The organism is Kitasatospora sp. NPDC017646, assembly GCF_044329365.1.
In the GTDB taxonomy this organism is placed as follows: domain Bacteria; phylum Actinomycetota; class Actinomycetes; order Streptomycetales; family Streptomycetaceae; genus Kitasatospora.
In genome coordinates this window covers 108970-162542 of the sequence record NZ_JBIRJC010000012.1, presented here as the reverse complement: position 1 = coordinate 162542, position 53573 = coordinate 108970, and the positions used below count along the sequence as shown (strand labels likewise).

Sequence of the window (53573 nt, the reverse complement as noted above, 5' to 3'; positions counted from 1 at the left end):
ACGTGGTGCTGGCCAAGCTCGCCGCCCTGCTCGGCATCCTGGTGTTCGTGAGCCTGGTCTACGAGGTGCTGCCGGTCGCCCGGACCGGCCAGACCTTCGGCAAGCGACTGGCCCGGATCCGGGTGGTGGACGCCACCCCCGCCGGCGGCCGGACCCGGTTGAGCCTCGGCCGCTCGCTGCTGCGGTGGATCGTCAGGCAGCTCGGCGTGGTGCTGCTGCTCGGCCTGGTCTGGCCGGTGTTCGACCGCCCTGCGCGGCGCGGCTGGCAGGACCGGGCGGCCCGGACCCGGGTGGTCCGCAGCTGAGCGCAAAACGGACAGAATGTCCCAAGCGCCGAGAATGTGTGATGTTCTACTCGGGGGATGAGCACCCACGACCCCTCAGGCCCCCAGCCGGAGGGGGGCGGTCAGCCCTCCTTCGACAAGCAGCCCCCCACCCCGGGCGGCGGCACGCCGGAAGGCGAACCGCCGCGCCCCACCCCGTCCGACGAGCCCTTCGGCACCCCGTCCGAGGGCCCGCCCGGCACCCCGCCCGAGGGCCCGCCCGGCACCCCGTCCGAGGGCCCCGGTGCCTACCGGGGCGACTACGGAGGACCGACCCACGGTCAGGACCCGTACGGCCGACCGCCCTACGGCGGACAGCCGCGCGACCAGCCCCCGCCCGGCTACGGCACCGGCCCCAGCATGTACGGCACCCCCGGCGGCGGCCCCGTCCCCGGCATGCCGCCGATCGGCACCTGGCCCAAGCGGATCCTCGCCCGCCTCATCGACTACATCCTCGTGCAGGCCGTCGCCGTCATCGCCGTGGGCCCCTTCGTCGCCCTCGGCACGCGCCAGGGCACCACCGAAGCGTTCTGGCTCGGCTGCGTCATCTACTTCGTCTACGAGGCCCTGATGCTCGGCCGGGACGGCCAGACCCTCGGCAAGAAGGCGATGAAGATCCGCGTCGCCATGCTGATCGACGGCAACGTGCCGACCCAGGCTGCCGCCTGGACCCGGGCCGCCGTCTTCATCTTCCCGGCCGTGATCTGCTGCGCCGGCCTGTGGTGGATCATCGACGGCCTGTTCGGCGTCTTCGACAAGCCCTACCGGCAGTGCATCCACGACAAGGCCGCGAAGACCGTGGTGGTCACCACCGAGACCTGAGCACGGCAGCGGGACGACGGCGCCCGGCGGCGGATCAGCGCTGCCGGGCGTACTCGTGCCCGGCCGCGGCCGGGGAGGCCCCGGAGCCGTCGGTGACCGCGGCCGAACGGGCCGAGACGGACACCGAGAGCACCGTCACCACGGTGCCGAGCGCCAGCGCGAAGGCCACCAGCACCGCGACTTCCAGGACGCCCGAGGCGCCGGATACGGCCAGCAGCGCCACCGTGGTGGCGACGACGGTGAACGAGCCGAGGCAGAACCGGGCAGCGGACGGACGCGGCATGGCGGGGGGTCCTTCGCACGTCGGGGGAAACGGGCGGAAATGGTGCCGGTTCCAGGAGTCCTGCCCGGCAAGGGAGTTCGGTACGACCAGGCTAGCCCGCGAGGTCCGGGGCACGGAGGGCGCACGGGCTCACCCCGGGGTCGCCCGCACACCTCGGTACGGTGGAGGCCGTCCGACACCACGCAGACCGGGGGAACCGACCGTGCCCATCCCCGCCGACTGGCCCACCACCGAGGCCCAGGCGCTCGCCGAACAGGAACGGCTGCGGCCGCTCGTCCGCGCCGTCGACGACGACGCGCCCTGCCGGCTGGTCGCCGGAGTCGACGTCGCCTACGACGACGACCACGACCTCGTCGTCGCCGCGGCCGTCCTGCTCGACCGGGACACCCTGGACGTCGTCGAGGAGGCCACCGCCGTCGGCCGGATCGCCTTCCCGTACGTCCCCGGACTGCTCGCCTTCCGCGAACTGCCCGCCGTCCTCGACGCGCTGGCCGCCCTCACCCGCACCCCCGACACCGTCGTCTGCGACGGCTACGGCCTCGCCCACCCGCGCCGCCTCGGCCTCGCCAGCCACCTCGGCGTCCTCACCGGACTGCGCACCCTCGGCGTCGCCAAGACCCCCTTCACCTTCGACCACCACGACCCGGCCCCCGACCGCGGCTCCTGGACCCCGCTCACCGACCCCGCCACCGGCGAGGAGGTCGGCCGTGCCGTCCGCACCCGGCCCGGCGTCAAACCCGTCTATGTCTCGGTCGGCCACCGCATCGGCCTCGACACCGCCGTCCGCACGACCCTCGACCTCGCCCGCCGCTACCGGCTGCCCGAGACCACCCGGCACGCCGACTCCCTCTGCCGCCGCGCCCTCGCCGAAGCCCAGCACACCCGGACGCCCGCGAACTGACCGTGGTCCGGGCGGGATTCGGGCCCGGTGTGTTAGACATGAGACACCGGGGCCCGGCCCCGAACGCCAGGAACGGACGCACGGGGGGCGCCGCAATGGGAACAGGGACCGGCTCGACCGGCGGAGCCAACCAGGGCTACCGGGTCGAGATCGAGCAACTGCGCACCTTCGCCGGCCAAGTACGGTTGCTGCTCAAGGAGTTCGAGAAGGACGCCGACGGCAACACCACCCACGGGCGCAGCGGCATCGGCAAGAACGCCTTCGGCACCTTCGCCGAGGCCACCGAGATCCACAGCCGCTACAGCACCATGCGGGACGCGCTGCGGGACGTGCTCAACCAGCTCCAGCAGGCAATCGACCAGGCCCAGAAGAAGGCCGAGCTCACCGCGACCAACTACGAGGAACACGACCAAAACGTGGCCACGAAACTCATGCTTTCCGGCGACGGATGGTCCGTGGCCGAGCCTTCGGCGGCCAGCGAGGTTGCGTGCCAGGCGAACCAGGTCCCGTCCCAGCACGGCAACGCCACCATCTGACCCACCACCCGACCGGAGGTGAACCACCCGTGGTCTACACCGACTTCACCAAGTACAGCCATGCCGATCTCCGCAAGATGGCACAGGCCCTCGACCCCGGCGCGGTGATGGCCGCCGGCGACCCCTGGCGCAAGGCGGCGACCACCCTCAAGGAGATCCGCAAGACTCTCACCAAGGTCAGCACCGAGGCCGCCACTTCATGGGAAGGCACCACCAGCGACACCTTCCACACTTCCATGCTCACCCTCGCCTCCAACATCAACGAGGTCGCCGCCTACGCCAACGACGCGGCCAACACCCTGCACAACATGTCCGAGGCGATGGCCACGGCCAAGCGCGACATGCCCGAGGAACCCGGCAACTGGGACAAGTTCAAGGACACCGTCGGCGACCTCTTCAGCACCGAGGACGACCACATCCAGATTGCGGACCAAAAGAAAGCCGAAGCGGCCGCTGTGATGCAGACACTCGCGATGCACTACCGCATCGCGACGCCTGCATTGAAAGCACCCTCACTAATGCGCACCGGTGGGAGGGAGGAATCCCATGACGTGGGGACACAGGACCCCTCGAATGCTGCGGCGGCGATGACAGCCGCCGTGATGATGGCGAGTCCGTCGGTCGGAGTCGGGGGGACGGCGGCGCGAGCGACTACCACCCGTGTATCGCCCCGGCCGAACTCCCAGTCTTCGATGCTGGCCAGCTCCGGGAGCAAGAACGTCGCAGTCCCGACTGACTCCGGGATTAAGGGGGGCACGGCGCAGGCGCCACCGAAGCCGTTGATCGCAGCGAGCCGTGATTCTGATGGGAGTATCTCGGGCACGCCGGTGTCCCGTCCGAGTGGAAGCGCGAACGGGACCCAGACTTCTGGTCTGAGTGGTGTGCCGTCCACCGTTCCCTCGAGCGGACCGATCGTTGCTGGCGGTGGGCAGACGACGGACAATCCGACGGCCCCGACCGTGCAAAGTGCCCCGGTCGGGGCCGGGTTCGGACAGAGCAAGGCCGGCTCGACACCGCCGGATGGCCCCGGCTCACGTGGAGGCCGAAATACGGGCGTTGGTGGCGGCGAGGGCTATCAGGGGATCGGAGCTGGTGGTCGTGGGGCGGCCCGTACCAAAGAGGTGGGGGGCTCTCTGGCAAAGCCCGGGGGCGCGGTCAGGGAGACGCCGCCTCCCAGTGCTGGAGCACGTGGCAAGCAGGCCTTCACCGAGGGTGGCTCGGGGCTGGGCGTTCGTAGCCGGCTGAACGCCGAGCCCGGGGCCCGAAGCACTGGTGCCATGGCACCTGGTATTCCGACGAGCGAGGCGCAGCGTCGCAAGAGGGACCGGGGGAAGGACGGTAAGCGGCCGGACTACCTCGTCGAAGACGAGGAGACCTGGGCGTCGGACAAGCCGGCCAATCCGAACGTGGTGGAATGAGGCCGGTCCTTAAACGGACGGGTGATCTGATCGCATCCCGCAGGTCGGTGATCTGCGGGATGCCTCGCTGAGTGGGGTGACCGAGTTTGACGAGCCGCCTGTTGGCGCGTGGCACAGCGATCCTTGGCGTTGGCGCATTGGTGTGGGCGGTCGCGGCACCGGCCGCATCGGCTGACCAGATCAGGGACCAGCAGTGGGCTCTGAAGACTTTCGAAGCTGAGACGAAGGTCTGGCCAGTCAGTCAGGGCGAGGGTGTCGTCGTTGCGGTGATCGACAGCGGCGTCAATTCGGATCACCAGGACCTGACCGGGCAGGTCCTTCCAGGGGCCGACTTCTCCGGAACCAAATCGGACGGTCGTACCGACGCCGACGGGCATGGCACCGCCATGGCGAGCCTGATCGCGGCGCATGGACATGGTGCGCAGGCCGGAGTCATGGGCCTGGCACCCAAGGCAAAGATCCTTCCGGTGAAGGTGCGAAGCAGCGACGGCGGTCCCCTGCCGGAGCAGAACGATCTGGCAGCAGCGATCCGGTTCGCGACCGACAACGGTGCGAAGGTCATCAACATGTCGATTGGCGGGCTCCTGCGGTTCGACTCGCAGACCCGCAAGGCTATCCAGTACGCGGTGTCGAAGGATGTCGTGATGGTCGGCAGCGCCGGCAATAGTGGATCGGACCTGAGCGTCAACTACCCAGCTGCTTTCCCCGGAGTGGTGGCTGTCGGAGCGGTGGACTCCAAGGGGGGCGTATGGGGCAGCTCGAAATCGGGTCCCGAGCTTACGCTTCTTGCACCGGGAGTGGACATCTACCATGCGGGCGCCAAGTCTCCGACGAGCTATGCGGCAGGGGACGGCACCTCTGATTCAGCGGCCTACGTTTCTGCTACGGCAGCGCTCATTCGGTCCAAGTACCCGGATCTGTCCGCTGGACAGGTGATCAACAGGATGATCAAGTCCGCGACCCCGCCGCCGAACGGGATGGCCGTGCCCAACGACCGATACGGCTACGGGACAGTCGCTCCGGCGAAGGCGTTGGAGGCGAATCCCGCTGTGGACAACGGCCCGAAGGAGAACCCGCTCGCGAACCGGCCGGAGTCGCTGGGTGCAGCGCCGAGCGACGACGAGACCGACGCGACGGACCAGCCCTCCGTGGCCCCCGAAGCCGCCTCCGGCAGTGGTGGCGGCAGCGACGACACCGGTCTGGGGCTCGCCGCCGCAGCCGCCGGTGCGGTGGTGCTCGGGGCGTCCGTGGCCGCGGTGGTGGTGGCGCGCCGCCGTAAGCGGGCTGCCGCCGTGCCGCCGTACCCGCCGCAGCCGCCCTACGGTGGGCCCGGTCAGTGAGTGCTGAGCCAGTCGTCGCGTAGGGCGGCCATGTGGAGGACGTCCCAGTAGCGGTCGTCCCAGTGGTGGGCCTGGCGGGCGCGGCCTTCGAGGATGAAGCCGGCCTTGGCGTAGGCACGGGCGGCGCGTTCGTTGTACTCGAAGACTTCGAGGTGGACGCGGTTCAGACCGACGGTCGCGAAGGCGTGGCGGAGGACCAGCAGGGTGGTTTCGGTACCGATGCCGCGGCCGGTGCTGTCGGGGGTGAGGGCGATCCGGTAGGCGGCGGAGCCGTTGTCCGGGTCGACGCCGGTGAGGGCGGTGTCGCCGAGGAAGCGGCCGGTGGCGAGGTCTTCGACGGCGAGGTCGAGCCGGTCGGGCTGGTCGCGGCGGGTGGCGCACCACTGGGCGATGCGGTCGCGGGTGAAGGCGGTGCGGGTGCCGGTGAGGCGGTTGGTCTCCCGGTCGGTGCAGAGCTCCCACATCTGGTCGGTGTGCCGGGCGTCCAGGGGGACGAGGCGGACGGTGGGGCCGTGCAGGGTGGGTTTCACCGCGAGGGCTGAGAGGTCCGTGGCCATGGTGCCCAGGATGCCCGCGGGGGGCCGGTTCGTGCAGGGATTTATTCGGTGACGGCGATCTGCTCTCGGTGGTGGGCCGGGGTGGTGAGTTCGTCGACGATGGCGAGGGCGAGGTCGGCCTGGGCGATCCGGGGGCCGAGGACGTGGGGGCCGCCGACCCGGTAGCGGCCGGTGCCCGGGGCGGTGCGGTCGAGGTCCATCGGCGGGGTGATGACGACCCAGTCGAGGGTGGCGGGGGAGTCGCGGAGCAGGTCGAGGGCGGCGGAGTGGCCGAGCGAGAAGGTGCGGTGGGCCTCGGGGAACTCGGGGTCGTCGTGGACGGCGACGCCGGGGGCGGTCTGCAGGGTGGTGGCGACTCCGACGCTGAGCAGGCGCGGGACGCCGGCGCGGCCGAGCCCGCTGACCAGTGCCGTGGTGGCGGCGCGGTAGAACTCGCCGGAGGGGTGTCGGGGGTGTAGACGGAGGAGACGGCGGCGGGGTGGCCGGGGGCGGTGGAGGCGACGGCGGCGGGGTCGGTGACGTCGCAGCGCACCAGGGTGACGCCGTCGGCGGCGAGGTCGGCGTGGCGCTCGGGGGTGCGGACGGCGGCGGTGACGGTGAGTCCGCGTCGGCGGGCTTCGGTGACGACGGCGCGGCCGACCTGTCCGCCCGCGCCGTAGACGATGACGTCCGCGCGGTGCTGTTGCCGGGGCGTGGTGCTGGTCATGGGGGTCTCCCCTGTTCCGGTGGCGGGTTCGTCGCCCGCCGTTGCCGTGACGGTAGGCCGGGGGGTGCCGGTTACTTCAACGGAACCGGCTTCGACGGAACCGGCCGCCCGGGTACGGTCGGAGGATGACGCAGACCGTGCCGGTGCCGCTACCGGCGGACTTCTTCCCGGCCGACTGCCCGGTGCAGTCCGTGCCGGTGCTGGGCAGCCGGAAGTGGGCGTGGCGGATCATGCGCTGTCTGGAGGGCGGTCCGCGCCGGTTCTCCGAGCTGCGGGTGCCGCTGGTGGGCATCACCGCCAAGGTGCTGACGGAGTCGCTGCGTTCGATGGAGCAGGACGGCGCGGTGGTGCGCACGGAGTACGCCGAGAACCCGCCGCGGGTGGAGTACGCGTTGACGCCGCTGGGCCGGACGCTGCTCGGGCCGATGGACGCGGTGTGCGAGTGGAGCCGCGAGAATCTGGGGAGCCTGCTGGCGGCCCGGCTGGAGTACGAGCGCGCGGAGCGCTGAGCGTCCCGAAACCGGGCCCCCGGCGGCCGGCCGGCAGAGAGGCCGGAAGGCCGCTGGCACTGGCAGCATTTCGGTGGCCGCTGGCGCCCTTGCCGCTGGTGGGCGGGGATGTGGGGAGGCGATGCTGGGCCCATGAGCACTCCTGAGAACCTCGCGAGCCCCGCCGACGCCAGCCCCGCCGACTCGATCGTCCCCGACACCAAGGACTGGACCTGGGTGCTGGAACGTTCCTGCCCCGATTGCGGGTTGGACACCCCGGCGGTGGCCGCCACCGACGTCGCCGGGATGCTCCGGGACAACGCACGGAGCTGGCTGGCGGTGCTGGCGGGTGACGAGGACGGGCTGCGTCGGCGGCCGAGCCCGGAGGTCTGGTCGCACCTGGAGTACGCCTGTCACGTCCGGGACGTCTTCCGGCTGTTCCGGGCCCGACTGGACTTGATGCTCGATCAGGACGCCCCGGCGTTCCCGAACTGGGATCAGGACGAGACGGCGGCCACCGAGCGTTACCGGGAGCAGCGGCCGCAGGTGGTGGCCGGGGAGCTGGCGGAGGCCGGGGAGGCGCTGGCGGCGGCGTTCGAGGCGGTGGCGGGCGAGCAGTGGCGACGGACCGGGGTCCGTGGCGACGGGGCGCGGTTCACGGTCGAGTCCTTCGCCCGCTACCTGATCCACGACCCGGTGCACCACCTGTTCGACGTGACGGGCACGCAGGTCCGACCCGACTGAAACGACTGAACCGACTGAACCGACTGAACCGACTGAGGCGGCCGGGGCGCCCGGGGAGGGTCACCAGCCGGAGGCCTCGTGCAGCATGGTGCGCCGGAGCCGTCCGGCGACGCTGGCGGTGTCGGTGCCGATGACGTCGGCGATCTCGGGGGCGGCGAGGCCGACGACGTAGTGCAGGATCGCCAGGTCGTCGTCGGCGGGGTGGCGGTCCGGAACGGGGGCCTCCTGCCGGGTGTGCTCGGCGACGGTCCCGCGCAGGATCTGCCAGGCGAGCGCGGTCGGGTTCGGGCTGGTGAGCAATTCCCGCCACTGGACGGCGATTTCGGCGAACGCCTGTTGGACGGCGGTGGCCGCGTCGGCGTGCTCGGTCAGCCACACCCGGGCGTAGCTGAGGTACCGGGGGCGGTGGAGTTCGCAGAAGGCCGCGAACTCCAGCGGGACGTCCTCCGGTTCGTCGGGCCCCGGGGGAGGCTCGGCGGCGCTCGTATGACGGTTGCTCATCTCGTCTTCTCGGAAAGGGAGATGGACTTCTGACGGTCGATCATCTGTGCTCACTCTACGGTAGGCCCTCGGTGCGCTGGGTGACCAATCCGATGGAATGCCCGGAACCCGCCGACGCTCGGCCGGTTCCGTCGGCGATCGGTGCGGCGCGGCGGCGGTACCGCCGGCCCGGGGGCCGGTCGGGGGAGTGCTGCGCAGTGGTGCGGGAGGCGTGGGTGCGAGTGTGTCACAGCTGGTCAGAGGGTGTGGGACGGCAGTGATCGCACGGCAGTTGAGGAGCCACCGTAGGGCCTGTCGGAGCCGGCGTCCACGCCCAGGGCGCGAAGTCGCGTCCGCACAACCGCCCGCGCAACCGCACTCACGGTGGGGGTTGCGCCGGGGCGGGTGGGGGTGGGTGCGTCGAGTGCGCCCCGGCGGCTTGCGGCGACCGGGGCGCGGGTCGGGGCGGCGCGGTGCCGCCCGGTCAGGGGTTCGGGACGGCCTCCGCGGGGGAGACCAGGTCGTCGGCGGTGTGACCGCGTTCGACCTGCGCGGGGAAGGACTCGACGGCCCGGCGGCGGGCCAGTTGGGCGGCTGCCGCCGCCGCGGCAGTGGCTCCCGCGGCGGCCTCCTCGCGCTCGCACCGGTGGGTGACGGGAGTCCCGGCGGAGTGCCCGGCTGCCGCGTGGGTACCGGTGGCGTGCCCGCCGCCCGGGTGCGCCCCCCCAGTGTGCGTCGCGCCCGCGTGCGCCCCCGTCGCACGCCGTCGGCGGCCGAGCGCGATCCGCTCGGCGTGGTCCTCGGCCGCCTGTCTAGCGGCCAGGTAGGCCTGCACGGCGGCCATCCCGTAGACCGGCTGGATGAGCTGGTGCCCCTTGAAGAAGGGTCTGGCCGGGGCGAACCCGGCGGCGACGACCAGGTCGCGGATCTCTGCTATCTCGGCCTCGCTCCGGGCGGTGAAGCGGACCTCCCAGCCCTTCTTGTACGTATGGCCCTTCTCACCGCTGCGGCGGGCCGGGTCCGGGCGGCGGACGTATCCGGGCAGACGGCCGAGGCGGAGCTGGGCCGCGCGGAGGCCGGCGGTCTCGTCACGTGACATGACGTAAGCCTAGGCAATCCCGGCGGTGCGATTGACGCCCGGAGGGTCCCTCGCCGTATGCCCTTGATCACTCTGGGTCAGACGGCCAGGTCGGTGATCGTTTTCGATCAAATCCGATAGCCATATGAACGTCATTTACTCCAAATGAGTGAGGGTATGGGGACTTTAGTGCAGGCTGATCCCGGTTTCGCGACGGTTGGGTAACAGTGCGTCAGGCTTTGTCTCGCGCGCCGCGCCGGTTGGGGATGGTGTGCGCATGAGCGAACGCTGTGAGCGAATCATCGAGGTGCGCGCATGGGCGAATGCCCCGGCCGAGCGTAGCGAGGCGGGCGCATGAGCTACCGGATCCCCACGCCGCCGCCCTCCCTGGAGGAGCTGGTGAAGCGTCAGCAGAACGTCGTCACCGCGAGCCAGCTGCGCGCCCGGGGCGTGCCGGCCCGGGTCATCACCGAGCACTGCCGCCGGGGCGGCCCCTGGCAGCGACTGCTGCCGAGGGTCTACCTGTTGCAGTCCGGCGAGCCCACACCGGAGCAGCGGATGTGGGCCGCGCTGCTGTACGCGGCGCAGAACGGCCGGGAGGAGGGCCGCCGCGAGGGTGCGGTGATCACCGGTGCGGCCGCGCTGGCTCTGTACGGCTTCGCCACCGTGCCCCGGCTGCCCGCGGTGACCGGGGTGGACGTCCTGGTGCCGCGCCAGCGTCGGCTCAAGGACGCCGGCGACGTGCGGATCCTGCGCACCGAAAGGGAGTTGGTGGCCCGCTCGGTGCACGGCCTGGCCTGTGCACCGGTCGCCCGGGCGGTCGCGGACGCGCTGTGCGAGTGGACGGCCGACGGGGACGCGGCGACGCCGGTGCGAGAGGTGCTGCGGGAGGCCGTCACCCGCCCGGAGATCCACTGCACGGTAAGGGAGTTGGCCGCCGAACTGGTCGAGTCGAGCCTGACCGGGGAGCCCCGGGTGCGCGCCGCGCTGGACGAACTCCTCGCCGCCGAGCGGGACTTCGTGCTGGAGCAGGTGGACCGGCTGGTGGACGAGTGGCTGCTGCCGGCCCCGCTGGCCGGTCCGGAGCTGCGGATGCGCGGCGGCACCTACATCGGCATCCCGGACCTCTACTGGCCGGAGCGCGGCGTCGCGGTGGAGGTGGACTCGGACCTGCGCTGCGTCAGCGAGGGCGAGGCCGCCTGGGTGCGCGGCGGACAGCACCGGATGGAGTACCTGGGCATCCGCGTGGTGTACGTCTCCGGAGCCCGGCTGGCCGCCGACCCGGAGGCGGTCGGCGGGGAACTGTGCGAGGCCTACCGGGCCGGCGGGACGGACGTGGTGGAGCTGCTGGTGGTCTGAACGCCGTCCGAAGCCGGAAGTCGAAGCCAGGAGCTCCGACCCGGAAGTCCGAAGCCAGGAGCTCCGACCCGGAAGTCCGAAGCCGGAACTCCGAGCCCCGAACAGGCCTCAGGACGGACGGACCACCGGCTCCCCGACCAGCTCGACCCCGGCCGCCCGCAGCTCCTCCAGCGCGGCGGCGGTGGTCTCCGGCGACACCCCGGCGGTGAGGTCGAGCAGCACCCGGGTGGTGAAGCCGGCCCGCGCGGCGTCCAGGGCGGTGGCCCGGACGCAGTGGTCGGTGGCGATGCCGACCACGTCGATCTCGTCGACCTGCCGCTCGCGCAGCCACTCCACCGGGCCCCGCCGGTTCTCGTCCAGTCCCTCGAAGCCGCTGTAGGCCGCCGAGTAGGCGCCCTTGTCGAAGACCGCCTCGACCGCCCCGGAGATCACCGCGGGCGCGAAGTTGGGGTGGAAGCCCACGCCCTCGGTGCCGGCCACGCAGTGCACCGGCCAGCTGGAGACGTAGTCCGGCTCGGCGGAGAAGTGCTCGCCCGGGTCGATGTGGTGGTCGCGGGTGGCGAGGATGTGCTGGTAGCCGGGGGAGGACTCGGCGATCAGGTCGGTGATGGCGGCGGCCACCTCGGCGCCACCGGCGACGGCCAGGCTGCCGCCCTCGCAGAAGTCGTTCTGCACGTCGACGACGATCAGTGCCCGGTGCATGGCTCGCATCCTCGGATGTGGGGGCGGTGCGCCCCGGTGGCGGGTCCTCGCGCACGCCGGATGGCTCGGGAGGAACTCCAGGGGAACTCTACGGCTGACTCTAGGGAGTGGCGCGCGGTGGCGGAAGGCTTGGGGTCCGTCTTCGGACCGCCGATCGCGGGGCGCCCTCCGGCCGGACGACAAGACTCCGGAGCCGGGCCCCGCGACCCGCCGCCGGGCCGCGCGGACGCCCGTGGCGGCGGATCAGGAGCCGATCAGTCGATCAGCTCGGTGGGGATGACCGGGTCGCCCTTGGAGAGCTGGGTGGCCGACAGTGGCAGTGCCGCGCGGGCCCGGATGTGCCGTTCGCGGGCGGCGGTCAGCGGCTCGCGGCCGACGGTCTCGCCGGCCAGCACCAGCGGCACCTGCATCAGGTGCGGCCGCAGCTCGTCCGGGACCGGCCCGGTGCCGATCACCTCCGCCTCGGCGACGCCCTCGGCGTCGGGCCGGCGGGCGGCCCACTTGCGGCCGCCGATGCTGGTCTTGCCGCCGGCCGCGCGCTTGGCGACCGGTACCAGCGGGCCGTCCGGGGTCTCGGCGCGGGCGACCAGCTTGTAGACCATCGCGCAGGTCGGGTGGCCGCTGCCGGTGACCAGGCTGGTGCCGACGCCGTAGCCGTCCACCGGGGCGGCGGCGAGGGCGGCGATGGCGTACTCGTCGAGGTCCGAGGTGACGATGATCCGGGTCTTCCCGGCGCCGAGCTCGTCCAGCTGACGGCGGACCCGGTGGGCCGCCAGGATGAGGTCGCCGGAGTCGATCCGGACCGCGCCCAGCTCGGGCCCGGCCACCTCGACGGCGGTGCGGACGGCCTCGCGCAGGTCGAAGGTGTCGATCAGCAGGGTGGTGCCCCGGCCCATCGAGTCGATCTGCGCCCGGAAGGCGTCCCGCTCGCTGTCGTGCACCAGGGTGAAGGCGTGTGCGGAGGTGCCGGTGGTCGGGATGCCGTGCAGGAAGCCGGCCTCCAGGTCGGAGGTGGCGGCGAAGCCGGCCACGTAGGAGGCCCGGGCAGCGGCGACGGCGGCCTGCTCGTGGGCCCGGCGGGCGCCGAGTTCGATCACCGGACGGCCGCCGGCCGCGGCGGTCATCCGGGAGGCGGCGGCCGCGATGGCCGAGTCGAAGTTCAGTATGGAGAGGATCACCGTCTCCAGGATCACCGTCTCGGCGAAGCTGCCCTCGACGGTGAGCACCGGCGAGCCGGGGAAATAGACCTCGCCCTCGGGGTAGCCGTGGATGTCACCGTGGAAGCGGTAGTCGGCGAGGAACCGCAGGGTGTCGTCGTCGACCACGCCCTGGTCGGACAGCCAGTCCAGCTGGGCGGTGTCGAAACGGAAGTTCTCGACGGCGTCCAGCACCCGGCCGGTGCCGGCCATGACGCCGTAGCGGCGGCCGCTGGGCAGACGGCGGGTGAACACCTCGAAGACGGAGCGGCGGTGCGCGGCCCCGCTGCGCAGGGCGGCCTGCAGCATGGTGAGCTCGTAGCGGTCGGTGAGGAGCGCGGTCGACCCGGCCGCGCGCACTGAAGTGGCGTCCATGCGGATGATGCTACTACCACTTAGCGTCAGAGTGACGATTTCTCGTGCCGGGGGCCGGGCCGGAATCGCCCGGCCGTCCCCCGGATGGCAGCATGGGCCATGAGGAGTCACGGACGAGTGTGCAACGAGGAGGCCCGGCGGTGAGTGTCGCGCCCGTGGAGATCGAGCGCCCGGAGGTCGAAGGACAACCGGTGACCGAGCCGGACACGCCCTGGGTGACCATCGTGCACAACGATCCGGTCAACCTCATGAGCTACGTCCAGTACGTCTTCCAGGCCTATTTCGGGTACCCGAAGGACAAGGCCCGGAAGCTGATGATGGACGTGCACACCAAGGGCCGGGCAGTGGTCTCCAGCGGCTCCCGCGAGGAGATGGAGCGGGACGTCCAGGCGATGCACGGCTACGGCCTGTGGGCGACGCTGCAGCACGACTGACCGCCCATCCGGCGCACAGGGACTGACCGCCCGCCGGTTCGGCGGCGCGGCCGAAGACGACGAAGACGGGCTGACCGATACAGATGGCTGGGTTGTTCGAGAGCGCCGGCGGTGGTGGTGCGGCGATCGCGCTGGACGAGGTGGAGGCCTCCATCCTGCGGTCGCTGGAAGTGCAGATGCTGGAGCTGATCGGCCCCGGCCCGGGCGGCGGGGACGGTGACGACCCGCTGGCGGCACTGTTCGCCGAGGGTCCGTCCGAGGCGCCCGCCGACCCGGCGCTGGCCCGGCTCTTCCCGGACGCCTACGGCGATCCGGCCGCGCCGGAGGACGAGGAGACCCGGGCCGCCAACGGCGAGTTCCGCCGCTACACGGAACTCGACCTGCGGGCCCGCAAGCGGGACGACGCGCTCCAGGTGGTCCGGGCGCTGGACGGCCTCGGCGGCGCCGGGGTCCTCAAGCTGGCCGCCGCCGACTGCCTGCACTGGCTGGGCGCGCTGAACGACCTGCGGCTGACCCTCGGGGTGCGGCTGGAGGTCTCCGAGGAGGACGAGCAGGGCCTCTACGAACTGCCGGACGGCGACGAGCGCAAGCCGCTGGTGATGGCCTACCTGTGGCTGGGCGCGCTCCAGGAGTCGCTGCTGGAGGCGATCACCGACTGACGTCGGGGCGGTCCACCCCCCACTCTCCCGGGTGATCCTGCCCGTTTTCGGGCAAGCCCCGGTCGTTGCGTCCAGCATGTGGACGCTCGACTGGGGCATTTGTACATAAATCGGGCAAAATATAACAGGACATGCTCAAATATCGCTCAGATGAACACCGCTATCCGGATCGTGCGTGGTACGACTTCTCCCCACAAACGAGACCCACCCAGGACGGTGACCATGGCCGAGCAGATATACGACCAGGTGGTCGACGCGAAACCGGACGAGGAGGGCTACGAGCGGGGGCTGGGCAGCCGCCAGATCCAGATGATCGCCATCGGCGGCGCGATCGGCACCGGTCTCTTCCTCGGCGCCGGCACCGCCATCTCCAAGTCCGGGCCGAGCCTGATCCTCTCCTACGCCGTGGCCGGCCTGGTGATCTTCGTGATCATGCGCGCCCTCGGCGAACTGCTCACCTACCGCCCGGTCTCCGGCAGCTTCGCCGAGTACGCCCGCGAGTTCCTCGGCCCCTTCGCCGGCTACGTCACCGGCTGGACGTACTGGCTGTTCTGGGTCGTCACGGGCATGGCCGAGACCACCGCCGCCGCCGTGTACGTCAAGTTCTGGGCGCCCGGCATCCCGCAGTGGGCCAGCGCACTGACCTTCCTGCTCGTCCTCTACGCGGCCAACCTGATCTCGGTGAAGCTGTTCGGCGAGATCGAGTTCTGGTTCTCCATGGTCAAGGTCACCGCCATCATCGGCATGATCCTGATCGGCATCGGCGTGCTGACCCTCGGCTTCAGCAAGGCCGGTGACACCGCGTCGATCACCAACCTGTGGCAGGACGGCGGCTTCTTCCCCAAGGGCATCGGCGCCACCGTGATGACCCTCCAGATCGTCATGTTCGCCTACCTGGGCGTCGAACTCGTCGGCGTCACCGCGGGCGAGAGCGAGAACCCCGAGAAGACCCTGCCGCGCGCCATCAACACCCTGCCCTGGCGCATCGCGCTGTTCTACATCGGCGCCCTGGTGGTCATCCTCTCGCTCGTCCCGTGGACCGAGTTCCAGCCCGGCGTCAGCCCGTTCGTCGCCGCCTTCGGCAAGATCGGCATACCGGCCGCGGCCGGCATCATCAACTTCGTGGTGCTCACCGCCGCGCTCTCCTCCTGCAACTCCGGGATGTACTCCACCGGTCGCATGCTGCGCGACCTCGCCCTGCGCGGCCAGGCCCCAGGGCAGCTCACCAAGCTCAACAGGCGCCGCACCCCGGCCTTCGCGATCACCCTCTCCTGCCTGCTGATGGGCGCCGGCGTGGTGCTCAACTACCTCGTCCCGGCACGGGCGTTCGAGTACATCACCTCGGTCGCCACGGTCTGCGGGCTGTGGACCTGGGCGATGATCCTGATCTCCCAGGTCCGCTACCGCAAGGCCTGGAGGGCCGGCCACCTGCCGCCGCCCACCTTCAAGGCCCCCGGCGGCGCCTGGGTCAGCTGGGCCGCCCTCGCCTTCCTGGCGCTGGTCGTGGTGCTGATCGGGCTGGACAAGGACAACCGGATTTCGCTGTACGTCTTCCCGGGCTGGGCCCTGCTGCTGGTGATCGGCTACCAGGTGATCAAGCGCCGCAACCCCCAGGCCGTCCACGGTCTCGCCCACGACCACCTGCACGTCCGCAACGGAAACGTGGACGCCCGTTGACCGCGCTTCGGACGCCCCGGCGGACAGCCGCCGGGGCGTGTCTATCCTGACCCCATGCTGACCATCACCCGAGAGATCCGCGACCGGATCGTGGCCCACGCCCGCGCCGACCACCCGGACGAGGCCTGCGGCGTGGTCGCCGGACCGGCCGGCAGCGGCCGGCCCGAGCGGTTCATCCCGATGCTCAACGCGGCCCGCTCGCCCACCTTCTACGAGTTCGACTCGGGCGACCTGCTCAAGCTCTACCGCGAGATGGACGACCTGGACGAGGAGCCGGTGATCGTCTACCACTCGCACACCGCCACCGAGGCCTACCCCTCCCGCACGGACGTGAGCTACGCCTCCGAGCCGTTCGCCCACTACGTGCTGGTCTCCACCGCAGATGGCAACGGCGAGGACGACCCCTACCAGTTCCGTTCGTTCCGCATCGTGGACGGCGAGATCACAGAGGAAGACGTCCAGGTCGTCGAGGCCCACCCGGCCTGACGGGCACCCCATGGACCGGGCCCGCCGACCCGCCGCGAGCGGTCGGCGGGCCCTCGCCGTCTCACCATCGGAAACGACAACATCCGGATCACGAGACAGGCATGTCGGAGCGGGCCCGGGAATCTATACGATGAGCCCATGCGTTCCGTCGATGTGAGCAACCAGGCCCCGGGCACCCGCCTCGTGGCGCGCCTGCACATCGACCTGTGCCGGCACGCCGGCGCGATCTGTCCCGGCACGCCCGCGCGCTCGCGCTGAGAGCCGCCCCGCCCACCGGGCCCCGCCGCCTCCCCGGCGGCGTCGAGCCCCGGGCACCCTCCGCCCCGCCGCGCCCGCTGCGGCCCACCCATCTCCACGACTCGCACAGGAGCGCACCCATGGCCATCGAGGTCCGCATCCCGACCATCCTCCGCACCTACACCGACGGCGCCAAGGCCGTCGAGGGCAACGGCAGCAACCTCGGGGAACTCTTCGCCGACCTCGACGCCCGCCACCCGGGCATCGCCGCCCGCCTGGTCGAGGGCGGCGAGCTGCGCCGCTTCGTCAACGTCTACCTGAACGACGAGGACGTCCGGTTCCTGGAGGGCATCTCCACCGCCCTCGCCGACGGCGACAGCGTCACCATCCTGCCCGCCGTGGCCGGCGGCGCCCGCTGATCTCCCGGTGCCCCCGCCCGGGTGGCGGGGGCACCGCCCCTCCTCACCCTCACCGCCGTGGCCGGAGGCCTCCCTTGCGATACGACAGTCCGCTCGAAGCCGTCGGCAACACCCCGCTGGTCCGCCTGCCGCGGCTGTCCGCCGCCGTCCCCGGCAACGACGGGGGCCTGGTGAACCTCTGGGCCAAGCTGGAGGACCGCAACCCCACCGGCTCCATCAAGGACCGCCCCGCGCTGCACATGATCGAGCGCGCCGAGGCCGACGGCCGGCTCACCCCCGGCTGCACCATCCTGGAGCCCACCAGCGGCAACACCGGCATCTCGCTCGCCATGGCCGCCAAGCTCAAGGGCTACCGGATGGTCTGCGTGATGCCCGAGAACACCAGCGAGGAACGGCGCGAACTCCTCCGGATGTGGGGCGCCGAGATCATCTCCTCCCCGGCCGCCGGCGGCTCCAACACCGCCGTCCGGATCGCCAAGGAGATCTCCGCCGAACACCCCGACTGGGTGATGCTCTACCAGTACGGCAACCCCGACAACGCGGGCGCCCACTACACCACCACCGGCCCCGAGATCCTCGCCGACCTGCCGACCGTCACCCACTTCGTGGCCGGCCTCGGTACCACCGGCACCCTGATGGGCGTCGGCCGCTACCTGCGCGAGAAGGTCCCCGGCGTGAAGATCGTCGCCGCCGAACCGCGCTACGACGACCTGGTGTACGGGCTGCGCAACCTCGACGAGGGCTTCGTGCCCGAGCTGTACGACGCCGAGGTGCTCACCACCCGCTTCTCGGTCGGCTCCGCGGACGCCGTCCGCCGCACCCGCGAACTCCTCCAGCAGGAAGGCATCTTCGCGGGCGTCTCGACCGGCGCGATCCTGCACGCCGCACTCGGCGTCGGCCGCAGGGCCGCGGCCGCCGGGGAGCGCGCGGACGTCGTCTTCGTGGTCGCCGACGGCGGCTGGAAGTACCTGTCCACCGGCATCTACACCGCCGAGTCCACCGAGGCGGCGGTCGAGGCCCTCCAGGGCCAGCTCTGGGCCTGACCCGGCTGCGGGGCCGGCTGCGGGCCTAGCTCCGCTGCAGCGACCTCTGGGCCCGGGCCCAGACCTGCCGGTCCACCGTGCCGGCCCGGCGGCGGAAGGCCGACAGCGGCACCTCGCGCAGCTCGTCGGTCTCCAGCCAGCTGGTCCGGCCCTGCCGGTCGCCGACCGAACCGGGCGGCAGCGGCAGCACTCCCGGGCGCTCGGCGTGGTGCTTGCTGGTGATCTTCGCGACGGTGGCGGCCCGCCCGTGCACCCGCAGCACCAGGCAGGGGCGGTCCTTGGAGCCCGGGCCGTCCTCGAACGGCACCTCCGCCCACCAGATCTCCTGCGGCTCCGGGCCGGCCTCGGTGCCCGGGCGCCGCCCCGGGCCGGTCGGGCCGGCCGGACGCGCGGCCGGCCGGGTGCGCCTCACCAGCGCTGCCGCGACGGCCGCCAGGACGGCGGTGCCCGCCACGGCCAGGACCACCCAGATACCAGTCATGCGGCGAACCGTACCGGGCCGGCGGTGAACGCCACCACCGCGGCGGCCGTGACAATCGGGCCTTTGTCCGCGGATTGCTCCCGGTTCGTCACGGAACCGCCACGACACCCGTTCTGTCGGCCGTGCCCCGGTGCGGCACGGACAGGCTGCCTCACGAACGTCCGCCCCCGTCCCCCCGGAGGTGCCCTCGTGAGGAACCGTGAACTCTGGTCGTACGCCGAGATCGCCCGGTACATCAACGTCCGGCCCGATACCGTCCGCACCTACCGGCGGCACGGGCTGCTGCCCGACCCGGACGTGACCGACGGCAGCGGACACCCCCGCTGGTACCCCGGGACCGTCCGCGCCTGGGCCCGCAACCGCCCCCGGCACCGCTGAACCCGCCGTGCCGCCCCCGCCCCGCGGTCTGGGTGATTCCAGCCACAGCCCGGCACGGGGACGGGGGCAAAGTGCCGCTCCGCCCTTACCCTCGACACACCAACGCAGTGCTACCGGCCGGTCCACCGGCCCGGCCTGCCGTTTTCCATGCTGTTTTCCATGCCGTTTTCCAGCAGCAGCCGGGACGTGTCGGGGCGGAGGGGCTCGGATGAAACTGACCGTGGTGGGGTGCTCGGGGAGCTTCCCGTCCGCCGACTCGCCGTGCTCCAGCTACCTGGTCGAGGCCGACGGCTACCGGGTCGTGCTGGACCTCGGCAACGGCGCCCTCGGCGCGCTGCAGAAGTACACCAGCCTCTACGAGGTCGACGCCGTCCTGCTCAGCCACCTGCACGCGGACCACTGCGTCGACCTGTGCGCCTACTGGGTCGCCCGCAACTACCGCGCCGAGGGCTGCCCCGACCTGCTGCCGGTGTACGGCCCGGCCGGCACCGCCGAGCGGCTCGCCCGCGCGTACGACATGCCGGAGAACCCCGGAATGAAGGAGGTGTTCGAGTTCCGCACGATCACCCCGGGCAGCTTCGGACTCGGTCCGTTCCGGGTCTCCGTCGCACAGGTCAACCACCCCGTCGACGCGTTCGCCTTCCGGCTGGAGCACGGCGGCCGCTCGCTGGTCTACTCCGGCGACACCGGCGAGAGCCCCGAGTTGGTGGAACTCGCCCGCGACACCGACCTGTTCCTCTGCGAGGCCGCGTACCTGGACGGCCGCGACACGTACCAGGCCGTCCACCTCAACGGCCGGGAGGCCGGCGAGCACGCCACCGCCGCCGGGGCCCGCCGGCTCGTCCTCACCCACATCCCGCCGTGGACGGACGCGGAGCGCAACCGCCGTGACGCGGCCGCCACCTACGCCGGCCCGGTCGAACTGGCCCGGGCCGGCGCGGTGTACGAGGTCTGACCGGGCTCGGCAAGGTGGCGGAGGGCATGATCTTCAGCTCGTCCGGCTCGCGCCCGTGGCCGGCCAACCGGCCCTTGACGTCGGCGTGGAAGGCCCGGCCGGCCTCGAAGTCGGAGTGCCGCCTGAAGGCGACGTCGGCGGTGGCGGCGGCGAACTCCCGTCCCTCGGCGGAGTCTCCGGCCTGGACGACCACCGGGTGGCCCTGCGGCGGCCGGGGCAGCGAGAGCCGGCCCCCGACCTCGAACTGCGGGCCGCGGTGCCGTACGGATTCCTCCCCCACAACTCCCGTGCCAGCTGGACGGATTCGGCGGGCCCGGGTGTAGCGGTCGGCGCGGTTCGTCAACCGCCGTCCGCGGGTGCCGGACACGCCGAAGGCCCCGCCCTGCCGCCGGGGGGAGCGGCGGTGGGCGGGGCCTTCGGAGCGGCCGGGAGGAGCGTCAGGCCTTGGTGACGTCCTCGATCTCGTCGTCGTCCTCGCGACCGGGGGTCTTGAGGTTGAACTTGGTGATCGCGAAGCGGAACACGGAGTAGTAGATCGCGGCGAAGACCAGGCCGATCGGAATGATCAACCACGGGCTGGTGGCCTTGCTCCAGGCCAGCGCGTAGTCGATCAGGCCACCGGAGAAGGTGAAACCGTCGTGCACGCCGAGCGCCCAGGTGACGGCCATCGAGACGGCGGTCAGCACCGCGTGGATGACGTACAGCAGCGGGGCGATGAAGACGAAGGAGAACTCGATCGGCTCGGTGACGCCGGTGACGAAGGAGGTCAGGGCCAGCGACACCATCATGCCGGTGACGGCCTTGCGGCGGTGGGCCTTGGCGGAGTGGGCGATCGCCAGCGCGGCGGCGGGCAGCGCGAACATCATGATCGGGTAGAAGCCCGACATGAACTGCCCGGCGGTCGGGTCACCGGCGAAGAAGCGGTGCAGGTCACCGTGGACGACGACACCGTCGGGGCCGGTGAAGTCACCGGTCTGGAACCAGGCGAAGGAGTTCACGAACTGGTGCATGCCGACCGGCAGCAGAGCACGGTTGACCAGGCCGAAGGCGCCCGCACCGAACGCGCCGGCGCCGATCAGGGTGTCGTTCAGGCTCTTGATGGCGTCGCCGACCGGGCCCCAGGTCAGGGCGAAGAGCACACCGACGGCGGTGCCGACGAAGGCCATGATGATCGGGACCAGGCGCCGGCCGTTGAAGAAGCCGAGCCAGTCCACCAGCTTGGTGCGGTGGTACTTCTGCCACAGCACGGCGGCCAGCAGGCCGATCACGATGCCGCCGAGCACGCCCGGGTCCTGGTAGACCGGCTCGACCCACTTGCCGTCGGCGATGTGACCCTCGGTGACCGGGAAGGCGGTGAGCACCTTCTGGTACACCAGGAAGCCGACCAGTGCGGCGAGCGCGGTGGAGCCGTCCGCCTTCTTGGCGAAGCCGATCGCGATGCCCACCGCGAACAGCATCGGCAGGGCGCCGAAGACCCCGTTGCCGGCGGCGGCGAAGACCGAGGCGACCTTGTCCCAGCCGAGGCCGTCCTTGCCGAACACGTCGTCCTGGCCGAGGCGCATCAGGAGACCGGCGGCGGGGAGCACCGCGATCGGCAGCTGGAGGCTGCGGCCGATCTTCTGCAGACCCTGGAGGACGTTCTGACCGAACTTCTTGGCGGGGCTTGGCGAGGCCGGAGCCGTGGCGGGCGCCGGTGCCTGCGCAGACTGACTCATGGGGGTGGGTTCCTAACGGCATGGCGGTCGGTCGGGGGAAGGCACAGGAGGCCGAACCGCGAACTGGTCTACACCACACGTGGTGTAGACCAGTTTTGTAGCACGGGTGGAGAAGTCAAGGAACCCCGGATAGCGCTGCCACCGGGAAGCGCTATGAAATCGAAACCTAGTCGCGGAACGGCGATCATGATTTCAGTCGCGATTGTGATTTTGGCTATTTACGCAACAAAAAGCGCGCAGCCCGTGCGGCGCCCGGGTCGGGGCGCGGTCGCGGGGTCCGGTCCCGGACGACCGGCCGCTTCCCGGTGTCCGCGGCGGCTGCTGAGAGTGACCGGAGGGTCGCGGACGAGCCGGTGGGACGTCAGCCGCCCGCGGTCGGCACCTGTCCGGACCGCCCCGGGCCGGGCGGATCGCAGCCGAATTATCTTTTTCGATCGGCATCGTGCCGGGAATTCCACCCTTTCCCGAAATGCTGGAGGCCCCGGACCGGCGGGTCCGAGGGCCATTGCGGGCGACGCCCGCGGTGATGTTCAGACCCTGGTGACGTCCTCCACTTCCGCCTCGTCCTCGCGCCCCGGGGTTTTCAGGTCGAATTTGACGATGATGAAGCGGAAGAGCGCGTAGTACACCACGGCGAAGCAGAGTCCGATGACGATGATCAGCCACGGTTTGGTGGCCAGTCCCCAGTTGATGACGTAGTCGATCAGGCCGGCCGAGAAACTGAAGCCGTCGTGCACCCCCAGTCCCCAGGTGACCGCCATCGAGGCGCCGGTGAGCAGCGCGTGCACGGCGAACAGGGCCGGGGCGATGTAGGCGAAGGAGTACTCGATCGGCTCGGTGACGCCGGTGACGAAGGAGGTCAGGCCGACCGAGAGCATCAGACCGTAGATCTCCTTGCGGCGGTGGGGTTTGGCCGAGTGGGCGATCGCGAGTGCCGCGGCGGGCAGCGCGAACATCATGATCGGGAAGAATCCGGACTGGAACTGGCCGGCCGTCGGGTCACCCGCCAGGAAACGCGGGATGTCGCCGTGCACGATGGTGCCGTCGGCCTTCGTGAACTCGCCGAACTGGAACCAGACGAAGGTGTTCAGCAGCTGGTGCATACCGATCAGCAGCAGTGCGCGGTTGAAGACGCCGAAGATGCCCGCTCCGCCCGCGCCGAGATCGGCGAGGGTCTGCGAGAAGTCGTTCAGGCCGCGGCCGATCGGCGGCCACACCCACAGCGCGACGACGGCGGTCAGCATGCCGACCAGGGCGGTGATCATCGGGACCAGGCGGCGGCCGTTGAAGAAGCCGAGCCAGTCGACCAGTCTGGTGCGGTGGTACCGCACCCACAGCCAGGCCGACATCAGGCCGATCAGGATGCCGCCGAGCACCCCGGGGTTCTGGTAGGTCGCGGCGGCCGCCTTCGCCGAGGTGTAGTCCACGCACTGGTCGCTCACCAGCACCGTCGGCGGCTTGCAGCTCTCCGGGAAGGCGTGCAGGACCCGGTAGTAGACGAGGAAGCCGACCACGGCCGCCAGCGCCGTCGAGCCGTCCGCCTTCCTGGCCATGCCGATCGCCACCCCGACGCAGAACAGCATCGGCAGGCCGAGCGCGGAGTCGAGCAGGGCGCCGCCGGCCGCCGCGAACACCCTGGCGACGTCCGTCCAGCCCAGACCGTCCCTGCCGAAGACGTCCGGCTGGCCGAGCCGGTTGAGGATGCCCGCCGCGGGGAGCACCGCGACCGGCAGCTGCAACGAGCGGCCCATCTTCTGGAGCCCGCCGTAGAAGCTGTGCCACCTCGTGGTCCGCGGGGCCGTGGCGCCTGCCGAACTCATCATCCGCCCTCCGAGCGCAGTTGCCGTCGGGACACCCTGTGCGGGACCCTCGGGCGGGGCCCGGGAACAGCCGGGGTCCTTCCCGCGTTCGTCGGAGTACACATATATTGGTGTAGACCACTTTGGGACGCAGGCCGGACACCGGGACGCGAGCCCCGCTGATCGTCATCCTCGGGCGGCGGTCCGGAGCCTGCGCGCCGGAATGGGCCAAAAGTGGACTAACGTGGCAGACCGGACCGGCTCGGGTCATGCTGGTCGCGCGCCGCCCGGCAGCGTGACCGCAGCTGAACCCGCGTCAGCCACCGGCAACGGACCTCACCACCCGACGGTCGAGGACCCAGCACAGCGCAGGACGGCACCCGGCAAAGCCGCCGAAGGGCCGAAACAGAGGGAGAGAACCAGATGGCCAGCAAGGCTGAGAAGATCGTCGCCGGTCTGGGCGGCATCGACAACATCGAAGAGGTCGAAGGCTGCATCACCCGCCTGCGCACCGAGGTCAAGGACGCCTCCCTGGTCGACGAGGTCGCCCTCAAGGCCGCCGGCGCCCACGGCGTCGTCAAGATGGGCACCGCGATCCAGGTCGTCATCGGCACCGACGCCGACCCCATCGCCGCCGACATCGAAGACATGATGTGAGCTGAGCCACCCAGGCCCCACCACCACGGCCCGCCGACCCGCTCACGAGCACGGCGGGCCGAGGCGTGTCCAGGGCCATGAGGCCAAGCGGCTACGCTCAGTGGCTATGTCACGCATCGACGGCCGCACCCCCGACCAGCTCCGCCCCATCACCATCGAGCGGGGCTGGAGCAAGCACGCCGAAGGCTCCGTCCTCATCTCCTACGGCGACACCAAGGTGCTGTGCACCGCCAGCGTCACCGAAGGCGTCCCGCGCTGGCGCAAGGGCAGCGGCGAAGGCTGGGTCACCGCCGAATACTCCATGCTCCCCCGCGCCACCAACACCCGCGGCGACCGCGAAGCCGTCAAGGGCCGCATCGGCGGCCGCACCCACGAGATCAGCCGACTCATCGGCCGCTCCCTGCGCGCCGTCGTCGACCACCGCGCCCTCGCCGAGAACACCATCGTCCTCGACTGCGACGTCCTCCAGGCCGACGGCGGCACCCGCACCGCCGCCATCACCGGCGCCTACGTCGCCCTCGTCGACGCCGTCTCCTGGGCCCGCGACCGCAAACTGCTCCGCGCCAAGGGCCAGCCCATCACCGGCGGCGTCAGCGCCGTCAGCGTCGGCATCATCGACGGCACCCCCATGCTCGACCTCCAGTACGAGGAAGACGTGCGCGCCGAAACCGACATGAACATCGTCTGCACCTCCGACGGCCGCTTCGTCGAGGTCCAGGGCACCGCCGAAGGCGCCCCCTTCGACCGCGGCCTCCTCGACCAGCTGCTCGACCTCGGCACCCTCGGCTGCGCCGAACTCGACGAGATCCAGCGCAAGGCACTCGAAGGCTGAACCGCCCCGGGGCGTGAAGCGCACTCGCGCACGCGTACGGCCTCCTGTACAGGCGCCACCCCCAGACCGTACGGTTCCCGCAGCAGTCCCGCTGCGGGAACCGCGCCGCCCGCGGCACGCGTCCCCGCCAAGGAACCCGCGCCACCAGGAGGACCGGATGCAGTCCAGCATCGCCCGCCCCGCCGCCCTCGCCGTGGCCGGACTGATCGCCATCCTCCCGCTCAGCATGGTCAGCTGCTCCGCAGCCCAGAAAGCCATCGACTGCGGCAACACCGCCGTCAAGGTCACCGGCGACATCGCCGACCTCACCAAGGCCTACGACAACTCCAGCAACGACTCGGCCGCCGCCGGCAAGGCGCTCCGGAAACTCAAGGGCGACCTCGACCAGATCGGCAAGAACTCCAGGAACACCGACGTCGCCAAGGCCGTGACCGACCTCCAGAAGCAGGCCGACAAGGTCCAGCAGGCCGTCGACAACAAGCAGGCCCCCGACCTCAAGCCCCTCGGCGACGCCGCGGGCAACCTCACCTCGGTCTGCACCGGCTGATCGGCTCCGTCCTCTCGGTAGGGTGGGCGATATGTCCACCCGTCTGATCCTCGCCACCCGCAACCAGCACAAGGTCGCCGAGCTGCGCGCCATCCTCATCGACGCCGGCCTCGACGTCGAACTCGTCGGCGCCGATGCCTATCCCGAGATCCCGGACGTCCCCGAGACCGGCGTCACCTTCGCCGAGAACGCCCTCCTCAAGGCCCACGCCCTCGCCCGGGCCACCGGCCTGCCCGCCGTCGCCGACGACTCCGGCCTCTGCGTGGACGTCCTGGGCGGCGCACCCGGCGTCTTCTCCGCCCGCTGGTCCGGCAAGCACGGCGACGACCTCGCCAACCTGGAGCTGCTGCTCGCCCAGCTCTCCGACATCGCCGAGCCCCACCGCGGCGCCCACTTCTTCTGCGCCGCTGCCTTCGCCCTGCCGGACGGCACCGAACGCGTCGTCGAGGGCCGCCTCCTCGGCACCCTGCGCACCGCCCCGGTGGGCGACGGCGGCTTCGGCTACGACCCGATCCTCCAGCCCATCGGCGAGACGCGCACCTGCGCGGAACTGACGGCGGACGAGAAGAACGCCATCAGCCACCGCGGCCAGGCCTTCCGGGCCCTGGCTCCGGTGGTCAAGGACCTCATCGGCTGACGGGCCGGAGGAACGATGAAGGCCCGCTTCCCTTCGAATCGAAGGGAAGCGGGCCATTTCGATCGGTACGCCCGGTGGGACTCGAACCCACGACACTGCGGACCTAAACCGCATCTCTCTCGCCAGCTGGAGTACGGGCGCACGTCAGAGCAAGCGTACCGGCAGACGAAGCCTGCTGCGGTCGCTTTCTAGAAATCGGACCAGCTGCGCGGCGACGTCCGCCCGGGTCCCGGTGCGGTTCCTGCTCCGGCCGCAGTGGGTCGCAGTGATGGAGTGGCAGTTGGGGCAGGGCAACCCGGGGTTTGGGAAGTGTTTGCCAACGTCGGCGGTGACAACAAGCTCTCGGTCGGTACGGACGGCCCGACCGACGAGGCCACCGGGATCTCCTTCCCGCGGGTGCCGGGCGCGGAGCTGGATCCGGCGCTGCCGTACAAGGGCCACTTCAATCTGCTGACGAAGTTCAAGAAGCAGTACCCGAACGTCAAGGCCCTGATCTCGGTGGGCGGTTGGACCGAGACCGGCGGCTGCTTCGGGGACGACGGCAAGCGCGTCGACTCCGGCGGCTTCTACTCGGTCAGGCCTCGACCTTGAGGTCGCGCAGCAGCTTGGCGACGTGCCCGGTGGCCTTGACGTTGTACAGCGCGCGCTCGACCTTGCCCTGCTCGTCGACGACGATCGTGGAGCGGATCACGCCCTGGTAGGTGCGGCCGTAGTTCTGCTTCTCGCCGTAGGCGGCGTACGCCTCCAGCACCTCGTGCTCCGGGTCGGAGAGCAGGGTGACCTTGAGGTCCTCCTTCTCGCGGAACTTGCCGAGCTTCTCCGGCTGGTCGGGGGAGATGCCGATGACGTCGTAGCCGGCGCCCGCGAAGACCTCCAGGTTGTCGGTGAAGTCGCAGGCCTGCTTGGTGCAGCCGGGGGTGAGGGCGGCCGGGTAGAAGTAGACGATGACCTTGCGGCCCCGGTGGTCGGCGAGGGAGACCTGGTTGCCGTCGGCGTCGGACAGGCTGAAGGCGGGTGCGGTGTCGCCGGGCTGGAGGCGCTCAGTCACGGTCGTACTCTCCTGGAGGCTGGGACGGGCGGTCGTACCACGGCCAACTTACCCCCGTTGGTGGGTGGGGCCGCGCGTGCGTGCCCGGCAGCTGACAGACTGGGCTGGTCGCACAGGACGACAGGACGACATCGGCAAGTGAATGGGGTGGCCCGAGTGGGCGGTGCGAGCACGCAGGACAAGCCGGAGCGGACGGCTGCGCAGATCGAGGCGGACATCGAGCGCACCCGCGACCGGCTCGCGGCGAACCTGGACGAGCTGGCCGTGCGGGTCCACCCGAGCACCATCTCCGCCCAGGTCAAGGCCAAGGCGATGGCCACCGTCGAGGAGAAGACGGCCAAGGCGTACGTGGCCGCGAACGGCGTGGTCGACAAGGTCAAGGCGCAGTTCGTGGACGAGAAGGGGCAGCCGCGCAAGGAGCGGATCGTCCCGGCGGCGCTGCTCGGCGTCGGCCTGGTGCTGCTGATCGCTGCGTCCCGGAAGCGCCGCAAGGACTGAGTCGTGCTCCCGGAGGACCGGACCGCCGTGGCGGGCCGGTCCTTCCGCATGCCGGGCCAGCGTCACGCCCGGCGCTCCGGGGCGGTACCTTCGGGATCGTGAGTACGAACGACAACCCGACGCATTCCGACCACGGACACGACTCGACGCGGCACGACCGGCTGGGCGAGAAGCTGCCGATCAGGATGCTGCACGACCGCGTGCTGGTGCGCATCGAGGGCAGTGAGGGCGAGCGCCGCTCGACCGGCGGCATCCTGATCCCGGCGACCGCGGAGCTGTCCAAGCGCTGTACCTGGGCGGAGGCCGTGGCAGTGGGCCAGAGCGTGCGCTCGGTGGAGCCGGGTGACCGGGTGCTGTACGACCCGGAGGACAAGCTGGAGGTCGAGGTGCGCGGCGCCACGTACGTGCTGCTGCGCGAGCGCGACCTGCACGCGGTGGCGGCGGCCCGGTTCGGGGACACCGAGGGGTCGACCGGCCTGTACCTGTGACCGTGCCGCGGTTTCGGCCGCGGTGGTTCCGAGAGGCGGGTCCGTCGGCCGGGGCGCGGCCGGCGGACCCGTTCGCCGTGGTCAGGCCAGCAGGGTGCCGCCGTCGACGGTGATCACCGTGCCGGTGGCGAAATGGCGGCGGGGGAGGGGACGGTGGTGCTGCCGTCGTCGGTGTCGGCGTTCTACACCCGTGCGGACGTGGTGCACGTGCCGGTCTCGGACGTCGCGCCGAACCGGGTGGGGCTGGTCTGGGCGGCCGGGCGGGAGGCTCCGTTGCTGGCCGAGTTCGCCGGGTTGGCGGCGGAGCGGGTGGACGGCGGGCGGTGGTCCTCCCGGTTCGTCGGTGGCAGCGGCTAGGGTCCGGGCATGAGTGTCCCGGTGATCGGTGATGGGGAGCGGCGGGCCCGGTTGGGGCGTCGGCAGCTGTTGGCGTCCTCGGTGCGGGCGGCGCGGGTGGAGGACGCGGCCGACGCGGTGGTCGGTCTGCACGCGACGGACGCGGCGACGGTGTACCTGTCGGCCTGCGCGCGGTTGGCGGTGCCTGCGGCGGCTGAGGTGGACCGGGCGCTGTACGAGGACGTCTCGCTGGTGAAGCTGCTGTCGATGCGGCGGACGCTTTTCGCGGTGACGGAGGGCATGGCCCCGTACGTGAGTGCGGCGGCGGCGCGGGCGATCGCGGCGAAGGAGCGGGCGACGCTGATGAAGCACCTGCGGGACCACGCCGAGGGCTGGGACGCTGCGCGGCTGGCGGTGACGGAGCGCGAGGTGCTGGCCGCACTGGCTGTGCGCGGGGAGGCGACGACCGGTGAACTCGCCGAGGACGTGCCCCAGTTGCGCGAGACGATGCTGATGTCGGCGGGCAAGGCGTACGAGGCGAGGCAGAGTGTGGGCAGTCGGCTGCTGCGGTTGCTGGCCTCGGACGGGCACGTGCGCCGGTGCCGTCCGCGGGGGTCCTGGCTGAGCAGCAGCTATCCGTGGGCGCTGGTGCCGCAGTGGCCGGAGGTGCCGGTGCGGGAGGCGAAGGCGGAGGTGGTGCGGCGCTGGCTGGCGGCGTACGGTCCGGGCACGGTCGAGGACGTGAAGTGGTGGACGGGCTGGACGCTGGGGGACGTCCGTGCGGCGCTGGCGGACGTGGGGGCGCGGGGCGTGGCGCTGGCGGACGGCACGGCGGCCCTGGTGCTGCCGGGGGACGAGGGGCCGGTGGAGGCCCCGGAGCCGTGGGCGGCGTTGTTGCCGGCGCTGGATCCGGCGGTGATGGGTTGGCGCGGGCGGGACTGGTACCTGCGGCCGGTGGACGTCCCGGCGCTGTTCGACCGGGCGGGCAATGCCGGGCCGACGGTGTGGTGGTGCGGCGAGGTGGTCGGCGGTTGGGCGCAGCGGGCGGACGGCGAGGTGGTGTGGCGGCTGTTCCGGGACGTCGGGGGCGAGGCTGAGCGGGCGGTCGCGGCGGAGGCGGGGCGGTTGGCGGGGTGGTTGGGGGAGGTGCGGGTGACGCCGCGGTTCCGGACGCCGTTGGAGCGGGAGTTGGTGGCCAAGGGGTAGTGCGCAGGGTCCGTCGGTGGGCTCGGTGGGCTCGGTGGGCTCGGTGGGCTCGGCTGGTTCGCCGGACCCACCAGGCTTGCCGGACCGGCCGGACCGGCCGTGCTCAGCGGGCCGGGGCCGGGGCGACCGCCGTGCCGGTGGGTCCGGCGGTGGCGGTGGGCGGGTCGCTGGGCCGGGCGGGCCGGGTCTGGGTGGGCCGGCTGCTGGGGGTGGGCTGGTCCTGGCTGGGGGTGGGCTGGGGGTTCTGCGGGCTGGGGACGCCGGGGTCGGGGCGGGGGCCGGGCTGGTCGGTGGCGGGTGCGCTGGGGGCGTGGCTGGGGGTGGTGACGGGGGCGCCGGTGGTGGCGGAGCTGGGGGTTGCGCTGGGGGAGCCGTTGGTGGGGGCGCCGGTGGTGGGCCAGCTGTCGGGGCCGGGGTCGCCGTGGCCGGTCTGCAGGTCGAACTGCTGGGTGGGGGTGCCGCCGAGCGCAGCGGTCATGTAGTCGGTCCAGATCTTGGTGGGGAAGGCGCCGCCGTTGATCCGGGTGAGGCCGGCGGTGCCGGCCAGCGGTTCCTTGGCGTGGTTCTTCGGGTTCTCCCGGAACAGTCCGACGGTGGTGGTGAGTTCGGGGGTGTAGCCGGCGAACCAGGCGGACAGGTTGGCGTCGGTGGTGCCGGTCTTGCCGGCGGCGGGGCGGCCGAGGTCGAGGGCGGCGGCGCCGGTGCCGCGCGGGCTGACGACGCCGCGCAGGACGTCGGTGACGGAGTCGGCGACGGTGCGGCCGATGGCGTCGGTGGCCTTGTGGTCGGGCATCTTGGGGACGTCGACGGCGCCGCCGGGGTTGACCCGTTCGAGCTTCTGGACGGACCAGGGGGTGTGGGCCTGGCCGTGGTTGGCGAGGGTGGCGTAGGCGCCGGCCAGGTCGAGGGCGCTGGGGGTGGCGGTGCCGAGGGTCATCGAGGTGTTGGCCGGGTCCATGCCGCGGACGCTGTCGGGGATGCCGAGTCTGATGGCGGTGTCCCGGACGCGGGCGAGCCCGGCGTCCACGCCTTCCTGGGCGTACACGGAGTTGACGGACTTGGCCATGGCGTAGCGCAGGGTGATGTTGCCGTAGTCGATGTCGTCCTCGTTGGGGGGCGCGTACGGGGTGGGGCCGCCGGTGACGGGGCGTTCGCTGGTGCCGTCGTAGCGGGTTTCGGTGGTGATGGGGCGGCCGTCGACGGTGTGCTGGGCGATCAGGCCGGCGGCGAGGTCGATCGGTTTGAAGGTGGAGCCGATCTGGTTGTCCTGGCGCAGGGCGTCGTTGAACGGCTGCTTGGCGTAGTCGGGACCGCCGTAGACGGCGACGACGCGGCCGGTGGCGGGTTCGACGGAGGCGCCGGCGACCCGGACGTCGGTGTCGGTGGTGGGGCGGGCCTTGGGGTCGAGCTCGCCGGTGAGTTCGTCCTGGACGGCCTTGACGAAGGCGTCCTGCCGGGGCTTCTCGAAGGTGGTGGTGATCCGCCAGCCGCCGGCCTTGAGGGTGGCGGCGTCGATGGTGCCGGAGGAGATGAGGTAGTCGTCGGCGACGCCGACGAGGTAGCCGGCCTGGCCGGCGAGGCCGGTGGCGGGCTGGGGGTCGATGGGGTCGGGGAAGGTGGTGGCGTTGCGGTCGGCGGTGGTGAGGAAGCCGAGTTGGACCATGCCGTCGAGGGCGTAGTTCCAGCGGGCGATGGCCTTCTCGCGGTTGGCGGGGGTGGCGGTCCTGACGTCGTAGAGGCTGGGGGCCTGGAGCAGGGAGGCGAGGTAGGCGCCCTGGCCGAGGGTGAGTTGGGAGGCGTCGACGCCGTAGTAGGCGTGGGCGGCGCTCTGGACGCCGTAGGCGCCGCGGCCGAAGTAGCTGCTGTTGAGGTAGCCGGCGAGGATGTCCTTCTTGTCGCGCTGCTGGTCGACCTTGAGGGCGATGAAGAGTTCGCGGCCCTTGCGTTCGAAGGTCTGGTCCTGGGTCAGGTAGTAGTTCTTGACGTACTGCTGGGTGATGGTGGAACCGCCCTGCATGCCCTTGCCCAGCAGGGTGTTCCAGCCGGCCCGGAGCATGCCCTTCAGGTCGATGCCGCGGTTCTGGTAGAAGGTGCGGTCCTCGGCGGAGACGACGGCCTGCTGGGTCTGCAGCGGGATCTGGTCGATGGTGACGTCGGTGCGGTTGACGGCGCCGGTGCGGGCGATCTCGGTGGTGCCGTCGGCGTAGAGGTAGATGTTGTTCTGGGCGACGGCGTGGGCGTTCGGGTCGGGGACCGGGACGATGACGTAGAGCACGGCGAAGGCGCCGACGGCGAGCAGCAGCAGCGCGGTGAGGGTGCCGAGGGTGACCCGCCAGGTGGGCAGCAGCCGGCGCCAGAGGGGGAGGGCGCGGCGGGCTTCGCGGCGGGCGGCCCGTTTGGCCTGGCGTCGGGTGCTGGAGGTCATGACGGGATTATCTGCTATTTGACGTGAGATCAGCGGCGACCAGTGGCTTGAGGTGCGCGGTTGTGCGAGCGGTGTCGTGCGTCCCGGGGTGCGTCGGAAAACCGGGTGCGGGCGGTGGGGCCCGGCGGTACGGTGAAAGGTGCAAATCGCATAGCGCACCGACTTCTGACAGCTCCGCCCGCCCGCCCGGTACCCCCGGGTACGGCCGGTCGGAGCCGCTGGGGTGTGCGCGGACGTCTGCGGGCAGCCGCCTGCCCATATTTGTCGACAAGGAGACAATATGTCGAACGCTGCGCTGGTCGGGGCGAGGCCCCCTGATACCTCCAACCGGTCCGGCCCCGGGACCGCCTCCGGCGGATCCGCCGCCGGGCTGTACGCCGCCGTCGCCCGCGGCGCCTTCCGCCGCTACTCCACCTACCGGGCCGCCACCCTGGCCGGCACGTTCACCAACACCGTCTTCGGCATCATCCTGGCCTCCTCCTTCCTCGCCCTCTGGCAGGCCCGCCCCGGCCTCGGCGGTTACGACCAGGGCCAGGCCGTCACCTACATCTGGGTCAGCCAGGGCCTGCTGGTCACCGTCGCCGTCTGGGGCGGGGGCTTCCAGGACGACGTCCAGGACCGCTTCCGCAGCGGCGACATCGCCGTCGACCTCTACCGGCCGGTCGACTTCCAGGGCTGGTGGCTGGCTACCGACCTGGGCCGGGCCGGCTTCCAGGCGCTGGTCCGCGGCACCGTGCCGATGCTGGTGGGCGCGCTGGTGTTCCGCACCCGGATGCCCGAGCACCCGCTGACCTGGGTGTTCTTCCTGCTCTCCGTCCTGCTCGCGGTGCTGGTCAGTTTCGGGCTGCGGTTCCTGGTCTCGATCACCGGCTTCTGGCTGCACGACTCGGAGGGGGTGCGCGCGGTGATGCTGGTGGTCTCGATGTTCTTCTCCGGGATGCTGCTGCCGATCGCGCTCTTCCCCGGATGGCTCGGCGACCTCGCCCCGCTGCTGCCCTGGGCGGCGCTGGTCAAGGTGCCCACCGACGTCTTCCTGGAGCGGGCGGGCGGCGCCGGGCTGCTCCCCGCGCTGGGTTTCCAGCTGGGCTGGGCGGCCGTGCTGCTCCTCGCCGGCCGGGGCGCGCAGTGGCTGGCGACCCGGAAGGTGGTGGTGCAGGGTGGCTGAGCCCCTCACCGCCGAGCCGTTCCTTGCCCGGACGTCCTGGGCGGTCCGCTCCTGGTGGCTGTGCGCCCGGATGTGGATGCGCTCGATGATGGCCTACCGGGCCTCCTTCCTCCTGAACCTGCTGGCCAGCCTGGTCACCCACTCCCTCGACTTCGTGGTCCTGGTGATCATGTTCCGGCACACCGACCGGCTCGGCGGCTGGAGCCTGCCGGAGATCGCCTTCCTCTACGCCACCGCGACCTTCTCCCTCGGCACGGCCAACCTGCTGGTCGGCTCGGCCGACGGCCTCGGCGTGCGGATCATGTCCGGCTCCCTGGACACCATGCTGATCCGCCCCGCCCCCGCACTCTCCCAGCTGTGCGCCGAACGCTTCAGCCTGCGCCGGCTCGGGCGCCCGCTCCAGGCCCTGATCGTGCTCGCCTGGTCGCTGGCCGCCCTGGACGTCCACTGGACCTGGGACCGGGTGCTGCTGGTGCCCGTCCTGCTGGTGTGCGGCAGCGTCATCTTCGGCGCGGTCTACGTCGGCGGTGCCACCGTCCAGTTCTGGTGGGGCGAGTCCAAGGAGATCCAGAACTCCTTCACCTACGGCGGCGCGACCCTGCTCCACTACCCGCCGACCATCTTCGCCAAGGAACTGGTCGCCGGGGTGGTCTTCGGCGTCCCGCTGGCTTTCGTCAACTGGCTGCCCAGCCTGCGCATCCTCGACCGGCCCGACCCGCTCGGGCTGCCCACCGCCTTCCAGTACGCCTCCCCGGTCGCCGCCGCGCTGTGCGTCGCCGCCGCGGGGCTCGCCTGGCGGGCCGGACTGCGCGCCTACCGCGGCACCGGCAGCTGAACCCCCGTACTTCGTGAGGGAGAACCCCGTGGCACTGATCGAACTCCAGGACGTCCACCGCACCTTCACCGTGCGCGCCCGCACCGGCCGGTTCAGCCGGGTCAAGCGCGAGGTGCGCGCGGTGGACGGGCTCGGTTTCACCGTCGAGGCCGGCGAGTGCGTCGGCTACATCGGCCCCAACGGCGCCGGCAAGTCGACCACCATCAAGATGCTCACCGGCATCCTCGTCCCCAGCTCCGGCCGACTGCGCGTCGCCGGGGTCGACCCGGCCCGCGAACGCGTCGCGCTGGCCCGCCGGATCGGCGTCGTCTTCGGCCAGCGCACCACCCTGTGGTGGGACCTCCCGCTGCGCGACTCCTTCGAACTCGCCCGCCGGATCTACCGGATCCCCGACCGACGGTACCGCGAGAACCTCGGCCGCTGCGTCGAACTGCTCGACCTGGAAGGCTTGTTGGACACACCCGTGCGGCAGCTCTCGCTCGGCCAGCGGATGCGCGGCGACCTCGCGGCCGCGCTGCTGCACGACCCCCAGGTGCTCTACCTGGACGAGCCGACCATCGGCCTGGACGTGGTCAGCAAGGGCAAGGTGCGCGAGTTCCTGCGCGAGGTCAACCGCGACCGCGGCACCACGGTGCTGCTCACCACCCACGACCTCACCGACATCGAGCAGCTCTGCGGCCGGGTGATGGTGATCGACCACGGCCGGGTCGTCCACGACGGCGGGCTGGACGGGCTGCACGCCGCCGGGCGCAGCGAGCGGACGCTGGTGGTCGACCTGGCCGGGGCCCGGCCGCCGATCGAGGTGGCCGGGGCGCGGGTGGTGAAGGTCGAGGGACCGCGCCAGTGGCTGGCCTTCCCGGCGCGGGAGAGCGCTGCGCCCATCGTGGCGGAGGTCGCGGCGCGGTACCCGCTGGTGGACCTCTCGGTGCGCGAGCCGGCCATCGAGGACGTGATCGCGCGGATGTACGCGGAGGTCGCGATCGGGTAGCCCGCTCGGGCGGGTGTTCGCGGAGGTCGCGATCAGGCGGCCCGCTCGGGCGGGCGTTCGGGACCGGTCACCCGTCCGGGGAGGGCACGTGACTCCCCGGCGGGCGGCCGAGTTGACGGTGCGAGGTTCCGTTCGACCGCACCCCGGAGGCCCGCCGCCCGATGACCGTACCCGACGTGACCGTGGTGGTCGCGGTCTACAACACCATGCCGTACCTCACCGCCTGCCTGGACTCGCTGGTCGGGCAGTCCCTGGCGCCGGGGCGGTTGGAGGTGGTGGCCGTCGACGACGGCTCCACGGATGGCGGCGAGGCGCTGCTGGACGAGTACGCCGCCCGGCACCCCGGGCTGTTCCGGGTGGTCCACCAGCCCAACTCGGGCGGTCCCGCCGGCCCCACCAACCGGGGCCTGGCGATGGCCCGCGGCCGCTTCGTGCTCTTCCTCGGCGCCGACGACTGGCTCGGCCCGGAGGCGCTGGAGCGGCTGGTAGCGGCCGCCGACGCCTGGGGCTCGGACGTGGTGGTGCCCAAGCAGGTCGGGGTGAACGGGCGGTTGGTGCCGCAGGGCATCTTCCACGCCGACGCCGAGTCGGTCGGCTTCGCCGACTCGGCGCTGGCCTGGGCGCTGGCCGACACCAAGCTGTTCCGGCTCGACCTCATCCGGCGCCACGGGCTGCGCCGCGACGAGGGGCTGAAGGTCTTCTCGGACCAGCCGTTCACCCTGGAGGCCTGCCTGCGGGCGGCCCGGGTGTCCGTCCTCGCCGACTACGACTGCTACTTCCTGGTGCTGCGCGAGGACCGGGGCAACGTCACCGAGCGGGCCTCGGTGCTGGACCGGCTGCGTGGGATCGCCGCGTTGCAGCAGGTCGCCGACGAACTGGCCGAGCCCGGAGCCGAGTTGGACGCCATCCGGGTCCGCAGCTTCGCCTGGGACGTGCCCCGGCTGCTCCAGGACGGCTTCCTGCTGCTGGACGACGGGCTGCAGCGGCGGGTGTGCGCCGAGGTGGGCCGGATGGTCGAGCGGTTCGGCGCCCGCTCGCTGTACCACCGGCTGCCGGTCGCCGAGCGGCTGCGCCTCGAACTCGCCGCCGCGGTGAGGCCGGAGGCGCTGCGCGACCTGATCCGCTACGAGGCCGCGCACGGCGAGCCGCCGGTGGTGGTCGACGGGCGGCGGCACTTCGCGGGCTACCCGGCGTTCCGGGACGCCCGGCTCGGCCTGCCGGAGGAGCTGTTCCTGCTGCGCGAGGAGCCGCTGCCGCAGGCCGTCCCGCCGCTCAACCTCGCCCAGCAGCTGTGGCGCGGCGTCGTTCCGGAGCAGCTGCGGCGCGGGCTGCGGCGCCACCCGGTGTGGCGCCGGCTCGCCAACTCGGTGAACGGGGGGCGCGGATGACCGGCTCGGACGGGTGCCTGGACATCTGCGTGGTGGGGCTCGGCAAGCTGGGCCTGCCGCTGGCCGCGCAGTTCGCGTCGAAGGGCCACCGGGTGATCGGGGCGGACATCGCGCCCCGGGTGGTGGAGAGCGTCAACCGGGGCGTGCCGCCGTTCCCCCGGGAGGCGGGTTTGGCCGAGGTGCTCAAGCGGGTGGTCGCCGCGGGCCGGCTGCGCGCGACCACCGACACCACGGCCGCGGTGGCGGACTCGGCGGCCGTCGTCCTGGTCGTTCCGCTGGTCACCGCCGCCGACGGCACCCCGGACTTCGCCCTGCTCGACGCGGCCACCGACGCCGTCGGGGCCGGGCTGCGACGGGGCGCGCTGGTCAGCTACGAGACCACCCTGCCGGTCGGCACCACCCGGGGGCGCTGGGCGCCCCGCCTGGCGGCCGGCTCCGGGCTGGCGGCCGGGGCCGACTTCGCACTGGTGTTCAGCCCTGAACGGGTGCGCACCGGGCGGGTCTTCGCCGACCTGCGGCGCTACCCCAAGCTGGTCGGCGGCCTGGACGCCTCCTGCCTCCGGCGCGGCGCCGAGTTCTACCGAGCGGTGCTGGACTTCGACCCGCGCCCCGACCTGGCCCGGCCCAACGGGGTGTGGGAGCTGGCCTCGGCGGAGGCGGCCGAGTTCGCCAAGCTCGCCGAGACGACGTACCGGGACGTCAACATCGCGCTGGCCAACCAGTTCGCCAGGTACGCGGACCAGGTCGGTGTGGACTTCGCGGAAGTCGCCGAGTCCTGCAACTCGCAGCCGTACAGCCACCTGCACAGGCCGGGCATCGCGGTCGGCGGGCACTGCATCCCGGTGTACCCGAGGCTGTACCTGTGGAACGACCCGGCGGCGACCGTGGTCCGGGCGGCCCGGGAGGCCAACCTGGAGGTGCCCGGGTACGCGGTCGGGGTGCTGTCGGGCGCCCTGGCGGGAGAGGTGCCGGGCGGGATCGCCGGGCAGGGGGTGCTGGTGTTGGGGGCGTCGTACCGGGGCGGCGTCAAGGAGACGGCGTACTCGGGGGTGTTCCCGCTGGTGGCGGCGCTGGAGGCGGCCGGGGCGCGGCCGTACGTCGTCGATCCGCTGTACCGGGCGGAGGAGCTGACGGCGCGCGGGCTGCCGCCGTACGGCGGGGAACCGGTGGTGGCGGCGGTGTTGCAGGCGGACCACCCGGAGTACCGGGAGCTGGGGCCGGCCGATCTTCCGGGGGTGCGGGTGCTGCTGGACGGGCGGCGGTGCACGGACCCGGCGCGGTGGGCGGGGGCGGGGGTGCGGCGGATCGTGCTGGGCGGGGGGTGAGCCGGGGCACCCGGCGAGCTCTCGGTCGACCGTTGGCCGGGGCGCCCGACCAGGCGTTGGCCGGGGTGCTCGACCGACCGTTGGCCGGGGCGCCCGACCGGGCGTGAGCGGAGAGTTCGGGGCGTGCGATGACGGGTCGGGGCGGGTGATCGCGGGGCACGCCCCCGTCCGCGCCGGGCACCGGGCAGACTGGCGGGGTGAGTGACGAAGCCTTCAGCGGGACCGGCCCCGGGGTCCGGTTCACCGCGGCCGACGAGCGGAAGAGACGCGGCGTCCGCCGGATGAAGACCATCGCGACCGGCCTGCTGGCCTTCGCGACCCTGGTCTTCGTCCTCTCCACCTGGGCGAAGGCGGCCGGTGCCGGCGCCTGGGCCGGGTACGTGGCGGCCGCCGCCGAGGCGGGCATGGTCGGCGCGCTGGCCGACTGGTTCGCGGTGACGGCCCTGTTCCGCCGCCCGTTCGGACTGCCGATCCCGCACACCGCGATCATCCCGACCAAGAAGGACGCCTTCGGGCGCTCGCTCGGCGAGTTCGTCGGCGACAACTTCCTGGCCGGCCACGTGGTGCGCGGCCGGCTCGCCGCGCTCGGCATCGGCCGTCGGCTGGGGGAGTGGCTGGCCGCGCCGGGCAGCGCCGAGCGGGTCACCAAGGAGGCCTCGGCGGCGCTGCGCGGCCTGCTCGCGGTGCTGCGCGACGACGACGTGCGGGCGGTGGTGGCCGAGGCGGTGACCAGGCGGGCCGCCGCCACCTCGGTGGCCGAGCCGATGGGCCGGATGCTGGCCAAGGTGCTCGCGGACGGCGGGCACCACGGGGTGGTGGACCTGGTCGCCGTCCGGGCGCACGGCTGGCTGACCGCCAACCACGAGGACGTGGTCCGGAAGGTCACCCAGAAGACCCCGGGCTGGACGCCCAAGTTCCTCGACCACCAGGTCGGCGAGCGGGTCTACAAGGAACTGCTGCGCTTCGTCACCGAGATCCGGGACGACCCCGACCACCCGGCCCGCGGCGCGATCGACAACTTCCTCGCCGACTTCGCCACCGAACTGCAGACCGACCCGGAGACCATCGCCCGGGTCGAGCGGGCCAAGGGCGAGCTGCTGGCCCGCCCCGAGGTGCAGGACCTGATCAACTCCACCTGGGCCGCCGTGCGGACCCTGGTGATGGGCGCGGCCGAGGACGAGGACAGCGAACTGCGCCGGCGCATCCGCGACGGCGTGCGCAGCTTCGGCGAGCGACTGGCCACCGACGCCAGGCTCCAGGCCAAGGTGGACGGCTGGCTGCAGGACGCCGCCCATTACCTGGTCGACACCTACCGGGCCGAGATCACCTCGCTGATCTCCGAGACGGTGGCGGGCTGGGACGCCGACGAGGCCTCCCGCAAGATCGAGGCGAACGTCGGCCGGGACCTGCAGTTCATCCGGATCAACGGCACCGTGGTCGGCGCGCTGGCCGGACTGCTGATCCACACCGTGGCGGTCGCCCTCGGGGGGTGACCCCGGGCCCGGCGGCCCGGCTTTGGGCCTATCCTGGCCGATATTCGCGATACGCGCGTAGAAGCGTGGAGCAGAGGGAGAAGGGAACCACCGTGGTCCAGCCGGACGGAAGTCGGATCGGAAACCCCACCGGGAGCGGCAGCGCCGCGGACCGGAGCATCGAGGCGTTCATCGCCGGGATGCCCAAGGCGGAACTGCACGTCCACCACGTCGGCTCGGCCTCGCCGCGCATCGTCGCCGACCTGGCCGCCCGGCACGCCGGGAACTCCAAGGTGCCGACGGACCCGGCGGCGCTGGCCGAGTACTTCACCTTCACCGACTTCGCGCACTTCATCGACGTCTACCTGAGCGTGGTGGACCTGGTCCGCGACGCCGAGGACGTCCGCGCCCTCACCTACGGCGTGGCCGAGGACATGGCCCGGCAGAACATCCGGTACGCCGAGCTGACCCTCACCCCGTACTCCTCGGTCAGGCGCGGCATCCCCGACGTGGCCTTCATGGAGGCGATCGAGGACGCCCGGCTGCGCGCCGAGAAGGACCTCGGCGTGGTGCTGCGCTGGTGCTTCGACATCCCCGGCGAGGCCGGGCTGGAGGCGGCCGAGATCACCGCCCGCCTGGCCACCGAGCTGGCACCCGACGGCCTGGTCAGCTTCGGCCTGGGCGGTCCGGAGATCGGCGTGCCGCGGCCGCAGTTCAAGCCGTACTTCGACCGGGCGCGCGCGACCGGCCTGCGCTCCGTGCCGCACGCCGGTGAGACCACCGGACCGGAGACGGTCTGGGACGCGATCCGCGAACTCGGCGCCGAGCGCATCGGGCACGGCACCCAGGCGGTGAAGGATCCGGCGCTGCTGGACCACCTGGGCGAGCACCGCATCCCGCTGGAGGTCTGCCCGACCTCCAACATCGCCACCCGAGCCGTCGAGCGGATCGAGGACCACCCGATCAAGCGGATGGTGGACGCCGGGCTGCTGGTGACGGTCAACAGCGACGACCCGCCGATGTTCGGCACCGACCTCAACACCGAGTACGCGGTGGCGGCGCGGCTGCTCGGGCTGGACGAGGCCGGGGTGGCGGCGCTGGCCCGCAACGCGGTCGAGGCCTCCTTCCTGGAGCAGGCGGGCAAGGCACGGCTGGTCGGCGAGATCGACTCCTACCTGGCGGGCTGGCAGCAGCGCTGACGACTGCGCCGACGTCCTGGCTGACGTCCTCCGGCTGGTGAACGGCCCCGTCGACCCCGGTCGGCGGGGCCGTTCCGTCGGTGGCGCCGGACCGCGCGGAGCTTGGCGCCAAAGTGATGCCACAAACGCCTCGACATGGCACCACTGCTGTGCCATGCTCTAGCCATGGACCTCACGCCGTACGTCGAAAACCTTCGGAACGAGCTCGCGGTGGCCGCCGCGACCGGCGGGGACGAAGCCCGCGCGCTGGCCGAGCGGCTGACGCTCCCGCTGGAGTCGGCCGTGCGGCTCACCCTGCTCAACGCCCTCTCGGCCGCCATGGGCGAAGTCACCCGTGACCTGGCGCCGGGCTCGGTGGACGTGCGCCTGCGCGGCCTCGACCCGGAGTTCGTGGTGACCGCGCCGCCCGGCTCCGACAGTTTCCACGGCGACGTGCCGGCCGCGGCGCAGGCGGTGGCGCCGTCGATGGTGCCATCGGTGGTGCCACCTGTGCTGCCGACGGCGTCCGAGGCCGACGAGGCGGGCACCGCACGGATCAACCTGCGCCTGCCCGCCAACCTCAAGGCGAGAGCGGAGGAGGCTGCCGGACAGGAGGGCCTCTCCCTCAACGCCTGGCTGGTCCGGGCCGTCGCCGGCGCGGTGGAGGGCGGCCGGCCGGTCGCCCGCCCGGCCGCCGACCTCGGTAGCCGCACCACGCGCAGCGTCGGCGGCCAGGGCTTCACCGGCTGGGTCCACTGACCTTCCGCACCACCGACCATCTGCCCCTGCAACGTCACCCCCGCGCTCCGACCAGCGGGAACACCCACACGAGCCAAGAGGACGGGACAGCCATGCCTACGTACGAGACCGACGGACCGATCTCGGTCGCCCTGGACTTCGAGATCGGCTCGGTCTGGATCCGGGCGACCAAGCGCACCGACGCGGTCGTCGAGGTCCGGCCCACCAGCGCGGCCAGGGACGCCGACATCAAGGCCGCCGAGCTGACCCAGGTCGACTTCTCCGGTGGTCGGCTCACCCTCAAGGGCCCCAAGCAGCGCACTGTGTTCTCCAGCCGGAAGGGCTCGATCGAGGTCACGGTCGAGCTGCCCGTCGGCTCCGAGGTGCACGCCGAGTCCCCGATGTCGGACTTCGTCACCGAGGGCCGACTCGGCGACTGCCGGATCAAGACCTCCATGGGCCGGATCCAGCTCGACTGGGCCGAGCACGTGCGGGTCAAGACCGACATGGGGGACATCCGGATCGGGACCGTCGAGGGGAACGCCGAGGTGACCGGCTCCGGCCGGATCGAGGTCGGCACCGTCGGCGGCCGGCTGACGGTCAAGAACAGCAACGGCGACACCGAGATCGACGAGGTGCGGGGCGAGCTGACGGCCAACTCCTCCAACGGCCGGATCCACGTCGGTGCCGCCGGGGCGGGCGTGGAGGCCAAGACGGCGAACGGGCACATTCGGCTCGGCCGGGTGGTCCGGGGCAAGATCGACCTTCAGGCCGGTGTCGGGGACGTCGAGGTCGGCATCGCGGAGGGCACGGCGGCCTGGCTCGACGTGCACAGCAAGTTCGGCGCCGTGCGCAACGACCTCGGTCCGGCTCAGGGCCCGGGCGACGCCCGGGAGACCGTCGAGGTCCGTGGCACCACCCAGGTCGGCAGCATCACCATCCGGAGGGCCTGATGGCGGCTGTCTCGGCGGCCGGGCTGACCAAGTCCTACGGGGACAAGGCGGTCCTGCGGGGCATCGACCTGTCCATCCCGGCCGGCACCGTGTTCGCCCTGCTCGGGCCGAACGGCGCGGGCAAGACCACCACCGTGGAGATCCTCTCCACCCTGATCCCGGCCGACGGCGGCTCGGTCCGGGTGGCCGGCCACGACGTGGTCCGCGAGGCCGACGGGGTGCGGAGGGCGATCGGGGTGACCGGCCAGTTCTCGGCGGTGGACAACCTCCTCACCGCCGAGGAGAACCTGATGCTGATGGCCGACCTCAACCACCTCCGCCGTCGGGAGGGGCGGAGGCGGGCCGAGGACCTGCTGCGGCGCTTCGATCTCACCGAGGCCGCGCGCAAGCCCGTCGTCACCTTCTCCGGCGGCATGCGGCGCAAGCTCGACCTGGCGATGACCCTGGTCGGTGACCCCGAGGTCATCTTCCTGGACGAGCCGACCACCGGGCTGGACCCGCGCAGCCGACGCACCATGTGGGAGATCATCCGGGCGCTGGTCGCGGACCACGGGGTGACGATCTTCCTCACCACCCAGTACCTGGAGGAAGCCGACCACCTCGCCGACCGGATAGCCGTCCTGGACGGCGGCCGGATCGTCGCCGAAGGCACGGCCGAGGAGCTGAAGCGGATCGTCCCCGGCGGGCGGATCCGGCTCCAGTTCGCGGACGCCGGGCAACTGGACACCGCGGCCGTGCTGTTCGACTACGCCACCGTCGACGCGGAGGCCCTGCGCCTGGACATCCCGGGGGACAACTCCGTGATCACCGTGAAGGCCGTGCTGGACACGCTCGACAACGCCGCCGTGCGGGCCGAGTCACTGGTCGTGGAGACGGCCGACCTGGACGACGTCTTCCTGCAACTCACCGGGGAGGGTGCGCGATGAGCGCGATGACGACCTACGCGGTCAGCGACTCGCTGACCATGCTGCGCCGGAACCTCAAACACGCACTGCGGTATCCGTCCCTGACCTTCGCGGTCGTGGTCATGCCGGTGATGATGCTGCTGCTCTTCAACTACGCCTACGGCAGCGCCCTCGGCGTCGGCATCGGCGGCGGCAGCTACATCGACTACGTGACGCCCGGGATCGTGCTGATGGCGGCCACCTCCGGGTCGCTGGTCACGGCGATCGGCATCTGCACCGACATGACCGAAGGCATCGTCAACCGCTTCCGCACCATGGCGATATCGCGCTCCGCCTTCCTGGCGGGGCACGTGGTCGGCAGCGTCATCCAGACCATGATCGGACTGGTCCTGGTGATCGGCGTCGCCCTGGCGATGGGCTTCCGGCCCACCGCCGGCCCGGTCGAATGGCTGGCGGCGGGCGGCCTGTTGCTCTTCCTCACCGTCGCCCTGACCTGGATCTCGGCGGGCATCGGTCTGGTGGCCAAGACCGTCGAGAGCGCCAGCAACATGCCGATGCCACTGCAGTTCCTGCCCTTCATCGGTAGCGCCATCGTCCCGACCGACTCGATGCCCAGCGGGCTCCGGTGGTTCGCCGAGTACCAGCCCTTCACCCCGATGATCGAGACCCTGCGCGGCCTGCTGATGGGCACCGGGATCGGCAACAGCGGTTGGAGCGCCCTCGCCTGGTGCACCGCCCTCACACTGCTCGGCTACTTCTGGTCGCGGAGCGTCTTCTACCGGCGGTGACGGGGGTACGGCCGGTAGCCGCCGCGCGGCCGGGGAAGCGGGAAGACCGCCACCCCGGCCGCACGGCGGCACTCGTGTCCCCGGCCACCCGGCCACCCGGCTGCTCGTCCCGCACGTCATGGACAGCGACGTCGTCTTCGCGCAGGCCTTCGGCCCCGACGGCCCGGGCTGGCACTGTGCCCTGCCCCGGGAGATGGCGCTTCACTACGAGGTCCCCGAGGAGTGGATCGGCGGACTCCACGGAGGTCGCGCGCGGGGCCGTGGAGTGGGCGGAGCAGATCGGCCTCCGGCCCGATCCGGCGGCGGTCCGGTCGGCACTGGTGCCGGAGGGCTCACCGCTCGCCGAGGACTACGCATGCGATCTCGTTCAGGCCCTGGGGTTCCGGTTCGGGGACGGTGAGTCCCTGGTCCCTTAGCCGAAGGGCCGTCAACAAGCCCTGGCCGTGGGCGCCCCCTGTAGTAAAGTCCGCGCAAAGATCGGCAAAAGACCGCCCGGGGGGACGCATGACGGCGAGGCGTCGCAGACAGATCGCCTGGGGGCTGAGAGGCGCGGCGCTCGTCGCGTCGCTGGCGTACCTGCCCGGCTGGCACGCCTCCCGTTCGGGCGGCCTGGTGGTGGTCGAGCACTGGCTCAACCGTCCGAGGCTGCTGATCGGGGCGGCGGTGGTGCTGATCGTGGTCTCGCTGGTGGTGGAGTTGGAGTTCCGCAGCCGGTTCTCGCAGATCGGCTGCGCGGTCCTCCTGGCACCACTGGTCATCGCCGGGGTGCCGGTCCTGGAGCTGTCCCTGGTGTTCAGCGGCCACGGCGGTCGGGAGGATCGTTTCGTCAGCCCGAACCGCCCGGACCGGGTGCTCACCGTCACCAACATCGCCTTCTCGATCGACCCGATCTACCAGGTGGAGCTGGAAACCGGCAGCGGCTGGTCCGCCCGCCACTGGAGCTTGGGCACCTGGAACACCAGAGGCGGCGACTTCGTCCGCATCGACTGGTCCGGCCCGGACCGGGTCACCGTGACCGGCCGCACCAGCCTCACGGTCTTCGACGTCCTCCCCGACGGCAGCCTGAGCGAGCCCCGAGTGCTTCCTGAGCAGCCCGGCCCCGGAACGGACTCCTAGTCCGGAGAACGGGCCGCCCGTCTAGGCTGGCCCGGTGCAGCAGGGGATCCGTGGGCGGTGGGGAGCGCAGCCGCGCTGGGCGCGGTGGGTGGCCGCGGTGTACGTGATCGGGTTCGTCGAGGGGGCCGGAGCGCACGCCGTCGACGTGCTCGGCGGCGGACTGCACGCGTACCGGGCGTGGCCGCTGCCGAGCCAACTGCTGTTCCACGCACTCCTCGTGCTCGATCCGCTCGCCGCCGTGCTGGTCGCACGGGCCCGTCCGGCAGGGCCACTGCTCGGCGCGGGCATCATGGCCGCCGACCTGCTCGCGAACTGGTGGGGGAACTGGGACGGTCTGATGCACCATCCGCTCGACTACCTCCGGTTCGTCGGGCTGCCGGCGATGACGCTCTTCGGGCTGCTGGTCCTCACCACCGCGGCTCCGCTCCGCCGGTCCTTCCGCCGGTCGTCCCACCGGTCGCTCCTCAGCGCCGACCGGGCCCTGCGCCTCCAGGAGGACTGAGCGACGCGGAGCCCGTGAAGCCGGTAGGGCCCGAGGGGCCAGTGGAGCCCGCGGAGCCTGTGGAGCGCGGGGAGTCTGTATGGAACCCGTCGGGTGCGTTCAGTCCGAGGCGGCCGGGTTGCCGCACAGGGCCTTCTCCTCGAAGGCCCGGTAGAGCCGGTCGGACTTCTGGCGGTCGCCCTTGTCGTACTCGTTGTAGGAGATGGCGTACTGCCGGCTGCCGTCCCGCGTCCCGAACACGCCGGTCGAGTAGCCGGGGATCTCACCGGTGTGGCCCCAGAACTGGCCGCAGGAGAGGTCGTAGCGGGCCACCCCGAGCCCGTATTCGGCGTGGTCGGGCGCGTGGGGGATGGGGACGGTGGTGGTCATCTCGGCGAGCTGCGCCGGGGCGAGGAGCCGGCCGCCGAAGAGGGCCGCGTGAAAGCGGGTGAGGTCGGCGGTGGTGGAGATGGCGGCGCCGGACGCGTCGGCGATGGTCGGGGAGAGCCGGGTGACGTCGCCCGGGCCCTCGGGGAGCTTGAAGTAGCCGTGGGCGTGCGGGCCGGGGACGGCGGTGGAGGTGGTGGGCAAGGTGGTGTGGTGCAGCCCGAGCGGCCGGATGATGCGGTTCCGCACCTCGTCCCGCCAACTGTGCCCGGTGACCTGCTTGATGAGCATGCCGACGACCACGTAGTTGGTGTTGGAGTAGTGCCAGCCCTGGCCGGGGGCGAAGTACGGCGGTACGGCGGCGCCGATGGCCAGCAGCTGTTGCGGGGTGTATTCGATCCAGCGGCCGGTGGCGAGGAATTCCCGGTCGCCGGCCTCGCTGGAGTCGCGCACCTCGGGGTCGTCCAGGTAGTTGCCCAGTCCGCTGGTGTGGTTGAGGAGTTGCCGGACGGAGATGGCGCCGCCGTTGGGCACGCTGCCGGGCAGGTAGTGCTCGATGGGGTCGTCGAGCCCGATCCGCCCCTCGCCGACCAGCTGGAGGGTGACGGTGGAGACGAAGGTCTTGGTGACACTGGCGATCCGGAACCGCCCGTCGGCGGGGGCTGGTCGGCCGGTGGCCAGGTCGGCGGTGCCGGCCGCGCCGCGCCAGGCGACGCGCCCGTGATCGCGGACCTCGGCGAGGGCGGCGGTGCTGGTGCCCTGGTCGACCAGCGCGTTCAGTTCGGGCTGCAAGTCTGCGGCGGCAGAGGTGGTGGCAGAGGCAGAGGCGGGTGAGGGGGCGGCCACCGCGCCCGGCGCGAACGCGGCGAGCGAGGCGAGGGTGACGCCGGCGGCGAGCAGGGTGGCGCCGATTCGGCGCTGGTGCAGTCGAGTTGCGGCCATGGTGCCACGCTCGCACCGGACGGTGGCGACGGTCCTCCTGCCCGGGAAGGGCCCGGCTCTCCGTCTTTCGGAGGAGAGCCGGGCCCCGGCCGGAGGGTGTGCGAACCTCAGGCCCGGCGAGTCACCAGCGGTCGATGCCCATGGTGTTGGCGGCGCTGTGGATGGCGTTGTAGTGCGGGATCGACATGTCGGACTTCTTCTGCCCGGCCGGGAGGTGCTTGTCCGCGGCGCGGAACTCGTCGCGGGCGGCGGCGAGCAGGCTGGTGCCGTACGAGACGGGGACGTCGTTGGTGCCGTGGGCCGGGTGGGACTTGGCGGCCGTCTGGCTGCCGGCCTGGGCGAGGATGCTGCGGGCCTGGTTGTAGGCGGCGGCCTTGACGGTCTTGGGGTTGCTGAGCTGCGCCTGCACCCGGGCCACCGACTGGGTCTGCTCGGCGGCCATGGCGACGGGGGCGACGGCGGCGGTGAGGGCGCCGGCGGCCACGACGGTGACGAGGGCGCTGCGAACGATCCTGTTCATGCGAAATCCTTCCGTGAAAATATCAACGGTTCGCCTCCGCGTCGGGCTCGGGAATCGTCGGAGTGCGAACGTCTCCGCACTACCCCGGCTTCCGCGAGCGGAAAACCGGCTTCCGCCCGATTCGTTCGGAGGTGATGGGATCTGGCCGTTTTCTTGGTCCCGGGAATTCGCGCCGTCAGACCGGACGGGTGAACCCTGTGAGCAGCGCCGCCGCGCCCCAGCCCGACCTGGACGAGATCGAGCGCTGGTTCGCCGCCGTGGCCGAGGGCCGGGTCAGCCGGGACGAAGCCGACCGCTGGGCGGCCCGTTGGCTGCTCGACGACGACCTGGAGTGGAACGAACTCTCCCTCTGGGCACTGAACCTGCTCTTCGGGATCGACCTCGCCACCGGCCCCGGCGGCCCGTACCTGCACGACGACGAGCAACTGCGGGAGTGGCTCGGCGAACTGCGCCGCCACCGGGCCGGCTGAGGGCCCGGGCCGGCGGTGTCAGGCGTTCTCCTCGTCGACCTCGTACGGCGGGATGGTCCAGCGCAGCACCGCACCGCCGGCCGGGGCGGCTTCCGGGGTGACCGGATAGACCTGGCCCCAGGTGCGCTCGCCGTGATGCCGCACCGAGCCACTGCTGGTCGTCCTACGCGTCGGACCAGGAGCGGGTGGACAGCACCAGCCGGTAGCCGTCCGGGTCCTGGACGGTGACGCCCCATGTGTCCCAGTACGGGTTGTGCGCCGGCACCCGCCGGCCGCCGTGCCGTTCCAGCCGCTCGACCAGCGCGTCGCTCACGGGCTCGCCGAGGTAGACGACCAGCAGGTCCTCCGCCGTCGGCTGCGGTTCGACGGGCGCGGCGGGGTCGTGGACGAGCTCCAGGTGCCAGGCGGCGGCGGGCCAGCCGACCATGAGGAGCGAGTGCTCGCCGGGGGTGCCGTCCGTGGTGTGTCGGTACAGGACGTCGAGGCCGAGGCCGGAGATCCAGAAGCGCTCGGCCGCTTCCAAGTCCCGTGAGGGACGGGCGATGCGGATGTGGGCGGTGGCGTCAGCCGGCATGGGTCTGGCTCCAGGTGCGCGGGGTGGGGCGGGGAATCGGTGATCGGGCCATAGCTGTGGCCGTGGCCGTGGACACCGTTGGCAGCGAGCCTAGGGATCACGGGGTGGGGTGCCATCGGGCGCTGGTCCTAGTCCGCCGGGAGAGGGCGTCAGCTGTGGGGGCGTCACGCCGGCCTGAACGGTCCGGTGGAACGCGAACGGGCCCGGCACCTGTGAGGGTGCCGGGCCCGTCCGACTGTGGAGCGCCAGGCCCGGGTTGCACGGACTCTTCCTACTGAAAGTAGGACGTGCTCTGGTAGCACCGCTGACGCCTGGCGAAGGATCATCTCCTTCGCGACGAGAAGAACAGTAGCAGGTCAACGGCCGTGATCCGAATCGCGGAGGTGGTCGGGGGGTTCGAGGGGGCGGCGCAGGAGGGGACGCCCCTTGTTCGCCGTCAAGAAGGCCACGGTTACGGCTGTCGCCACTGCCGCCTTGGCCGCCAGCGGTACGTCGGTCGCCGCAGGAGTGGTTCCGCGATGACGGCCCGCGTCAGCTGTGGGGACGTCACGCTGGCCTGAACGGTCCGGTGGAACGCGAACGGGCCCGACACCTGTGAGGGTGCCGGGCCCGTCCGACTGTGGAGCGCCAGGCCCGGGTTGCACGGACTCTTCCTACTGAAAGTAGGACGTGCTCTGGTAGCACCGCTGACGCCTGGCGAAGGATCATCTCCTTCGCGACGAGAAGAACAATAGCAGGTCAGCGACCGTGATCCGAATCGAGGAGGCACCGGTCGGCGGAGGGCCGACCGGTGCGGGGGAGCAGGGCGTCAGACGTCGTACTCCCCGTTGCGGATGGCGGAGACGAGGTCGCGCCATTCGGTGGGGGTGAGTTGGGCGATGGCATCGGGAAGCAGACTGCTGCGGACATAGACGGCATCGGAGGTGACGGCTACTTCGGGGCAGTTATTGCCATCGCCGCACGCAATGGGCTTTTGCCAAGCGAGTTCTTCCACAAGGGCCTCACAGGCTGTTCATGATGCTGGAGATCGCATCGCGGGAGGCTGACGGATCGAGCGAGCGATCGCGCATCGTCCCGATGATGTTTCGGTAGTTCTCCAGCTGGTTCGTCTCGGTCAGGAATGCTGGTGATCCTACGGAGTCCAACTGAACGGTATCGAGCCGGGGTACGGGCCCGCTCGCATACAGCACGGCCTGACCTGCGCCCTTGAAACCGCCCGCCTTGAACTCCAGCACACGCAGCGTCACGTTTGGTGCTTCGGAGAGTGCGAGCAGCTGTTTCAGCTGCTCGCGGGCGACCGCCGTCCCGCCGAACTCCATCCGGAGCGCGGCCTCGTGGACAATCGCTTCGTATTCGAGCGGATTGCTGCGTGTCAGAAGTCCTGCTCGTCGCATCCGGTTCTCGACCCGAGCCTCGATGTTCAGCGGCCGCAGCGGTGGATAGACCTCACGGAAGATTGCCCGAGCGGTCTCCTCGGTCTGCATGAGGCCCGGCACGTGGCAGATCTGATACGTCAGCAATGCGTTGGAGTAGTGCTCCACCTCGGAGATCTCAAGGATCCCGGCCGGAACGAGCCCTCTGTGTTCTTCCCACCACCCCTTGGTGCGGTCGGCGGCCATCTCGGCGACGGCATCGACGTACGCGGAGTCGGCCTCCTCGAAGTCGGCGGCGAGCGCGAGGACCCGTTCGGCGCTGATCGGGTATGCGCCTTGCTCGATCAGCGTGACCTTGCTGCGGTCCAGCCCGAGCACGGCGGCGGCATCTCCGGCCGAGCGCCCAGCAGTCTCTCGCATTTTCCGTAGCTCGATGCCGACGCGCTTCCGGCGTGCGGTTGGGGTAGGTGGCATCTCCCCAGCATCCATCGCACGTGCGGGACGAGTCCAGCGAGCAGATAGGCACATCTTCCTGAGTCAGCTAGCAAATTTGCTATCGAGTGCCCTACAGTCAGTGATGCACCGGTCACCGAACGGATCGTCAGCACCCTTTCCCCTCTGGGAGATCACTGTGCGCAACCTCAACTCCCCCTCCCTCACCCTCTCCCGGGACACCCTTCACGACACCCTGACCCTCGTCAGCTGGCCCGCGTCCCTCATCGCCGATGCCCAGCTCTGCCTGGTCGAGCTCATCTCCAACGCCTGGCGCCACGGCGACACCCCCTCCCCGGGCGTCGTCATCCTCCTCCGCGACAACACCCTCCGCGTCGGGGTCTCCGACCGCTCCTGTGCCCTCCCCGAGCCGCGCTCGCTCGACCCCCTCTCCGAGTCCGGTCGGGGCCTGCACCTCGTCGCCGGTCTCACCCACCGCTGGGGCGTCAGCCCACAGCAGCTCGGCAAGATCGTCTGGTTCGAGCTGGACGGTGGTGTGTGAGCGCCCACCACCCCATCCACCCCGCCGACCCGGCCCTCCTTCACCTCACCGGTCCCCAGCTCACCGAGCTGATCGTCGAACTCCGGACGGAAGGGCGCGAGTTCGGCCTTCTCTGGCCCTCCGCCCAGCCGGGCGAGACCAACCTCAACGGCCGCCGGCTCGTCAACCTCGGCAACATCCCGGCGAGCACCCTCATCAACCTCCTCGCGCTCCTCCGCGAGTACAAGCGCAACCGCGACGGCGGCCACCGCCGATGCCGGGGTTCCTGATCGTCAACCTCCTCGCCGCCCTCTTCGGCGCGCTCTGCGAAACCCGGTCCTCCCGTCTTTGGCGGAAACCGGATGCTCCTCGACCCCCCTCCGGGGGCATCCGCGTCCCGCGTCGCTGACGCCGCCCCAGTTACCACCTGTACGCAGGAAGGCGAACCGGTCGACTTCCTGCGTACACCCCTGCCCGCCACCATGCTCCAGTCAAGATCCCTAAACGCTCCTGTGGCCGAGGTTGCGCGACGACACCTCTGCCGCGCAAGGGACTTGACGTTCGATCACCTCGCTTGGGAGAGTCGGCGACCATGCGAACTCCAGTGCTACAGAACCGAGTTCGAAGCATTTCCATCGAAACGGGGTAGGTTTCTCATGCTCACCAAGAAGATCGCCACCGCGGCGGTCGCCGTGGCCGCCGCAGGCGTGCTCGCCACCGCCACGTCCGCGTCCGCGTCCACCACCCTCTACAACACGGCGACGACGACGGTCGGTGGCGGCCTATCGCACAAGTGCACGTCGCGCACCCTCGACCTGGCCGCCGGTTCCTACGGCTGGGGCTTCTACAGCGCGACCCCGTACGTGAGCAGCACCGTCAAGCTCGCCGCGGGCAGCTACACCTGGACCGACTGCCTGACGGAGAGCGTGGACTACTACTACGTGGACTCGTCGCTCCAGCTCAACGGCAGCTCGACCCCGCCCGCGACGCTGCACGCATCGCGCTGGATCGCTGGGGGCTCCTACACCTACGGCAGCTTCCTCAAGCCGAACTTCTAGAGGCGCCAGGCCGCTTGGCCCGGCGAGGCCCCGACCGCCGGTCGGTCGGGGCCTCACCGCGTCATCCGCCCCGAGTAGTTGACCTTGGGGTCAAATAGTCACTACGGTGGCGCCGTGGGCAGGCCGAAGAGCTTCGAACCGGACGTCGTCATCGCACAGGCGATGGAGACCTTCTGGACCAAGGGCTACACCGACACCTCCCCGGCCGACCTCGCCGAGGCGACGGGGGTGGCCAAGGGCAGCCTCTACCACTCCTTCGGTTCCAAGCGGCAGTTGTTCGCCCGGGCGCTGGACCTCTACAGCCGTATGGGCGCGGAGGCCACCGAGGAGTCGCTCTCCCGACCGGGCACCGCCAAGGACCGACTCCGCGCGTACTTCGTGCTGCTCGTGGACATGGACCTGGACGGGCCGGTACGCCGTGGGTGCCTCATCCAGAACACCGTCACCGAACTCGGCGGGCGGGACGAGGAGGCCACCCGCGCGGTGCACCGCATGGGGGAACGCATGGTCGAGCTGTTCGCCGCCCGCATCGAGCGGGGCCGGCGGGACGGCGACGTCGACCGGGGTGTCGACGCCAAGGAGCAGGCCCTGTACCTCCAGGCCGTCCTCGCGGGCCTGCGGGTCATGTCCAGGACCTACGACCGGCCGGTCCTCCTGCGGATCATCGACACCGCCCTGGCGGGCCTCTGAAACACGCCGCCCCGTGCGGCGGCCTTTTTGCGCCCCAGTTTTAGACCTGAAGTTCAAGAACTCGACAAGAGGGGGAACCCATGGACCTCGGCATCAGCGGAAGGGCCGCGCTGGTCACCGGCGCGAGCCGCGGCATCGGCCTCGCCGTCGCCAGGACGCTGGCCGCGGAGGGGGTGCGGGTGGTGGGTGCCGCCCGGACGGTCACTCCGGAGCTGAAGGAGGTCGCGGCCGCCGCCGTCCCCGTCGACCTGAGCACCCGCGACGGCGCGCGATCGGTCGTCGACGAGGCGCTGGCAGCGGTCGGCGGCATCGACTTCCTCGTCAACAACGTCGGCGCCGGCGACCCGGACGGCCTGTCCCTCGGCGGGTTCCTGGACACCGGCGACGAGCAGTGGCAGCGGCTCTTCGACCTCAACCTGTTCAGCGCGGTGTGGACCACCAGGGCGGCGCTGCCGAGCATCCTGGAGCGCCGGGGTGCGATCGTGAACATCTCCTCGGTCAACGCCCGTATACCCACCGGTTCGCCGGTCGGCTACGCGGAGGCCAAGGCGGCGCTGACCATGTTCGGCAAGCGGCTGAGCGAGGAGCTGGCGCCGCGCGGTGTCCGCGTGAACACCGTCTCCCCGGGCGTCGTGGCCAGCCCGCTGTGGACCGACCCGGACGGCTTCGGCGGCAAGGTGGCCGCCGCGTCCGGGATGGGGCACGGGGACCTGCTCGCGGCGCTGCCCGGCCAGATGGGCATGGCCTCGGGGCGCCTCACCGAGCCCGGGGAGGTGGCGGACCTGGTCGCCTTCCTGCTGTCCGAGCGTGCCGGCAACATCCACGGCGCCGACCACGTCGTCGACGGCGGCACGCTCAAGACCGCCTGACCCGGGGCCGGGGGGGGGGGGGGGGGGGGCGGGCCGCCCCCGCCCCGCCCCCCCCCCCCCCCCGCCCCCCCCCCCCCGGGGGGGGGGCCCCCCCCCCCCCCCCCGCCCGCCCCCCCGCCC

The 53573-nt window shown here is 71.6% G+C and carries 63 protein-coding genes, 1 tRNA gene and 3 pseudogenes (1 of these 67 running past the window's edge); 46 read left to right on the top strand and 21 right to left on the bottom strand.

The window, feature by feature from the left end; translation table 11 throughout:
- On the top strand, positions 1-305 hold the 3' end of the coding sequence (locus tag ACH4J0_RS20815; RefSeq protein ID WP_396242011.1) for an RDD family protein. 1102 nt of this gene lie to the left of the window's left edge; only the last 305 of its 1407 coding nucleotides appear in the window; its start codon lies off the left edge, out of view; it ends in the stop codon at positions 303-305.
- A 57-nt stretch (positions 306-362) separates the two neighbouring features.
- Positions 363-1145, top strand: a complete 783-nt coding sequence (locus ACH4J0_RS20810; protein ID WP_396242010.1) for an RDD family protein — start codon at positions 363-365, stop codon at positions 1143-1145.
- Between the two features lie 34 nt (positions 1146-1179).
- Here ACH4J0_RS20810 and ACH4J0_RS20805 read toward each other — a convergent pair whose 3' ends face one another.
- Positions 1180-1428 carry a hypothetical protein gene (locus ACH4J0_RS20805; RefSeq protein ID WP_396242009.1) on the bottom strand — a complete coding sequence of 83 codons (249 nt, stop codon included), beginning with the start codon at positions 1426-1428 and terminating at the stop codon, positions 1180-1182.
- 202 nt (positions 1429-1630) lie between these two features.
- Between ACH4J0_RS20805 and ACH4J0_RS20800 the strand changes: the two genes are divergently transcribed.
- The 4 genes from ACH4J0_RS20800 to mycP all read left to right on the top strand — a co-directional run bounded on the left by ACH4J0_RS20800 (position 1631) and on the right by mycP (position 5623).
- On the top strand, positions 1631-2329 hold the full coding sequence (locus ACH4J0_RS20800) for an endonuclease V (protein ID WP_396242008.1): 699 nt from the start codon (positions 1631-1633) through the stop codon (positions 2327-2329).
- A gap of 95 nt (positions 2330-2424) precedes the next feature.
- The gene (locus tag ACH4J0_RS20795) at positions 2425-2865 is read left to right on the top strand and encodes a hypothetical protein (RefSeq protein ID WP_396242007.1); all 441 of its coding nucleotides are present in this window, start codon (positions 2425-2427) and stop codon (positions 2863-2865) included.
- Positions 2866-2894: 29 nt separating this feature from the next.
- On the top strand, positions 2895-4283 hold the full coding sequence (locus ACH4J0_RS20790) for a WXG100 family type VII secretion target (RefSeq protein ID WP_396242006.1): 1389 nt from the start codon (positions 2895-2897) through the stop codon (positions 4281-4283).
- An 86-nt stretch (positions 4284-4369) separates the two neighbouring features.
- The gene (gene mycP / locus ACH4J0_RS20785) at positions 4370-5623 is read left to right on the top strand and encodes a type VII secretion-associated serine protease mycosin (RefSeq protein WP_396242005.1); all 1254 of its coding nucleotides are present in this window, start codon (positions 4370-4372) and stop codon (positions 5621-5623) included.
- Here mycP and ACH4J0_RS20780 read toward each other — a convergent pair.
- The 3 genes and pseudogenes from ACH4J0_RS20780 to ACH4J0_RS20770 all read right to left on the bottom strand — a co-directional run.
- The gene (locus tag ACH4J0_RS20780) at positions 5617-6180 is read right to left on the bottom strand and encodes a GNAT family N-acetyltransferase (protein WP_396242004.1); all 564 of its coding nucleotides are present in this window, start codon (positions 6178-6180) and stop codon (positions 5617-5619) included. The genes mycP and ACH4J0_RS20780 overlap by 7 nt on opposite strands.
- A gap of 41 nt (positions 6181-6221) precedes the next feature.
- Entirely contained in the window at positions 6222-6551 is a 330-nt protein-coding gene (locus tag ACH4J0_RS20775) for an NAD(P)-dependent oxidoreductase (RefSeq protein ID WP_396242065.1), read from the bottom strand.
- 131 nt (positions 6552-6682) lie between these two features.
- A pseudogene (locus ACH4J0_RS20770) lies at positions 6683-6886 on the bottom strand (NAD(P)H-binding protein); the annotation flags it as partial.
- A gap of 125 nt (positions 6887-7011) precedes the next feature.
- On the opposite strand from ACH4J0_RS20770, the gene ACH4J0_RS20765 reads away from it, so the two are divergent.
- Complete coding sequence (locus ACH4J0_RS20765; RefSeq protein ID WP_396242003.1) at positions 7012-7395, top strand: winged helix-turn-helix transcriptional regulator; 384 nt, start codon at positions 7012-7014, stop codon at positions 7393-7395.
- Between the two features lie 132 nt (positions 7396-7527).
- Complete coding sequence (locus tag ACH4J0_RS20760) at positions 7528-8118, top strand: DinB family protein (protein ID WP_396242002.1); 591 nt, start codon at positions 7528-7530, stop codon at positions 8116-8118.
- A gap of 60 nt (positions 8119-8178) precedes the next feature.
- Here the strand turns inward: ACH4J0_RS20760 and ACH4J0_RS20755 are convergent, their stop codons facing one another.
- Positions 8179-8619, bottom strand: a complete 441-nt coding sequence (locus tag ACH4J0_RS20755) for a hypothetical protein (RefSeq protein WP_396242001.1) — start codon at positions 8617-8619, stop codon at positions 8179-8181.
- Positions 8620-9082: 463 nt separating this feature from the next.
- A complete protein-coding gene (locus ACH4J0_RS20750; RefSeq protein WP_396242000.1) occupies positions 9083-9697 on the bottom strand; it encodes a hypothetical protein in 615 nt (204 codons plus the stop codon).
- A gap of 333 nt (positions 9698-10030) precedes the next feature.
- Here ACH4J0_RS20750 and ACH4J0_RS20745 point away from each other — a divergent pair, with 333 nt between their 5' ends.
- Positions 10031-11035, top strand: coding sequence for a hypothetical protein (locus ACH4J0_RS20745; protein ID WP_396241999.1), 1005 nt, complete (start codon positions 10031-10033; stop codon positions 11033-11035).
- 108 nt (positions 11036-11143) lie between these two features.
- On the opposite strand, the gene ACH4J0_RS20740 is transcribed toward ACH4J0_RS20745, so the two are convergent.
- Both ACH4J0_RS20740 and ACH4J0_RS20735 read right to left on the bottom strand, forming a co-directional pair.
- Positions 11144-11737: an isochorismatase family protein gene (locus ACH4J0_RS20740; protein WP_360425169.1), complete on the bottom strand. Its 594-nt coding sequence runs from the start codon at positions 11735-11737 to the stop codon at positions 11144-11146.
- Positions 11738-11991: 254 nt separating this feature from the next.
- A complete protein-coding gene (locus ACH4J0_RS20735; RefSeq protein WP_396241998.1) occupies positions 11992-13308 on the bottom strand; it encodes a nicotinate phosphoribosyltransferase in 1317 nt (438 codons plus the stop codon).
- Positions 13309-13448: 140 nt separating this feature from the next.
- On the opposite strand from ACH4J0_RS20735, the gene clpS reads away from it, so the two are divergent.
- The 7 genes from clpS to ACH4J0_RS20700 all read left to right on the top strand — a co-directional run bounded on the left by clpS (position 13449) and on the right by ACH4J0_RS20700 (position 18263).
- Positions 13449-13742 (top strand): ATP-dependent Clp protease adapter ClpS, encoded by a 294-nt coding sequence (gene clpS / locus ACH4J0_RS20730; RefSeq protein WP_030284071.1) that lies wholly within the window; start codon positions 13449-13451, stop codon positions 13740-13742.
- A gap of 83 nt (positions 13743-13825) precedes the next feature.
- Positions 13826-14401, top strand: coding sequence for a DUF2017 domain-containing protein (locus ACH4J0_RS20725; RefSeq protein ID WP_396241997.1), 576 nt, complete (start codon positions 13826-13828; stop codon positions 14399-14401).
- Between the two features lie 222 nt (positions 14402-14623).
- Complete coding sequence (locus tag ACH4J0_RS20720; protein WP_396241996.1) at positions 14624-16078, top strand: amino acid permease; 1455 nt, start codon at positions 14624-14626, stop codon at positions 16076-16078.
- Positions 16079-16132: 54 nt separating this feature from the next.
- A complete protein-coding gene (locus tag ACH4J0_RS20715) occupies positions 16133-16564 on the top strand; it encodes a Mov34/MPN/PAD-1 family protein (RefSeq protein WP_396241995.1) in 432 nt (143 codons plus the stop codon).
- A 138-nt stretch (positions 16565-16702) separates the two neighbouring features.
- Entirely contained in the window at positions 16703-16822 is a 120-nt protein-coding gene (locus ACH4J0_RS20710) for a putative leader peptide (protein ID WP_317621128.1), read from the top strand.
- A gap of 119 nt (positions 16823-16941) precedes the next feature.
- Entirely contained in the window at positions 16942-17220 is a 279-nt protein-coding gene (locus ACH4J0_RS20705) for a MoaD/ThiS family protein (RefSeq protein ID WP_030257420.1), read from the top strand.
- A gap of 74 nt (positions 17221-17294) precedes the next feature.
- On the top strand, positions 17295-18263 hold the full coding sequence (locus ACH4J0_RS20700; RefSeq protein WP_396241994.1) for a PLP-dependent cysteine synthase family protein: 969 nt from the start codon (positions 17295-17297) through the stop codon (positions 18261-18263).
- Between the two features lie 25 nt (positions 18264-18288).
- On the opposite strand, the gene ACH4J0_RS20695 is transcribed toward ACH4J0_RS20700, so the two are convergent.
- The gene (locus ACH4J0_RS20695) at positions 18289-18744 is read right to left on the bottom strand and encodes a type II toxin-antitoxin system PemK/MazF family toxin (protein ID WP_396241993.1); all 456 of its coding nucleotides are present in this window, start codon (positions 18742-18744) and stop codon (positions 18289-18291) included.
- Between the two features lie 189 nt (positions 18745-18933).
- Between ACH4J0_RS20695 and ACH4J0_RS20690 the strand changes: the two genes are divergently transcribed.
- Together ACH4J0_RS20690 and ACH4J0_RS20685 are read left to right on the top strand one after the other, a co-directional pair.
- Positions 18934-19122, top strand: a complete 189-nt coding sequence (locus ACH4J0_RS20690) for a MerR family transcriptional regulator (protein ID WP_396241992.1) — start codon at positions 18934-18936, stop codon at positions 19120-19122.
- Between the two features lie 208 nt (positions 19123-19330).
- Complete coding sequence (locus ACH4J0_RS20685) at positions 19331-20077, top strand: MBL fold metallo-hydrolase (RefSeq protein WP_396241991.1); 747 nt, start codon at positions 19331-19333, stop codon at positions 20075-20077.
- Here the strand turns inward: ACH4J0_RS20685 and ACH4J0_RS20680 are convergent.
- The 3 genes from ACH4J0_RS20680 to ACH4J0_RS20670 form a co-directional block, all read right to left on the bottom strand.
- Entirely contained in the window at positions 19968-20444 is a 477-nt protein-coding gene (locus ACH4J0_RS20680; protein ID WP_396241990.1) for an LLM class flavin-dependent oxidoreductase, read from the bottom strand. The genes ACH4J0_RS20685 and ACH4J0_RS20680 overlap by 110 nt on opposite strands.
- A 70-nt stretch (positions 20445-20514) precedes the next feature.
- Positions 20515-21792: a PTS transporter subunit EIIC gene (locus ACH4J0_RS20675; RefSeq protein ID WP_396241989.1), complete on the bottom strand. Its 1278-nt coding sequence runs from the start codon at positions 21790-21792 to the stop codon at positions 20515-20517.
- A 530-nt stretch (positions 21793-22322) separates the two neighbouring features.
- Positions 22323-23612, bottom strand: a complete 1290-nt coding sequence (locus tag ACH4J0_RS20670) for a PTS transporter subunit EIIC (protein ID WP_396242064.1) — start codon at positions 23610-23612, stop codon at positions 22323-22325.
- Between the two features lie 372 nt (positions 23613-23984).
- On the opposite strand from ACH4J0_RS20670, the pseudogene ACH4J0_RS20665 reads away from it, so the two are divergent.
- From ACH4J0_RS20665 to rdgB, 4 genes and pseudogenes are all read left to right on the top strand, one after another.
- Positions 23985-24248, top strand: a pseudogene (locus ACH4J0_RS20665) (glucose PTS transporter subunit EIIB); the annotation flags it as partial.
- Positions 24249-24354: 106 nt separating this feature from the next.
- Positions 24355-25080: a ribonuclease PH gene (gene rph / locus ACH4J0_RS20660; RefSeq protein WP_396241988.1), complete on the top strand. Its 726-nt coding sequence runs from the start codon at positions 24355-24357 to the stop codon at positions 25078-25080.
- A gap of 157 nt (positions 25081-25237) precedes the next feature.
- Positions 25238-25627 (top strand): hypothetical protein, encoded by a 390-nt coding sequence (locus tag ACH4J0_RS20655; protein WP_396241987.1) that lies wholly within the window; start codon positions 25238-25240, stop codon positions 25625-25627.
- A 31-nt stretch (positions 25628-25658) separates the two neighbouring features.
- Positions 25659-26264, top strand: coding sequence for an RdgB/HAM1 family non-canonical purine NTP pyrophosphatase (gene rdgB, locus ACH4J0_RS20650; RefSeq protein WP_396241986.1), 606 nt, complete (start codon positions 25659-25661; stop codon positions 26262-26264).
- Positions 26265-26330: 66 nt separating this feature from the next.
- On the opposite strand, the gene ACH4J0_RS20645 is transcribed toward rdgB, so the two are convergent.
- Positions 26331-26405, bottom strand: a tRNA-Leu gene (locus tag ACH4J0_RS20645).
- A gap of 171 nt (positions 26406-26576) precedes the next feature.
- Here ACH4J0_RS20645 and ACH4J0_RS20640 point away from each other — a divergent pair.
- Positions 26577-26840, top strand: a pseudogene (locus tag ACH4J0_RS20640) (chitinase); the annotation flags it as partial.
- Here the strand turns inward: ACH4J0_RS20640 and bcp are convergent.
- A complete protein-coding gene (gene bcp, locus ACH4J0_RS20635; RefSeq protein ID WP_396241985.1) occupies positions 26839-27312 on the bottom strand; it encodes a thioredoxin-dependent thiol peroxidase in 474 nt (157 codons plus the stop codon). The pseudogene ACH4J0_RS20640 and the gene bcp overlap by 2 nt on opposite strands.
- A gap of 156 nt (positions 27313-27468) precedes the next feature.
- Between bcp and ACH4J0_RS20630 the strand changes: the two genes are divergently transcribed.
- The 4 genes from ACH4J0_RS20630 (at position 27469) to ACH4J0_RS20615 (ending at position 29840) form a co-directional block, all read left to right on the top strand.
- A complete protein-coding gene (locus ACH4J0_RS20630) occupies positions 27469-27810 on the top strand; it encodes a DUF3618 domain-containing protein (RefSeq protein ID WP_396241984.1) in 342 nt (113 codons plus the stop codon).
- 185 nt (positions 27811-27995) lie between these two features.
- Positions 27996-28298: a GroES family chaperonin gene (locus ACH4J0_RS20625; protein WP_396242063.1), complete on the top strand. Its 303-nt coding sequence runs from the start codon at positions 27996-27998 to the stop codon at positions 28296-28298.
- A gap of 132 nt (positions 28299-28430) precedes the next feature.
- Positions 28431-28655 (top strand): hypothetical protein, encoded by a 225-nt coding sequence (locus ACH4J0_RS20620; RefSeq protein ID WP_396241983.1) that lies wholly within the window; start codon positions 28431-28433, stop codon positions 28653-28655.
- Between the two features lie 9 nt (positions 28656-28664).
- Positions 28665-29840, top strand: a complete 1176-nt coding sequence (locus tag ACH4J0_RS20615) for a winged helix DNA-binding domain-containing protein (protein ID WP_396241982.1) — start codon at positions 28665-28667, stop codon at positions 29838-29840.
- 103 nt (positions 29841-29943) lie between these two features.
- Here ACH4J0_RS20615 and ACH4J0_RS20610 read toward each other — a convergent pair whose 3' ends face one another.
- On the bottom strand, positions 29944-32265 hold the full coding sequence (locus ACH4J0_RS20610) for a transglycosylase domain-containing protein (RefSeq protein ID WP_396241981.1): 2322 nt from the start codon (positions 32263-32265) through the stop codon (positions 29944-29946).
- A gap of 280 nt (positions 32266-32545) precedes the next feature.
- Here ACH4J0_RS20610 and ACH4J0_RS20605 point away from each other — a divergent pair, with 280 nt between their 5' ends.
- The 13 genes from ACH4J0_RS20605 (at position 32546) to ACH4J0_RS20545 (ending at position 45618) form a co-directional block, all read left to right on the top strand.
- Positions 32546-33430 (top strand): ABC transporter permease, encoded by an 885-nt coding sequence (locus tag ACH4J0_RS20605; RefSeq protein WP_396241980.1) that lies wholly within the window; start codon positions 32546-32548, stop codon positions 33428-33430.
- A complete protein-coding gene (locus ACH4J0_RS20600) occupies positions 33423-34265 on the top strand; it encodes an ABC transporter permease (RefSeq protein ID WP_396241979.1) in 843 nt (280 codons plus the stop codon). The genes ACH4J0_RS20605 and ACH4J0_RS20600 overlap by 8 nt, the downstream gene beginning before the upstream one ends.
- A gap of 28 nt (positions 34266-34293) precedes the next feature.
- Positions 34294-35253 carry an ATP-binding cassette domain-containing protein gene (locus tag ACH4J0_RS20595; RefSeq protein ID WP_396241978.1) on the top strand — a complete coding sequence of 320 codons (960 nt, stop codon included), beginning with the start codon at positions 34294-34296 and terminating at the stop codon, positions 35251-35253.
- A 161-nt stretch (positions 35254-35414) separates the two neighbouring features.
- A complete protein-coding gene (locus ACH4J0_RS20590) occupies positions 35415-36641 on the top strand; it encodes a glycosyltransferase family 2 protein (RefSeq protein WP_396241977.1) in 1227 nt (408 codons plus the stop codon).
- Between the two features lie 17 nt (positions 36642-36658).
- Positions 36659-37966, top strand: a complete 1308-nt coding sequence (locus ACH4J0_RS20585) for a nucleotide sugar dehydrogenase (RefSeq protein ID WP_396242062.1) — start codon at positions 36659-36661, stop codon at positions 37964-37966.
- Positions 37967-38163: 197 nt separating this feature from the next.
- Entirely contained in the window at positions 38164-39459 is a 1296-nt protein-coding gene (locus tag ACH4J0_RS20580) for a DUF445 domain-containing protein (protein WP_396241976.1), read from the top strand.
- A 158-nt stretch (positions 39460-39617) separates the two neighbouring features.
- Positions 39618-40637 (top strand): adenosine deaminase, encoded by a 1020-nt coding sequence (locus ACH4J0_RS20575; RefSeq protein WP_396242061.1) that lies wholly within the window; start codon positions 39618-39620, stop codon positions 40635-40637.
- Positions 40638-40802: 165 nt separating this feature from the next.
- Positions 40803-41375, top strand: coding sequence for a toxin-antitoxin system HicB family antitoxin (locus tag ACH4J0_RS20570; RefSeq protein WP_396241975.1), 573 nt, complete (start codon positions 40803-40805; stop codon positions 41373-41375).
- 92 nt (positions 41376-41467) lie between these two features.
- Positions 41468-42307, top strand: a complete 840-nt coding sequence (locus tag ACH4J0_RS20565) for a DUF4097 family beta strand repeat-containing protein (RefSeq protein WP_396241974.1) — start codon at positions 41468-41470, stop codon at positions 42305-42307.
- Positions 42307-43233: an ATP-binding cassette domain-containing protein gene (locus ACH4J0_RS20560; protein ID WP_396241973.1), complete on the top strand. Its 927-nt coding sequence runs from the start codon at positions 42307-42309 to the stop codon at positions 43231-43233. Before ACH4J0_RS20565 ends, ACH4J0_RS20560 begins: the two co-directional genes overlap by 1 nt.
- 5 nt (positions 43234-43238) lie before the next feature.
- On the top strand, positions 43239-44000 hold the full coding sequence (locus ACH4J0_RS20555; RefSeq protein WP_396242060.1) for an ABC transporter permease: 762 nt from the start codon (positions 43239-43241) through the stop codon (positions 43998-44000).
- Between the two features lie 504 nt (positions 44001-44504).
- Complete coding sequence (locus ACH4J0_RS20550) at positions 44505-45116, top strand: hypothetical protein (RefSeq protein ID WP_396241972.1); 612 nt, start codon at positions 44505-44507, stop codon at positions 45114-45116.
- Between the two features lie 34 nt (positions 45117-45150).
- Positions 45151-45618 carry a hypothetical protein gene (locus ACH4J0_RS20545; RefSeq protein ID WP_396241971.1) on the top strand — a complete coding sequence of 156 codons (468 nt, stop codon included), beginning with the start codon at positions 45151-45153 and terminating at the stop codon, positions 45616-45618.
- A gap of 99 nt (positions 45619-45717) precedes the next feature.
- Here the strand turns inward: ACH4J0_RS20545 and ACH4J0_RS20540 are convergent, their stop codons facing one another.
- Both ACH4J0_RS20540 and ACH4J0_RS20535 read right to left on the bottom strand, forming a co-directional pair.
- Positions 45718-46926 carry a serine hydrolase domain-containing protein gene (locus tag ACH4J0_RS20540; RefSeq protein ID WP_396241970.1) on the bottom strand — a complete coding sequence of 403 codons (1209 nt, stop codon included), beginning with the start codon at positions 46924-46926 and terminating at the stop codon, positions 45718-45720.
- 121 nt (positions 46927-47047) lie between these two features.
- Complete coding sequence (locus tag ACH4J0_RS20535) at positions 47048-47446, bottom strand: hypothetical protein (protein WP_396241969.1); 399 nt, start codon at positions 47444-47446, stop codon at positions 47048-47050.
- Between the two features lie 197 nt (positions 47447-47643).
- Here ACH4J0_RS20535 and ACH4J0_RS20530 point away from each other — a divergent pair, with 197 nt between their 5' ends.
- Positions 47644-47916, top strand: coding sequence for a hypothetical protein (locus tag ACH4J0_RS20530; RefSeq protein WP_396241968.1), 273 nt, complete (start codon positions 47644-47646; stop codon positions 47914-47916).
- A gap of 18 nt (positions 47917-47934) precedes the next feature.
- On the opposite strand, the gene ACH4J0_RS20525 is transcribed toward ACH4J0_RS20530, so the two are convergent.
- The 4 genes from ACH4J0_RS20525 to ACH4J0_RS20510 all read right to left on the bottom strand — a co-directional run bounded on the left by ACH4J0_RS20525 (position 47935) and on the right by ACH4J0_RS20510 (position 50337).
- Positions 47935-48060 carry a hypothetical protein gene (locus ACH4J0_RS20525; protein WP_396241967.1) on the bottom strand — a complete coding sequence of 42 codons (126 nt, stop codon included), beginning with the start codon at positions 48058-48060 and terminating at the stop codon, positions 47935-47937.
- A gap of 19 nt (positions 48061-48079) precedes the next feature.
- Complete coding sequence (locus ACH4J0_RS20520; RefSeq protein ID WP_396241966.1) at positions 48080-48490, bottom strand: VOC family protein; 411 nt, start codon at positions 48488-48490, stop codon at positions 48080-48082.
- An 808-nt stretch (positions 48491-49298) separates the two neighbouring features.
- Positions 49299-49484, bottom strand: coding sequence for a DUF397 domain-containing protein (locus tag ACH4J0_RS20515; RefSeq protein ID WP_396241965.1), 186 nt, complete (start codon positions 49482-49484; stop codon positions 49299-49301).
- A 7-nt stretch (positions 49485-49491) separates the two neighbouring features.
- Positions 49492-50337 (bottom strand): helix-turn-helix domain-containing protein, encoded by an 846-nt coding sequence (locus ACH4J0_RS20510; RefSeq protein WP_396241964.1) that lies wholly within the window; start codon positions 50335-50337, stop codon positions 49492-49494.
- Positions 50338-50494: 157 nt separating this feature from the next.
- Here ACH4J0_RS20510 and ACH4J0_RS20505 point away from each other — a divergent pair, with 157 nt between their 5' ends.
- From ACH4J0_RS20505 to ACH4J0_RS20485, 5 genes are all read left to right on the top strand, one after another.
- Positions 50495-50857: an ATP-binding protein gene (locus tag ACH4J0_RS20505; protein WP_396241963.1), complete on the top strand. Its 363-nt coding sequence runs from the start codon at positions 50495-50497 to the stop codon at positions 50855-50857.
- Positions 50854-51126: a hypothetical protein gene (locus ACH4J0_RS20500; protein WP_396241962.1), complete on the top strand. Its 273-nt coding sequence runs from the start codon at positions 50854-50856 to the stop codon at positions 51124-51126. Before ACH4J0_RS20505 ends, ACH4J0_RS20500 begins: the two co-directional genes overlap by 4 nt.
- Positions 51127-51492: 366 nt before the next feature.
- Positions 51493-51894, top strand: a complete 402-nt coding sequence (locus tag ACH4J0_RS20495; RefSeq protein ID WP_396241961.1) for a hypothetical protein — start codon at positions 51493-51495, stop codon at positions 51892-51894.
- 114 nt (positions 51895-52008) lie between these two features.
- Positions 52009-52584 carry a TetR/AcrR family transcriptional regulator gene (locus ACH4J0_RS20490; RefSeq protein WP_396241960.1) on the top strand — a complete coding sequence of 192 codons (576 nt, stop codon included), beginning with the start codon at positions 52009-52011 and terminating at the stop codon, positions 52582-52584.
- A gap of 80 nt (positions 52585-52664) precedes the next feature.
- Complete coding sequence (locus tag ACH4J0_RS20485) at positions 52665-53453, top strand: SDR family oxidoreductase (RefSeq protein ID WP_396241959.1); 789 nt, start codon at positions 52665-52667, stop codon at positions 53451-53453.
- Positions 53454-53573 lie beyond the last annotated feature (120 nt).

Coding starts and splice junctions, on each gene's coding strand:
- rdgB (WP_396241986.1), top strand. CDS start 25,659: ATGTCCACCCGTCTGATCCTCGCCACCCGCAACCAGCACAAGGTCGCC.
- ACH4J0_RS20685 (WP_396241991.1), top strand. CDS start 19,331: ATGAAACTGACCGTGGTGGGGTGCTCGGGGAGCTTCCCGTCCGCCGAC.
- ACH4J0_RS20755 (WP_396242001.1), bottom strand. CDS start 8,619: ATGAGCAACCGTCATACGAGCGCCGCCGAGCCTCCCCCGGGGCCCGAC.
- ACH4J0_RS20795 (WP_396242007.1), top strand. CDS start 2,425: ATGGGAACAGGGACCGGCTCGACCGGCGGAGCCAACCAGGGCTACCGG.
- ACH4J0_RS20735 (WP_396241998.1), bottom strand. CDS start 13,308: ATGGACGCCACTTCAGTGCGCGCGGCCGGGTCGACCGCGCTCCTCACC.
- ACH4J0_RS20560 (WP_396241973.1), top strand. CDS start 42,307: ATGGCGGCTGTCTCGGCGGCCGGGCTGACCAAGTCCTACGGGGACAAG.
- ACH4J0_RS20485 (WP_396241959.1), top strand. CDS start 52,665: ATGGACCTCGGCATCAGCGGAAGGGCCGCGCTGGTCACCGGCGCGAGC.
- ACH4J0_RS20765 (WP_396242003.1), top strand. CDS start 7,012: ATGACGCAGACCGTGCCGGTGCCGCTACCGGCGGACTTCTTCCCGGCC.
- ACH4J0_RS20810 (WP_396242010.1), top strand. CDS start 363: ATGAGCACCCACGACCCCTCAGGCCCCCAGCCGGAGGGGGGCGGTCAG.
- ACH4J0_RS20510 (WP_396241964.1), bottom strand. CDS start 50,337: ATGCCACCTACCCCAACCGCACGCCGGAAGCGCGTCGGCATCGAGCTA.
- ACH4J0_RS20535 (WP_396241969.1), bottom strand. CDS start 47,446: ATGAACAGGATCGTTCGCAGCGCCCTCGTCACCGTCGTGGCCGCCGGC.
- ACH4J0_RS20675 (WP_396241989.1), bottom strand. CDS start 21,792: ATGAGTCAGTCTGCGCAGGCACCGGCGCCCGCCACGGCTCCGGCCTCG.
- ACH4J0_RS20670 (WP_396242064.1), bottom strand. CDS start 23,612: ATGAGTTCGGCAGGCGCCACGGCCCCGCGGACCACGAGGTGGCACAGC.
- ACH4J0_RS20555 (WP_396242060.1), top strand. CDS start 43,239: ATGACGACCTACGCGGTCAGCGACTCGCTGACCATGCTGCGCCGGAAC.
- ACH4J0_RS20605 (WP_396241980.1), top strand. CDS start 32,546: ATGTCGAACGCTGCGCTGGTCGGGGCGAGGCCCCCTGATACCTCCAAC.
- ACH4J0_RS20745 (WP_396241999.1), top strand. CDS start 10,031: ATGAGCTACCGGATCCCCACGCCGCCGCCCTCCCTGGAGGAGCTGGTG.
- ACH4J0_RS20495 (WP_396241961.1), top strand. CDS start 51,493: ATGCTCACCAAGAAGATCGCCACCGCGGCGGTCGCCGTGGCCGCCGCA.
- ACH4J0_RS20570 (WP_396241975.1), top strand. CDS start 40,803: ATGGACCTCACGCCGTACGTCGAAAACCTTCGGAACGAGCTCGCGGTG.
- ACH4J0_RS20625 (WP_396242063.1), top strand. CDS start 27,996: ATGCTGCACGACCGCGTGCTGGTGCGCATCGAGGGCAGTGAGGGCGAG.
- ACH4J0_RS20565 (WP_396241974.1), top strand. CDS start 41,468: ATGCCTACGTACGAGACCGACGGACCGATCTCGGTCGCCCTGGACTTC.
- ACH4J0_RS20780 (WP_396242004.1), bottom strand. CDS start 6,180: ATGGCCACGGACCTCTCAGCCCTCGCGGTGAAACCCACCCTGCACGGC.
- ACH4J0_RS20715 (WP_396241995.1), top strand. CDS start 16,133: ATGCTGACCATCACCCGAGAGATCCGCGACCGGATCGTGGCCCACGCC.
- ACH4J0_RS20725 (WP_396241997.1), top strand. CDS start 13,826: ATGGCTGGGTTGTTCGAGAGCGCCGGCGGTGGTGGTGCGGCGATCGCG.
- ACH4J0_RS20710 (WP_317621128.1), top strand. CDS start 16,703: ATGCGTTCCGTCGATGTGAGCAACCAGGCCCCGGGCACCCGCCTCGTG.
- ACH4J0_RS20520 (WP_396241966.1), bottom strand. CDS start 48,490: ATGCCGGCTGACGCCACCGCCCACATCCGCATCGCCCGTCCCTCACGG.
- ACH4J0_RS20610 (WP_396241981.1), bottom strand. CDS start 32,265: ATGACCTCCAGCACCCGACGCCAGGCCAAACGGGCCGCCCGCCGCGAA.
- ACH4J0_RS20615 (WP_396241982.1), top strand. CDS start 28,665: ATGAGTGTCCCGGTGATCGGTGATGGGGAGCGGCGGGCCCGGTTGGGG.
- ACH4J0_RS20805 (WP_396242009.1), bottom strand. CDS start 1,428: ATGCCGCGTCCGTCCGCTGCCCGGTTCTGCCTCGGCTCGTTCACCGTC.
- ACH4J0_RS20705 (WP_030257420.1), top strand. CDS start 16,942: ATGGCCATCGAGGTCCGCATCCCGACCATCCTCCGCACCTACACCGAC.
- ACH4J0_RS20720 (WP_396241996.1), top strand. CDS start 14,624: ATGGCCGAGCAGATATACGACCAGGTGGTCGACGCGAAACCGGACGAG.
- ACH4J0_RS20590 (WP_396241977.1), top strand. CDS start 35,415: ATGACCGTACCCGACGTGACCGTGGTGGTCGCGGTCTACAACACCATG.
- ACH4J0_RS20655 (WP_396241987.1), top strand. CDS start 25,238: ATGCAGTCCAGCATCGCCCGCCCCGCCGCCCTCGCCGTGGCCGGACTG.
- ACH4J0_RS20620 (WP_396241983.1), top strand. CDS start 28,431: ATGGCGGCGGGGGAGGGGACGGTGGTGCTGCCGTCGTCGGTGTCGGCG.
- ACH4J0_RS20550 (WP_396241972.1), top strand. CDS start 44,505: ATGACGGCGAGGCGTCGCAGACAGATCGCCTGGGGGCTGAGAGGCGCG.
- ACH4J0_RS20695 (WP_396241993.1), bottom strand. CDS start 18,744: ATGACTGGTATCTGGGTGGTCCTGGCCGTGGCGGGCACCGCCGTCCTG.
- ACH4J0_RS20760 (WP_396242002.1), top strand. CDS start 7,528: ATGAGCACTCCTGAGAACCTCGCGAGCCCCGCCGACGCCAGCCCCGCC.
- ACH4J0_RS20740 (WP_360425169.1), bottom strand. CDS start 11,737: ATGCACCGGGCACTGATCGTCGTCGACGTGCAGAACGACTTCTGCGAG.
- ACH4J0_RS20540 (WP_396241970.1), bottom strand. CDS start 46,926: ATGGCCGCAACTCGACTGCACCAGCGCCGAATCGGCGCCACCCTGCTC.
- rph (WP_396241988.1), top strand. CDS start 24,355: ATGTCACGCATCGACGGCCGCACCCCCGACCAGCTCCGCCCCATCACC.
- ACH4J0_RS20750 (WP_396242000.1), bottom strand. CDS start 9,697: ATGTCACGTGACGAGACCGCCGGCCTCCGCGCGGCCCAGCTCCGCCTC.